Source organism: Lentzea sp. NPDC102401, from assembly GCF_044765805.1.
Taxonomy (GTDB): domain Bacteria; phylum Actinomycetota; class Actinomycetes; order Mycobacteriales; family Pseudonocardiaceae; genus Lentzea; species Lentzea sokolovensis.
In genome coordinates this window covers 561,529-615,784 of record NZ_JBIWKS010000003.1, presented here as the reverse complement: position 1 = coordinate 615,784, position 54,256 = coordinate 561,529, and the positions used below count along the sequence as shown (strand labels likewise).

General features: G+C 68.8%; 59 protein-coding genes (1 of these 59 cut by a window edge). 27 read left to right on the top strand and 32 right to left on the bottom strand.

Translation table 11 applies throughout. The annotated features are described in order from the left end of the window. Both ACIRG5_RS13680 and ACIRG5_RS13675 read right to left on the bottom strand, forming a co-directional pair. Positions 1-1,126, bottom strand: partial view of a TRAP transporter permease gene (locus ACIRG5_RS13680; RefSeq protein WP_402904925.1) — the 5' portion only. It extends 764 nt beyond the left edge of the window; the window shows 1,126 of its 1,890 coding nt (coding positions 1-1,126); it begins with the start codon at positions 1,124-1,126; its stop codon lies beyond the left edge, outside the window. Positions 1,127-1,250: 124 nt separating this feature from the next. Beyond that, on the bottom strand, positions 1,251-1,511 hold the full coding sequence (locus ACIRG5_RS13675; protein WP_402904499.1) for a UBP-type zinc finger domain-containing protein: 261 nt from the start codon (positions 1,509-1,511) through the stop codon (positions 1,251-1,253). A 29-nt stretch (positions 1,512-1,540) separates the two neighbouring features. Here ACIRG5_RS13675 and ACIRG5_RS13670 point away from each other — a divergent pair, with 29 nt between their 5' ends. Together ACIRG5_RS13670 and ACIRG5_RS13665 are read left to right on the top strand one after the other, a co-directional pair. Next, positions 1,541-3,103, top strand: a complete 1,563-nt coding sequence (locus tag ACIRG5_RS13670) for a Na+/H+ antiporter (RefSeq protein WP_402904497.1) — start codon at positions 1,541-1,543, stop codon at positions 3,101-3,103. A 67-nt stretch (positions 3,104-3,170) separates the two neighbouring features. Continuing rightward, a complete protein-coding gene (locus tag ACIRG5_RS13665) occupies positions 3,171-4,268 on the top strand; it encodes a glycerophosphodiester phosphodiesterase (RefSeq protein WP_402904496.1) in 1,098 nt (365 codons plus the stop codon). Here the strand turns inward: ACIRG5_RS13665 and ACIRG5_RS13660 are convergent. From ACIRG5_RS13660 to ACIRG5_RS13645, 4 genes are read right to left on the bottom strand one after another with little or no spacing between them, the layout of a single operon-like run. Beyond that, a complete protein-coding gene (locus ACIRG5_RS13660) occupies positions 4,258-5,382 on the bottom strand; it encodes an LLM class flavin-dependent oxidoreductase (protein ID WP_402904494.1) in 1,125 nt (374 codons plus the stop codon). The two genes, ACIRG5_RS13665 and ACIRG5_RS13660, sit on opposite strands and share 11 nt — an antisense overlap. Next, the gene (locus tag ACIRG5_RS13655) at positions 5,379-6,344 is read right to left on the bottom strand and encodes an ABC transporter substrate-binding protein (protein WP_402904923.1); all 966 of its coding nucleotides are present in this window, start codon (positions 6,342-6,344) and stop codon (positions 5,379-5,381) included. The genes ACIRG5_RS13660 and ACIRG5_RS13655 overlap by 4 nt, the downstream gene beginning before the upstream one ends. Further along, positions 6,337-7,038: an ABC transporter ATP-binding protein gene (locus ACIRG5_RS13650; protein ID WP_402904492.1), complete on the bottom strand. Its 702-nt coding sequence runs from the start codon at positions 7,036-7,038 to the stop codon at positions 6,337-6,339. The genes ACIRG5_RS13655 and ACIRG5_RS13650 overlap by 8 nt, the downstream gene beginning before the upstream one ends. Continuing rightward, on the bottom strand, positions 7,023-7,832 hold the full coding sequence (locus ACIRG5_RS13645; RefSeq protein WP_402904490.1) for an ABC transporter permease: 810 nt from the start codon (positions 7,830-7,832) through the stop codon (positions 7,023-7,025). Before ACIRG5_RS13645 ends, ACIRG5_RS13650 begins: the two co-directional genes overlap by 16 nt. A gap of 145 nt (positions 7,833-7,977) precedes the next feature. Between ACIRG5_RS13645 and ACIRG5_RS13640 the strand changes: the two genes are divergently transcribed. After that, complete coding sequence (locus ACIRG5_RS13640; protein WP_402904489.1) at positions 7,978-10,425, top strand: M48 family metalloprotease; 2,448 nt, start codon at positions 7,978-7,980, stop codon at positions 10,423-10,425. Here the strand turns inward: ACIRG5_RS13640 and ACIRG5_RS13635 are convergent. Then, entirely contained in the window at positions 10,418-11,707 is a 1,290-nt protein-coding gene (locus tag ACIRG5_RS13635; protein ID WP_093595627.1) for an adenylosuccinate synthase, read from the bottom strand. The genes ACIRG5_RS13640 and ACIRG5_RS13635 overlap by 8 nt on opposite strands. Positions 11,708-11,817: 110 nt before the next feature. Here ACIRG5_RS13635 and ACIRG5_RS13630 point away from each other — a divergent pair, with 110 nt between their 5' ends. Both ACIRG5_RS13630 and ACIRG5_RS13625 read left to right on the top strand, forming a co-directional pair. After that, a complete protein-coding gene (locus ACIRG5_RS13630) occupies positions 11,818-12,426 on the top strand; it encodes a hypothetical protein (protein WP_402904487.1) in 609 nt (202 codons plus the stop codon). A gap of 105 nt (positions 12,427-12,531) precedes the next feature. After that, complete coding sequence (locus ACIRG5_RS13625; protein ID WP_402904485.1) at positions 12,532-13,161, top strand: DUF1524 domain-containing protein; 630 nt, start codon at positions 12,532-12,534, stop codon at positions 13,159-13,161. A gap of 159 nt (positions 13,162-13,320) precedes the next feature. Here ACIRG5_RS13625 and ACIRG5_RS13620 read toward each other — a convergent pair whose 3' ends face one another. From ACIRG5_RS13620 to ACIRG5_RS13610, 3 genes are read right to left on the bottom strand one after another with little or no spacing between them, the layout of a single operon-like run. Further along, positions 13,321-14,481, bottom strand: coding sequence for an aromatic acid exporter family protein (locus tag ACIRG5_RS13620; RefSeq protein ID WP_402904483.1), 1,161 nt, complete (start codon positions 14,479-14,481; stop codon positions 13,321-13,323). 6 nt (positions 14,482-14,487) lie between these two features. After that, positions 14,488-14,898, bottom strand: a complete 411-nt coding sequence (locus ACIRG5_RS13615) for a DUF3151 domain-containing protein (protein WP_090066168.1) — start codon at positions 14,896-14,898, stop codon at positions 14,488-14,490. A gap of 17 nt (positions 14,899-14,915) precedes the next feature. Then, the gene (locus ACIRG5_RS13610) at positions 14,916-15,038 is read right to left on the bottom strand and encodes a hypothetical protein (RefSeq protein ID WP_402904482.1); all 123 of its coding nucleotides are present in this window, start codon (positions 15,036-15,038) and stop codon (positions 14,916-14,918) included. Positions 15,039-15,174: 136 nt separating this feature from the next. Between ACIRG5_RS13610 and ACIRG5_RS13605 the strand changes: the two genes are divergently transcribed. Further along, complete coding sequence (locus ACIRG5_RS13605) at positions 15,175-16,290, top strand: hypothetical protein (protein ID WP_402904480.1); 1,116 nt, start codon at positions 15,175-15,177, stop codon at positions 16,288-16,290. Here the strand turns inward: ACIRG5_RS13605 and ACIRG5_RS13600 are convergent. Then, positions 16,283-16,654 (bottom strand): winged helix-turn-helix transcriptional regulator, encoded by a 372-nt coding sequence (locus tag ACIRG5_RS13600; RefSeq protein WP_402904478.1) that lies wholly within the window; start codon positions 16,652-16,654, stop codon positions 16,283-16,285. The two genes, ACIRG5_RS13605 and ACIRG5_RS13600, sit on opposite strands and share 8 nt — an antisense overlap. A gap of 84 nt (positions 16,655-16,738) precedes the next feature. Between ACIRG5_RS13600 and ACIRG5_RS13595 the strand changes: the two genes are divergently transcribed. Continuing rightward, complete coding sequence (locus ACIRG5_RS13595) at positions 16,739-17,566, top strand: SDR family oxidoreductase (RefSeq protein ID WP_402904476.1); 828 nt, start codon at positions 16,739-16,741, stop codon at positions 17,564-17,566. Positions 17,567-17,615: 49 nt separating this feature from the next. Here the strand turns inward: ACIRG5_RS13595 and fbaA are convergent, their stop codons facing one another. After that, positions 17,616-18,650 (bottom strand): class II fructose-bisphosphate aldolase, encoded by a 1,035-nt coding sequence (gene fbaA / locus ACIRG5_RS13590; RefSeq protein WP_402904474.1) that lies wholly within the window; start codon positions 18,648-18,650, stop codon positions 17,616-17,618. A gap of 157 nt (positions 18,651-18,807) precedes the next feature. Between fbaA and ACIRG5_RS13585 the strand changes: the two genes are divergently transcribed. After that, a complete protein-coding gene (locus ACIRG5_RS13585; RefSeq protein WP_402904472.1) occupies positions 18,808-19,092 on the top strand; it encodes a DUF427 domain-containing protein in 285 nt (94 codons plus the stop codon). Here the strand turns inward: ACIRG5_RS13585 and ACIRG5_RS13580 are convergent. Further along, complete coding sequence (locus ACIRG5_RS13580) at positions 19,082-19,864, bottom strand: LLM class F420-dependent oxidoreductase (RefSeq protein WP_402904470.1); 783 nt, start codon at positions 19,862-19,864, stop codon at positions 19,082-19,084. The two genes, ACIRG5_RS13585 and ACIRG5_RS13580, sit on opposite strands and share 11 nt — an antisense overlap. Positions 19,865-19,902: 38 nt before the next feature. Here ACIRG5_RS13580 and ACIRG5_RS13575 point away from each other — a divergent pair, with 38 nt between their 5' ends. Continuing rightward, the gene (locus ACIRG5_RS13575) at positions 19,903-20,829 is read left to right on the top strand and encodes an aldo/keto reductase (RefSeq protein WP_402904468.1); all 927 of its coding nucleotides are present in this window, start codon (positions 19,903-19,905) and stop codon (positions 20,827-20,829) included. Between the two features lie 45 nt (positions 20,830-20,874). Beyond that, positions 20,875-21,726, top strand: a complete 852-nt coding sequence (locus ACIRG5_RS13570) for an SDR family oxidoreductase (protein ID WP_402904466.1) — start codon at positions 20,875-20,877, stop codon at positions 21,724-21,726. Here the strand turns inward: ACIRG5_RS13570 and ACIRG5_RS13565 are convergent. Then, positions 21,716-22,000, bottom strand: coding sequence for a YciI family protein (locus ACIRG5_RS13565; RefSeq protein ID WP_319976570.1), 285 nt, complete (start codon positions 21,998-22,000; stop codon positions 21,716-21,718). The genes ACIRG5_RS13570 and ACIRG5_RS13565 overlap by 11 nt on opposite strands. A 40-nt stretch (positions 22,001-22,040) precedes the next feature. Here ACIRG5_RS13565 and ACIRG5_RS13560 point away from each other — a divergent pair, with 40 nt between their 5' ends. The 11 genes from ACIRG5_RS13560 to ACIRG5_RS13510 all read left to right on the top strand — a co-directional run bounded on the left by ACIRG5_RS13560 (position 22,041) and on the right by ACIRG5_RS13510 (position 32,224). Beyond that, positions 22,041-22,604 (top strand): SigE family RNA polymerase sigma factor, encoded by a 564-nt coding sequence (locus tag ACIRG5_RS13560; protein ID WP_093595593.1) that lies wholly within the window; start codon positions 22,041-22,043, stop codon positions 22,602-22,604. Between the two features lie 150 nt (positions 22,605-22,754). Further along, the gene (locus tag ACIRG5_RS13555; protein ID WP_402904464.1) at positions 22,755-23,663 is read left to right on the top strand and encodes an ROK family protein; all 909 of its coding nucleotides are present in this window, start codon (positions 22,755-22,757) and stop codon (positions 23,661-23,663) included. Next, positions 23,663-24,814 (top strand): N-acetylglucosamine-6-phosphate deacetylase, encoded by a 1,152-nt coding sequence (gene nagA, locus ACIRG5_RS13550; protein WP_402904462.1) that lies wholly within the window; start codon positions 23,663-23,665, stop codon positions 24,812-24,814. Before ACIRG5_RS13555 ends, nagA begins: the two co-directional genes overlap by 1 nt. 4 nt (positions 24,815-24,818) lie before the next feature. Next, on the top strand, positions 24,819-25,013 hold the full coding sequence (locus ACIRG5_RS13545; RefSeq protein WP_319976567.1) for a hypothetical protein: 195 nt from the start codon (positions 24,819-24,821) through the stop codon (positions 25,011-25,013). A 23-nt stretch (positions 25,014-25,036) separates the two neighbouring features. Beyond that, positions 25,037-25,753: a DedA family protein gene (locus tag ACIRG5_RS13540; RefSeq protein WP_402904921.1), complete on the top strand. Its 717-nt coding sequence runs from the start codon at positions 25,037-25,039 to the stop codon at positions 25,751-25,753. Positions 25,754-25,831: 78 nt separating this feature from the next. Further along, positions 25,832-27,109: an FAD-dependent monooxygenase gene (locus ACIRG5_RS13535; protein ID WP_402904460.1), complete on the top strand. Its 1,278-nt coding sequence runs from the start codon at positions 25,832-25,834 to the stop codon at positions 27,107-27,109. After that, a complete protein-coding gene (locus tag ACIRG5_RS13530) occupies positions 27,052-27,621 on the top strand; it encodes a TetR/AcrR family transcriptional regulator (protein WP_402904459.1) in 570 nt (189 codons plus the stop codon). Before ACIRG5_RS13535 ends, ACIRG5_RS13530 begins: the two co-directional genes overlap by 58 nt. A 33-nt stretch (positions 27,622-27,654) precedes the next feature. Continuing rightward, complete coding sequence (locus tag ACIRG5_RS13525; protein WP_402904457.1) at positions 27,655-28,800, top strand: glycoside hydrolase family 18 protein; 1,146 nt, start codon at positions 27,655-27,657, stop codon at positions 28,798-28,800. A gap of 3 nt (positions 28,801-28,803) precedes the next feature. Beyond that, a complete protein-coding gene (locus tag ACIRG5_RS13520) occupies positions 28,804-29,004 on the top strand; it encodes a hypothetical protein (protein ID WP_402904455.1) in 201 nt (66 codons plus the stop codon). A 34-nt stretch (positions 29,005-29,038) separates the two neighbouring features. After that, positions 29,039-30,472: an amidohydrolase family protein gene (locus tag ACIRG5_RS13515; RefSeq protein ID WP_402904453.1), complete on the top strand. Its 1,434-nt coding sequence runs from the start codon at positions 29,039-29,041 to the stop codon at positions 30,470-30,472. Between the two features lie 57 nt (positions 30,473-30,529). Then, a complete protein-coding gene (locus ACIRG5_RS13510; RefSeq protein WP_402904451.1) occupies positions 30,530-32,224 on the top strand; it encodes a hypothetical protein in 1,695 nt (564 codons plus the stop codon). Here the strand turns inward: ACIRG5_RS13510 and ACIRG5_RS13505 are convergent, their stop codons facing one another. Next, a complete protein-coding gene (locus tag ACIRG5_RS13505; protein WP_402904449.1) occupies positions 32,225-33,595 on the bottom strand; it encodes an FAD-binding oxidoreductase in 1,371 nt (456 codons plus the stop codon). It lies immediately after the preceding gene. A gap of 186 nt (positions 33,596-33,781) precedes the next feature. Here ACIRG5_RS13505 and ACIRG5_RS13500 point away from each other — a divergent pair, with 186 nt between their 5' ends. Continuing rightward, the gene (locus ACIRG5_RS13500; protein ID WP_402904447.1) at positions 33,782-34,462 is read left to right on the top strand and encodes a DedA family protein; all 681 of its coding nucleotides are present in this window, start codon (positions 33,782-33,784) and stop codon (positions 34,460-34,462) included. A gap of 159 nt (positions 34,463-34,621) precedes the next feature. Here ACIRG5_RS13500 and ACIRG5_RS13495 read toward each other — a convergent pair whose 3' ends face one another. Genes ACIRG5_RS13495 through ACIRG5_RS13480 form a run of 4 tightly spaced genes read right to left on the bottom strand, consistent with a single transcriptional unit; the run spans position 34,622 to position 38,698 of the window. Further along, positions 34,622-35,038 (bottom strand): peptidase inhibitor family I36 protein, encoded by a 417-nt coding sequence (locus ACIRG5_RS13495; protein ID WP_402904445.1) that lies wholly within the window; start codon positions 35,036-35,038, stop codon positions 34,622-34,624. 46 nt (positions 35,039-35,084) lie between these two features. Further along, entirely contained in the window at positions 35,085-37,205 is a 2,121-nt protein-coding gene (locus ACIRG5_RS13490; RefSeq protein WP_402904443.1) for an ATP-binding protein, read from the bottom strand. 48 nt (positions 37,206-37,253) lie between these two features. Next, complete coding sequence (locus ACIRG5_RS13485) at positions 37,254-37,889, bottom strand: nucleoside/nucleotide kinase family protein (protein WP_402904441.1); 636 nt, start codon at positions 37,887-37,889, stop codon at positions 37,254-37,256. Then, the gene (locus ACIRG5_RS13480) at positions 37,853-38,698 is read right to left on the bottom strand and encodes a PfkB family carbohydrate kinase (protein ID WP_402904439.1); all 846 of its coding nucleotides are present in this window, start codon (positions 38,696-38,698) and stop codon (positions 37,853-37,855) included. Before ACIRG5_RS13480 ends, ACIRG5_RS13485 begins: the two co-directional genes overlap by 37 nt. A gap of 34 nt (positions 38,699-38,732) precedes the next feature. On the opposite strand from ACIRG5_RS13480, the gene ACIRG5_RS13475 reads away from it, so the two are divergent. Together ACIRG5_RS13475 and ACIRG5_RS13470 are read left to right on the top strand one after the other, a co-directional pair. Continuing rightward, positions 38,733-39,710 carry a LacI family DNA-binding transcriptional regulator gene (locus tag ACIRG5_RS13475; RefSeq protein ID WP_402904437.1) on the top strand — a complete coding sequence of 326 codons (978 nt, stop codon included), beginning with the start codon at positions 38,733-38,735 and terminating at the stop codon, positions 39,708-39,710. Next, entirely contained in the window at positions 39,704-40,435 is a 732-nt protein-coding gene (locus ACIRG5_RS13470) for a sugar phosphate isomerase/epimerase family protein (protein WP_402904435.1), read from the top strand. The genes ACIRG5_RS13475 and ACIRG5_RS13470 overlap by 7 nt, the downstream gene beginning before the upstream one ends. Here the strand turns inward: ACIRG5_RS13470 and ACIRG5_RS13465 are convergent. From ACIRG5_RS13465 to pyrE, 4 genes are read right to left on the bottom strand one after another with little or no spacing between them, the layout of a single operon-like run. Further along, positions 40,425-41,522 carry a glycoside hydrolase family 76 protein gene (locus tag ACIRG5_RS13465; RefSeq protein WP_402904433.1) on the bottom strand — a complete coding sequence of 366 codons (1,098 nt, stop codon included), beginning with the start codon at positions 41,520-41,522 and terminating at the stop codon, positions 40,425-40,427. The genes ACIRG5_RS13470 and ACIRG5_RS13465 overlap by 11 nt on opposite strands. A gap of 25 nt (positions 41,523-41,547) precedes the next feature. After that, entirely contained in the window at positions 41,548-42,225 is a 678-nt protein-coding gene (locus tag ACIRG5_RS13460) for a TrmH family RNA methyltransferase (protein WP_402904431.1), read from the bottom strand. Continuing rightward, positions 42,185-42,553 (bottom strand): DUF2784 domain-containing protein, encoded by a 369-nt coding sequence (locus ACIRG5_RS13455; RefSeq protein ID WP_319976552.1) that lies wholly within the window; start codon positions 42,551-42,553, stop codon positions 42,185-42,187. Before ACIRG5_RS13455 ends, ACIRG5_RS13460 begins: the two co-directional genes overlap by 41 nt. Before the next feature lie 59 nt (positions 42,554-42,612). After that, positions 42,613-43,167, bottom strand: a complete 555-nt coding sequence (gene pyrE, locus ACIRG5_RS13450; RefSeq protein WP_319976945.1) for an orotate phosphoribosyltransferase — start codon at positions 43,165-43,167, stop codon at positions 42,613-42,615. A 65-nt stretch (positions 43,168-43,232) separates the two neighbouring features. Here pyrE and ACIRG5_RS13445 point away from each other — a divergent pair, with 65 nt between their 5' ends. Then, positions 43,233-43,784: a hypothetical protein gene (locus ACIRG5_RS13445; protein WP_402904429.1), complete on the top strand. Its 552-nt coding sequence runs from the start codon at positions 43,233-43,235 to the stop codon at positions 43,782-43,784. Here ACIRG5_RS13445 and ACIRG5_RS13440 read toward each other — a convergent pair whose 3' ends face one another. From ACIRG5_RS13440 to ACIRG5_RS13420, 5 genes are read right to left on the bottom strand one after another with little or no spacing between them, the layout of a single operon-like run. Then, the gene (locus ACIRG5_RS13440) at positions 43,785-44,237 is read right to left on the bottom strand and encodes a hypothetical protein (protein WP_402904427.1); all 453 of its coding nucleotides are present in this window, start codon (positions 44,235-44,237) and stop codon (positions 43,785-43,787) included. Further along, positions 44,234-45,127, bottom strand: coding sequence for a hypothetical protein (locus ACIRG5_RS13435; RefSeq protein WP_360040708.1), 894 nt, complete (start codon positions 45,125-45,127; stop codon positions 44,234-44,236). The genes ACIRG5_RS13440 and ACIRG5_RS13435 overlap by 4 nt, the downstream gene beginning before the upstream one ends. After that, a complete protein-coding gene (locus ACIRG5_RS13430; protein ID WP_319976548.1) occupies positions 45,124-45,438 on the bottom strand; it encodes a hypothetical protein in 315 nt (104 codons plus the stop codon). Before ACIRG5_RS13430 ends, ACIRG5_RS13435 begins: the two co-directional genes overlap by 4 nt. Positions 45,439-45,475: 37 nt before the next feature. Beyond that, positions 45,476-46,249 carry an SDR family NAD(P)-dependent oxidoreductase gene (locus tag ACIRG5_RS13425; RefSeq protein WP_402904424.1) on the bottom strand — a complete coding sequence of 258 codons (774 nt, stop codon included), beginning with the start codon at positions 46,247-46,249 and terminating at the stop codon, positions 45,476-45,478. Between the two features lie 55 nt (positions 46,250-46,304). Then, complete coding sequence (locus ACIRG5_RS13420; protein ID WP_319976546.1) at positions 46,305-47,036, bottom strand: hypothetical protein; 732 nt, start codon at positions 47,034-47,036, stop codon at positions 46,305-46,307. A gap of 88 nt (positions 47,037-47,124) precedes the next feature. Between ACIRG5_RS13420 and ACIRG5_RS13415 the strand changes: the two genes are divergently transcribed. Further along, positions 47,125-48,294, top strand: coding sequence for a cytochrome P450 (locus ACIRG5_RS13415; RefSeq protein WP_402904421.1), 1,170 nt, complete (start codon positions 47,125-47,127; stop codon positions 48,292-48,294). Here ACIRG5_RS13415 and ACIRG5_RS13410 read toward each other — a convergent pair. Together ACIRG5_RS13410 and clpB are read right to left on the bottom strand one after the other, a co-directional pair. Further along, positions 48,277-48,663, bottom strand: coding sequence for a hypothetical protein (locus tag ACIRG5_RS13410; protein ID WP_402904919.1), 387 nt, complete (start codon positions 48,661-48,663; stop codon positions 48,277-48,279). The genes ACIRG5_RS13415 and ACIRG5_RS13410 overlap by 18 nt on opposite strands. Beyond that, positions 48,663-51,245: an ATP-dependent chaperone ClpB gene (gene clpB, locus ACIRG5_RS13405; protein WP_402904419.1), complete on the bottom strand. Its 2,583-nt coding sequence runs from the start codon at positions 51,243-51,245 to the stop codon at positions 48,663-48,665. The genes ACIRG5_RS13410 and clpB overlap by 1 nt, the downstream gene beginning before the upstream one ends. Positions 51,246-51,370: 125 nt before the next feature. Here clpB and ACIRG5_RS13400 point away from each other — a divergent pair, with 125 nt between their 5' ends. After that, the gene (locus tag ACIRG5_RS13400) at positions 51,371-51,754 is read left to right on the top strand and encodes a VOC family protein (protein WP_402904417.1); all 384 of its coding nucleotides are present in this window, start codon (positions 51,371-51,373) and stop codon (positions 51,752-51,754) included. Here the strand turns inward: ACIRG5_RS13400 and ACIRG5_RS13395 are convergent. Next, on the bottom strand, positions 51,652-53,319 hold the full coding sequence (locus ACIRG5_RS13395) for an MDR family MFS transporter (RefSeq protein ID WP_402904415.1): 1,668 nt from the start codon (positions 53,317-53,319) through the stop codon (positions 51,652-51,654). The two genes, ACIRG5_RS13400 and ACIRG5_RS13395, sit on opposite strands and share 103 nt — an antisense overlap. 192 nt (positions 53,320-53,511) lie before the next feature. Beyond that, positions 53,512-54,135 carry a pyridoxamine 5'-phosphate oxidase family protein gene (locus tag ACIRG5_RS13390; RefSeq protein ID WP_402904413.1) on the bottom strand — a complete coding sequence of 208 codons (624 nt, stop codon included), beginning with the start codon at positions 54,133-54,135 and terminating at the stop codon, positions 53,512-53,514. Positions 54,136-54,256: the final 121 nt, after the last annotated feature.

Genomic DNA, 54,256 nt, shown 5'->3' with positions numbered 1-54,256 from the left:
GGTGGTTGATCAACGCGAACAGCGCGGCCACGCCCGTCGCGTACACGACGGCCTTGTAGACGGGGATGTCCAGCGCCAGGAAGACGATGATGATGAAGAGCGACAGGAAGTGGTACCAGCCGAGCTTCAGCACGTCGAAGAACCGCGGCGCGTCCACGTCCACCGGCCGCGCCCCGAACCGCCGCGCGTCCGCTTCCACGGCCAGCGCGATGCCCAGGTAGTAGAGCAGCGTCGGGATGATCGCCCAGATCAGCACCTCCAGGTACGAGACCTGCAGGTACTCGGCGATGATGAACGCCGCCGCGCCCAGCGTGGGCGGCGACAGGATCGCCCCGATGCCCGACGCCGCGAGCAGCCCGCCCGCGTTCTCCCTGGGATATCCGGCCTTCTGCAGCATCGGCCACGTCACGGCGCCCAGGGACACCGTCGTGGCGGTGCCGGAACCGGACACCGTGCCGAGCAGGAAGCCCGCGGTCGCCGCCGTACGTCCCGGAGCCGTCCGCGACTTCCGGAAAGCGGCGAAGCTGACGTCCACGAAGAACTTGCCCGCGCCGGAGGCGTTCAGCACGGCACCGTAGATCGTGAACAGCACGATGTAGGTCGCCGCGACGTCGAGAGGCGTCCCGTAGAAACCGCTGGCGTCGTTGAAGAACCCGTTGATGATCTGCGGGAAGTCGACGCCGGAGTGCGAGATCGACCACGCCGGCGGCAGGAACCCGCCGTAGTAGGCGTAGGCGATGAACGCCAGGCACACCACCGGAAGCACCCAGCCGGTCGTGCGCCGGCAGGCCTCCAGGATCAGCACCAGCAGCACCGAGCCCGCGACCACGTCCAGCGTCGAGAGCTGGCCCTGCCGGTTCAGGAACTCGTCGTAGCCCCCGAACAGCGGGTACGCGCCCACCAGGAAGGCGAGCCCAGCCAAGATCCAGTCCCACCAGGGCGGTGTGTGCCCGCGGCCGTACGCGAGGAACACCAGCGGCAGCGTCACCGCCAGAAAGATGATCAGGTAGTACTGGCTTCCTTTGGCGAACGGGAAGAACACCTGCTTGAGCACCAGGAGCGCGATCAGCAGGCCGGCGATCCACAGCGCCCGCTCCCACCGGGGTGAGAGCGAACGCGACGGCATCTCCTCGTCATGCTCCGCGACGATGCGGGCGAGGTCCGGGTTGGCCACGGACCGACCGTACTGTGGGGCCGATCACAGCCCCAGGGGATCAATCCAAAGGAACTGCAAAGACTTCAGGGCGAGGTCACACGATCGCACTGTCCACATAGCACCAGCGCCAGTCCTCGCCCGGCTCGTACGAGCGCATGACCGGATGCTGGGACGAGCCGAAGTGCGCCGTCGCGTGCCGGTGGGGGCTCGAGTCGCAGCACGCCACGTGCCCGCAGGAGAGGCACATCCGCAGGTGAGCCCAGTTGCGCTCACCCAGGGCGAGGCAGTCCACGCAGCCCTCGGTGGACTCCGGTTCCACCAGTTGAGGCAGCGCTTCCACATGCGAACAGGTCATGGCTTCCATCATTACGCAGAATGAGCGGCATGCACGGGCCTGAGCTACTGCTGCTTCTCCTCGGGGCGTTGATCGTCACGGCCATCGCGCGCCGCCTGAACTGGTCGGCGCCACTGGTGCTGGTCGCCGTGGGCCTGGTGGTCTCGTTCATACCGGGCGTGCCGGAGTTCGAGATCGACCCCCACATCATCCTCCTGCTCGTGCTGCCGCCGCTGCTCTACAGCGCCGCGCTGGACAGCTCGTACCTGAACATCCGCGCGAACCTGCGGCCGATCGGGCTGCTCGCGGTCGGGTTGGTGCTGTTCACGACGTTGCTCGTCGGGATAACGGCGTCGCTGGTCTTCCCCGACCTGCCGTTCGCCGCCGCGCTGGTGCTGGGCGCGGTGGTGGCGCCACCGGACGCCGTCGCCGCGGTCGCGATCGGCCGGAAACTCGGCCTGCAGCGCCGCGCGATGACGTTGCTGGTCGGTGAGAGCCTGATCAACGACGCCACGGCGCTCACCGCGTTCAAGGTCGCGGTGGCGGCCGCGGTGGGCACGGCCATGCATCCGATCGCGAGCGTCTGGATGTTCGTCTACATCACCGCCGGCGGCATCGCGGTCGGCCTCGTCGTCGGCGTGGCCGTCCGGTACCTGCGCAAACGGCTCTGCGAGGGCGTGCTGGAAAGTGCGCTCGGCCTGCTCGTGCCGTTCGGTGCCTACCTGCTCGCGGAAGAGGGCCTGCACGCGTTCGGCATCCAGTTCTCCGGGGTGCTCGCGGTCGTCGTCGCCGGCCTCTACATCGGCCACAACTCGCCGCGCGGCAAGTACTCGACCCGCCTGCAGGACGCGGCCGTGTGGCGGTCGGCGGACGTGCTGCTGGAGTCGTTCGTGTTCGCGCTCATCGGCCTGCAGGTCTCGTCGATCATCAGCGACGTCGACCTGAACGTGAGCCTGCTCCTCGGGGCGGCCGCGGTGGTGCTCGCGGCGATCGCGGCGCGGTTCATCTGGATGTACCCGGCCTCGTACATCCCGATCTACACGTCCCAACGCAGGCGGGAACGCGAGGGCACGCCGCATCTGGGCCAGGTCACCGTGATCGCCTGGGCGGGCATGCGCGGCGTGGTCACGCTCGCGGCCGCGGCGGCGATCCCGCCGGAGGTACCGGGGCGCGACATCATCGTGTTCTGCGCGTTCGTCGTGACGATCAGCACGCTGCTGCTGCAGGGCATGACGCTGCCGTGGGTGATCAACAAGATCGGCTTCGAGGGCGACGACGCCCGCAAGGACGCGCTGGCCGAGGCGCAGGTGCAGCACCGGGCCGCGCAGGCGGCGGTCACCAGGCTCGACGAGGAGATCGAGGACGTCCCCGAGCACGTCCGCGACCAGCTGCGATCGCTCGCCGAGCACCGGGGCAACGCCGCGTGGGAACGGCTCGGGCGGCAGGAGGAGGAGAGCCCGGCGGCCGCCTACCGCAGGCTGCGCAGGGTGATGCTCAGCGCCGAACGTGACGAGTTCGTCAAGGCGCGCGACGCCGGCGAGATCGACGACGAGGTGCTGTTCCGGGTGCTGCGCGAGCTGGACCTGGAGGAAGCGGCACTGTCCCGTGAGTAACCGTTCACCTGCTTTTCGTGTTGCGATGCTTGGGTTCCGCTCTCAACACAAAACGGGAGGTCGAACGATGTATCCCAGAGGGATCCGGGCTCGTGGTCTAGCCGCCGTAGTTCTCGTGTTCGCGGGTGCGGTGGTGGCGTCCCTGCCCTCCGCCTCCGCACACGACGACAAGGGTCCGATCGTCATCGGGCACCGCGGCGCGTCGGCGTACCGGCCCGAGCACACGCTCGCGGCGTACGAGCTCGCGGCCCGCATGGGTGCCGACTTCATCGAGCCCGACCTGGTGCCCACCAAGGACGGCAAGCTGGTCACCCGGCACGAGAACGAGATCGGCGGCACCACGAACGTCGACTCCAAGCCGCAGTTCGCCGACCGCAGGAAGACCAAGACCATCGACGGTGTCGCGATCACCGGCTGGTTCACCGAGGACTTCACGCTCGCCGAGCTGAAGACGTTACGCGCCGAGGAACGCATCCCGGCGATCCGCCCGCGCAACACCCTCTACGACGGCCGGTTCGAGATTCCGACGCTGCAGGAGGTCATCGACCTCTCCAAGCGCCTGTCCCGCGAACTGCACCGCGAGATCGGCATCTACCCGGAGACCAAGCACCCGACGTACTTCAAGTCGATCGGTCTCGCGCTGGAGCCGAAGCTCGTCGACACGCTGAACCGCAACGGCCTGAACCGGAGCAGCGCCAAGGTCTACGTGCAGTCGTTCGAGGTCGCGAACCTCAAGGAGCTCAACAGGTCGCTGCGGGTGCCGATCGTGCAGCTGGTCAACGGTTCCGGCGCGCCGTACGACTTCATCGCGGCCGGGGACAAGCGCACCTACGCCGACCTGGTCACCCCTGCCGGTCTGCGCGAGGTGCGGAGCTACGCGGACGGCGTCGGCCTCACCAAGGACCTGATCATCCCGCGGGACGCCAACGGGTTCCTCAAGGCGCCGACCACGGTCGTGAAGGACGCCCACAAGGCCGGTCTGATCGTGCACTCGTGGACGTTCCGCAACGAGAACTCGTTCCTGCCGGCGGACTTCCGGTCCTCGACCGACCCGGCCGCGTACGGCCGGGCCTTCGAGGAGTACGACCTGTTCTTCCAGCAGGGCATCGACGGCGTGTTCGCGGACAACCCCGACACGGCCGTCGAGGCCAAGGTCAAGCGGTAGAGAGTGCGAGCGTGCGGTCCCCGGCGAGCAGCCCGCGCTGCTTGAGCAGGGGCCGCACGCCTTCGCCGAACCAGTACGCCTCTTCCAGGTGGGGGTAGCCGGACAGCACGAACTCGTCGATCCCGATGGAGTGGTACTCCTCGACGAGATCCGCGACCTCGGAATGCGACCCCACCAACGCCGTTCCCGCGCCACCACGCACGAGTCCGACACCGGCCCACAGGTTCGGGTAGATCTCCAGCCCGCGCACGCCGCGGCTGAGGTCGCCACCGTGCAGCGCCAGCATCCGTTGCTGACCAACGGATTCCGACGCGCCCAGCTGTTCCTGCGCCTTCGCGACCACGGCCGGGTCCAGTGCGTCGAGCAGCTTCTCGGCGGACGCCCAGGCTTCCGCCGAGGTGTCCCGGCTGATCGTGTGCAGCCGGATGCCGAACCGGATCGGGCGGTCGGTCAGCGCCCGCACCCGCGCGATCTTCTCCGCCACGTCGGCAGGCGGTTCGCCCCAGGTCAGGTAGACGTCGGCGCGAGCGGCCGCGACCGGCAGGGCGGCGTCGGACGAGCCCCCGAAGTAGATCGGCGGAACGGGGTCCGGCGCGGCCAGCAGCGTGGCGTCCTGCACCTGGTAGTGCCTGCCCTGGAACGTGTACGGCTTCCCGGTCCAGATCCCGCGCACGACCTGGAGGAACTCGTCGGTGCGTTCGTAGCGCTGGTCCTTGTCGAGCCAGTCGCCGAACCGTTGCTGTTCAACGGAATCGCCGCCGGTCACCACGTTCAGCAGCAGCCGCCCGCGCGAGATCCGCTGGTACGTCGAGGCCATCTGCGCGGCCAGCGTCGGCGACAGCACACCGGGTCGGAACGCCACCAGGAACTTCAGCGTCTTGGTCTGCGCTATCAGCGCGGCTGTGGTCAGCCAGGCGTCCTCGCACCACGTGCCGGTCGGCGTGAGCACGCCGGTGAACCCGACCTGCTCGGCCGTGCGCGCGATCTGCGCCAGGTAGTCGATGTCGGGGTCACGACGTGCCCCGGCAGCCGGCGCGCGGTTGGCGTGGAAGTGCTCCACGACCGTGCGGCCGTCACCGGAGGTCGGCAGGAACCAGTGCAGCGTGATGCTCATGCGAGATCTCCCTGGAACCTCGTGTCGACGAACTTCGCGAAGTCGACCTTGCCCGGCAGCGTCTTGTCCTCGGTGAACGCGTCCGCGAGCTCCTGCTCGGACTTGATCACCGTGTCGTCCAGCTTCACGACCTGGTCGCCGTTGCGCTGCACCGCGGCGAGCGCCACCTCGTACTTGAGTCCCGTCTCGGCCGCCCACGCCTTCGCCCACTCCTCGCGGTGCGTGTCGGCCCACTTCTGCGCCTGGTAGTACCGGATCAGGTACTCCTTGAGCGCCGGGTTCTTCCCCTTGTCGTCCAACGCCTTCCTGCCGGCGACGTTGAAGCCGTAGCCGTTGGACCTGCCCTCACCGGTGGTCAGCACGCGCGCCTTGGCCTCCTGCTGCGCCTGCGCGGTGTAGGGGTCCCAGATCGCCCACGCGTCGACCTTGCCCTGGGTGAACGCGCCGTACGCGTCGGCGGGCTGCAGGAAGTTCAGCGTCACGTCCTTGGTCGTGAGACCGGCGGAGCGCAACGTCAGCAGGATCTGGCCGTGCGCGGAACTTCCCTTGGCCACGGCGATGTTCTTGCCCCTGAGGTCGCTGACCGACTTCAGGGGCGAGCTCTCCGGCACGAGGATCGCGTCCGCCTCGACCTGGCCCTTGGACACGCCGACAGCGGCGATCTTGGCGTTCGCGGCGGCGGCGAAGATCGGCGGGGTGTTGCCGACCGCGCCGACGTCGATCGCACCCGCCGAAGCGGCTTCGAGCAGGGGCGGGCCGGAGGTGAACGTCGACCACTCGATCTTGTACGGGAAGTCGTTCAGCAGACCGGCCGCGGTCAGCACCGACTTGGCTCCGCCCTTCTGGTCGCCGACCTTGAGCACGACATCGGCGGCCGGGGTGTCCTGGGACTGCGCGGCCGTGGAACACCCGGTGACGAAGAGGATCGCGGCGAGAAGGGCGAGCAGCTTTCGGTCAGGCAGCTTCTTCAACGTCCACTCCCAGATCGGCGAGCACGCGGGTGCGTTGCTCCACAACGGAGGCCCGACGGCGCGGGCGGGGCAGGTCGACGTGGTGCGTGGCCACGATCCGGCCCTCGTCGAGCACGAGGATCCGGTCGGCCAGCAGCAACGCCTCGTCGACGTCGTGCGTCACGAGCAGCACGGCGGGCTTGTGCCTGGTCCACAGGTCTTCCACCAGGTTGTGCATGGCCAGCCGGGTCAACGCGTCCAGCGCGCCGAACGGTTCGTCCAGCAGCAGCACGTCCGGTTCGCGCACCAACGCCCGCGCGAGCGAGACCCGTTGCGCCTCACCGCCGGACAACGTCAGCGGCCACGCGTCGGCGTGGTCGGTCAGCCGCACTTCTTCCAGTGCCTTCAACGCGACCGCGCGGCCGTCCGGCTTGTGCAGGCCCAGCGAGATGTTCCGCCAGACCTTGCGCCACGGCAGCAGACGCGGCTGCTGGAAGGCGATCGACACCGTGCCGGGGACCTCTGCCTGGCCTTCGACCTCGCGGTCCAGGCCGGCGAGGATGCGCAGCAACGTCGACTTGCCACAGCCGCTGCGGCCGAGCAACGCCACGAACTCGCCCGGCTGGACCTCCAGGTCGATGCCGTCCAGCACGGTTCGCGGACCGAACGCCTTCCGCAACCCACGAACACTCACCGCGCTTGCCATCGCAGGATCCTCCTTTCCAGCAACCGCACCAGCGCGTCCGTCGTCAGGCCGAGCAGCGCGTAGACCACGAGGCCGACGACCACGACGTCGGTGCGGAGGAACTCACGGGCGTTGTTGATCAGGAAGCCGAGGCCGGCGTCGGCGTTGACCTGCTCGGCGACGATCAGCGACAGCCAGGCGGTGCCGAACGCGATCCGCAGTCCCACCAGGGTTTGCGGCACGGCGGACGGCAGCACGACGTGCACGATCCGTTCGACCCGGCTGTAACCGAGCACGCGCGCGGCCTCGACCAGGCCGGGATCGGTCTGCCGGATCCCGGCGTGCAGGTTGAGGTACAGCGGGAACGCCACCCCTGCCGCGACCAGTGCGAGCTTGGGCTCCTCGCCGATGCCGAACCAGAGGATGAACAGCGGGATCAGGCCGAGGTGCGGCAGCGTCCGCACCATCTGCACCGGCGGGTCCAGCAATGTCTCGCCCCAGCGGGAAAGGCCCGAGGCGAGCCCCAGAACAACGCCGGCAAATCCGCCTATCAGAAATCCGAAGAAAACGCGTCCGATCGACACCGCGAACGCTTCGCCCAATTGGCCGTCCGCGATCAGCTCACCGGCGGACCCGGCCACGGTAAGAGGAGAAGCGAGTTTGTCGGGTGACAGCACACCCGTTGAGCTGGCCAGTTGCCACAGCAGGACCAGCGCGACCGGGCTGATCCAGCGCAGCGGCAGCTTGAACTTCCGCGCCTGCGAAGGCGTCGCGGTTTTCGGCCGCGCGGCCACTCCCGCTATGGACAAGGTCATGGGCGGAAGTACAGGCGAGCCCGCGAGATGAGTCAACGACGCCCAAATCGTGAAAATGCGTCGGACATGGAGATGTTCTCCGCACGGACATATTTCCCGCCAACGGCTTAGTGACAGCGCGGTCCGCGACGATCAACATGCAGGCATGGATTCGGTGGGGGACAGACCAGGGGTGCCTTCCGGCACCACGCTGAGGTTCGCGACGCTGGTGCTGCTGGCGGTGGCGACCACGTTGCAGATCTTCGGCCTGTACGCGACGGTGTGGCCTGCCGCGGCCAAGCTGGACGAAGCCCGGTGCCAGGTGCGGTCGAACCTCTACCTGACGTCGACCTTCCAGGTCGATCCCGACGAGTCGAAGTGGGACGCCTATCGGGCGTGCATGGACGTGTTCCTCGGCGGACGTGCGGTGTGGCTCATCAGCGGTCTGGTGCTGCTCTTCGCGGTGGCGTCGCTGATCTACGCGCTGCGCCCGGCGTGGCTGCGCTACCGCAGGAACCTGGCTCCGGTGCCCGGCGAACTGGTGGAGCCGCTCGCCGAACTGGTCGCGGAAGCCGGGCTCAGCAAGGCGCCCACGTTCCTGCTCGACCGCGGCAACGTCCGTGCGGGCGGCGTCGCGTTCGGCACGCACCGCCGCAAGTACGTCGCGCTCAACGTGGGCATGATGCCGTTGCGACGCACGGAACCCGAGTCGTTCCGCGCCATCGTTCTGCACGAGCTCGCGCACGTCCGCAACGACGTCACGATCACCTACGCCACCCTGGCGATCTGGCGTGCCTTCGTCATCGCGGTGCTGACGCCGTACGCGCTCACGTGGCTCAACCCGATGCTGCTCACGACCACCCCGTGGCGACTGCCCCAGTTCCCGGAAGGCTGGTTCACGCTCTCCGCGCTGTGGCACGTGGCTGTGCTGGTGCTGCTGGTGTTCGCCGCCCGCGTCGCCGTGTTGAGGGCACGGGAGAAACACGCTGACGCGACGGTGGTGCGGTGGACCGGCGAGAGCGACCCCTACCGGCTGCTGCAACCCGCGGGCAGGCTGCGCCGCTGGCTCGGCCACCACCCAGCCCCGTCCAGCCGCCAGGCCGTCATGCGCGATCCGAAGTCGTTGCTGCGACCGGGTTTCTGGGAGACGCTCGGCAGCACGATCGCCATCCAGCTCGCGTGGTGGCACACCGTGACGGCACTGCACGACCTGACCTGGTACCGCGAGGGCAACGGGTCGCACCTGGTCATGCGGATCGTCTGGGCGTTGCCGATGGCCGCGCTCATCGGTGTGATCGCCTGGCGTGGCGCGGCTTTCGGGCTCCGCAGGGGCACGGTCGCGTTGCCCGGTCTCGCCATCGGCATCGGCCTGGTGCTCGGTGACCAACTGGACATCCGCAACGCCAGCCCGATCACGGTGCCCCGTGTCCTCGCCACGATCGCCCTGGCGGGCACGGCGATCCTCGTAACGCTCTGGGCCGGCCACTGCGCGACGCTCGTGCGCACCCGTCCGCAGAGGTGGTTCCTCGGGGCGTCGATCGCTTTCGTCACGTTCTCGTTGCTGGGCTGGGTCTCCGAGGTGCGCGCCGCCGGACCGGTGTGGCGCGACACCATGGTGCCGATCATGGACATCCTGCACGGCCACGCGCAGAGCCTCGCGAACGAGATCGGGCTCAAGGCCGTGGCGATCCCGTACCTGCTGAACTTCAACCGGGTGCCCACGGCGGTCGCGCTGGCGTTGCTCTGGCTGGTGCCGCTGGTGCTGCGCCGGGAGTTCCCCCGAGTGGCCGCGCTGGCCGGTTTGATCGGCGGTGTGCTCGCCGCCGCCGCGGTGGTGCTGCTCGGCTCGGCCGGAACACCGTTGGAGGCCACGGCCTGGCAGGTCATCGCTGTCGTGGTCGTGCAACTGGTCGTGGTGGCGGCGGCACGGGTGGACAGGGTGGGCGCGTTGCTCACCGCGTGGCTGATCGGGCTGGCGGGCACGGCGGCGATCTGGCTGACGCACCTGAACGGCGACCAGGTCGACAGCGTCCTGGCGAGGCAACCGCACCAGGTCCTACCGGTCCTGGGAACGCTCGCGGCACTCGTCGCGGGTGGTTATGGCCTCCAGCGCGCCCACGTCCGCTCAGCGCCGATCTGGGCGGCCGGAATCGCCGTCGTGGGCGTCGCGCTGGCGGTGTGGCGCCCGGGCGCGGAAGCGAGCGCGGCCGTCATCGAACCGCCACCACCCGCGGCAACGGAGATCAACACCGACGAGGCCGTCAACATCTGGATCTACGGCGGCGGCTGGGACCGGATGATGGCCGTGGTGCGGGCCCAGGACAAGGTGTTCGCGGGCGTGCGGGCCGCGGACCCGGTGGCGATCGCGGCCGGGTGCGAGGCGCTCGGGCCCGTGCTGCGCGAACCGTTCCCGCTGCCGCCGGACGCGAAGATCGCCACGACGTGGACGGAAGGGTTGCGGGCCATGGAGAACGGCACGCGCTCGTGCCTCGTCGTGTTCCGGGACGCGGGCAAGGACGACGGTTCGATGGCTGCCGAGTTCCTGAAGGGCCTCGACCAGCTGGAGGTCACGCAGACCGCGCTGATCGAGGCCCAGAAACGAGCGATCAGCTGAGCACGTCGTGGCGCACGATCGTCTGGTCGCGGCCGGGGCCGACGCCGATCGCCGAGACGCGGGCGCCGATGATGCTCTCCAGGTACTCGACGTAGGCCTTGGCGTTGGCCGGAAGCTCGTCGAACGTGCGGCACGACGAGATGTCCTCGAACCAGCCCGGCAGCTCTTCGTAGACCGGGACGGCGTGGTGCACGTCGGTCTGCGTCATCGGCATCTCGTCGGTGCGGCGACCGTCCACTTCGTACGCGACGCAGACCGGCACCTTCTCGAGGCCCGACAGCACGTCGAGCTTGGTGAGGAAGTAGTCGGTGATGCCGTTGACGCGCGAGGCGTAGCGGGCGATCACGGCGTCGAACCAGCCGGTGCGGCGCGAGCGTCCGGTGGTGACACCGAACTCGCCGCCCTGCTTGCGCAGGTACTCGCCCATGTCGTCGTTGAGCTCCGTCGGGAAAGGACCGGAGCCGACGCGGGTCGTGTACGCCTTCAGGATGCCGATCACGGTGCTGATGCGGGTCGGGCCGACACCGGAACCGACGGTCGCGCCGCCCGAGGTCGGGTTCGACGACGTGACGAACGGGTAGGTGCCGTGGTCGACGTCGAGCAGGGTGCCCTGCGAGCCCTCCAGCACGACGATCTCGTCGCGGTCGAGCGCCTGGTTGAGCAGCAGGCGGGTGTCCGCGATGCGGTGCACGAAGTGCTGACCGTGCTCCAGCACCTGGTCGACGACCTGCTCGGGGTCGAGCGCCTTGCGGTTGTAGACCTTGACCAGCACCTGGTTCTTGAAGTCCAGGGCGGCCTCGACCTTCTGCCGGAGGATCTTCTCGTCCAGCAGGTCCTGCACGCGCACGCCGACGCGGGCGAGCTTGTCCTGGTAGGCGGGCCCGATGCCGCGGCCGGTCGTGCCGATCTTGGCCTTGCCCAGGTAGCGCTCGGTCACCTTGTCGATGGCCACGTGGTAAGGCATGATCAAGTGCGCGTCCGACGAGATCAGCAGTCCGCTGGTGTCGACGCCCTTCTCCTCCAGGCCCGCGAGCTCCGTGAGCAGCACGCCGGGGTCGACCACGACACCGTTGCCGATCACGTTCTTCACGCCGGGCGTGAGGATGCCGGACGGGATGAGGTGCAGGGCGAACTTCTGACCGTCCGGGAGGACGACGGTGTGACCCGCGTTGTTGCCGCCCTGGTAGCGAACGATCCACTGGACACGCTCACCGAGGATGTCGGTGGCCTTGCCCTTGCCCTCATCGCCCCACTGGGCACCGATCAGCACGACGGCCGGCATGTGAAACTCCAAGCACTTGGACTGGTTCAAGCGAATGCCGGTACGTGAGGGTAGACCAGGAGATGACCGTGCGCGGAATCGTGTTGGCCTGCGGAAACACGCAGTCGCCAATGATCGCTCAACGTGACGACGTGCGGGTCGTCCCCGCCCGCCCCGGCAAGGACTACGTCGACCAGCATCTGGACGTCGAACGGCTGGTCGTCGCGGGCACCGACGCCGACCTCGCGGCAGTGGCGTTGAGGTTGCTGCGCAAGGAGAAGCTCGGTTCGGTGGCACTGGGTTACGTGCCGGTCGCCGATTCGTCCGTTGCCGCGCTTTGGGGGCTTTCGACCGATCCAGCGCGGGCCCTGGACGTCGCCCTGAACGGTGATGTAGATCCCGTTCCACTCGTCCGCGACGACGTCGGCGGAGTACTGATGGGTCTCGGCGTGTTGTCCCCTGTTCGTGGCGTTGGTTACAGCGACGCGGACAACGTGCTGCGCGGTCAGGCCAGCCGGATCGAGTGCACACCCGACCCGGAGGGCGGCCTCGGCCTGCAGATCCGGATCATCAACAAGCGCCTCTTCGGCTCCAAGATCCGCGTCAGCCGCCCGCGCGCGTTCCAGCTCGGCTGCCTGCCCACAACCGCGGTCCTGGACGGCCACAAGCACCCGCGCCCGGTCGACAAGTGGACCTGGTACCGCCACACCGAGGACTTGAGGCTCGTGCGAGGCCTCTAGCCGTCCGGTTGTCATTCACTTGAGTGTCACCCGAAGGCATTGCCTAATTTCATAATGTGACTGAGGGTAGGTCCCGATCACTTTCCAACAAGGAAGGTCGGGACGATGTCAAAAGTTAACCGAACCATTGGTGTTCTGGTTGCCACGGCAGCTCTCACCATTGGTTTTGTTTCCCCTGCACTCGCGACACCGCCGAACATCCCCAGCGCCGCCACCGCGAAGACCGAATTGGCCGGCCTCACGGTCGCCACCGAGGGCTCGATGACGGGCTATTCACGCGACCTGTTCCCACACTGGATCACCCAGTCGGGCAGTTGCAACACCCGAGAGGCCGTGCTGAAGCGCGACGGCACGAACGTGGTGACGGACTCGTCGTGCGCCGCCACGTCGGGCCGCTGGTTCTCGCCGTACGACGGCGCGACCTGGACCGCGGCCTCCGACGTGGACATCGACCACATCGTGCCGCTGGCGCAGGCCTGGAGGTCAGGAGCGAACACCTGGACGACGCCGCAGCGCCAGGCGTTCGCCAACGACATGTCCGGCCCGCAGCTCATCGCGGTGACCGACAACGTCAACCAGTCCAAGGGCGATCAGGACCCCGGCACCTGGAAGCCACCGCTGACGTCCTACTACTGCACTTACGCCAAAATGTGGGTACACACCAAGTACCGGTACAACCTCAAGACCGATTCGGCTGAGAAGGCGGCGTTGACGAGCATGCTGAGCACCTGCTGATGGCGACACTCTCCGCGCTTTTCGCAGCGGGCCCCGGCGGCGTGATGACCGACGAGGTCGGCGTCGTGACAGGCGATCTGGAACTGAGCACGGAACTCTCCGACGACGGAAAGTTCCGCGCACTGGTCCGCTACGAGGGCGCGGAAGAGTGGTATGCGATCACGGGCGCGTCGTGCGTTCTGGCAGATCCCCGGGATCACGAACAGGTGCACTCTCTTCTGCTGGGTCTGCTGAACCGGCCGGAGGGCTGAGGGGCGGCAACGCCTCCATCGCCTCACTCCGGTTCAGCCCGGTCGCCTGCAGCAGGTCCACCGCGACACTGCGGATCTGCGCCAGCACGACCTTGGACGAGAACCCGTCCCCACCGAGACGCCGCGCGGTGAGATGCCGCGCGGCGTCCCGCACGGCCTCCCTGGTCAGCTTGGGCTCGGCACCCTTCTCCAGCTCACCTTTCAGACAGTCCACGGCGTCCGCGTAGTCCTTGAGGACATCCGGCACCCCGTCCGGAATGGGTTCGTCGGCCTTCAACGCCGCCATCGCCCGCCGCGCCAGCACGCGAGTGTTCCGAATCGCGTAGTCCACGGGCCCAGCCGCCGTCTGATAGCGCTTGAGCTCGTCCTTGGACCGCCACCTGATCGGCGCGATCTTCGCGATCTCACTCCCGGTCTGCAACGCGGACTTGTAGTCGTCGATGGTCGTCTGACTGGTCCGCAACTCGGCAAGCACCCCGGCGGCCTTGACCGAGTCCTTCTCCATCAGGGCTTCCGCCAGAGTCCGCAACGCCAAGCTCAACGTGTTCGTGAGCGCCTTCAACTGCCGCTGAGCCACCGTGACCGGATTGGCCGGAATGAGCGCCGCCACAGCCAGCCCGACCAGCCCACCGGTCAACGCGTCGATCATCCGATCGAACCCGCCACCGGCACTGGGCGGCAGCAACGTGGCCACAAGCACAGCGCTGCTACCAGCCTGCAACGCGATGACCGACCCGCCGTCCAGCAACACGGCGGCGGACATCGCCAGCCCGACGACGAGCGCGATCTGCCAGGGCCCGCTGCCGATCCAGCTGATCAGCGCGTCGCCGACCCCGACACCGACCGAAACACCGACGACGAGCTCACCGACCCGCCGCAGCCGCTGCCCCAGCGACACACCAAGGGACACGACAGCGGCGATCGGCGCGAAGAACGGGTGCTCATGCCCGATGACGAGGGTCGCCACCGTCCAGGCGAGGCCTGCGGACAGGGCACTTTGGACGATCGGCAGCGCGGCCCCGCGCCACCGCGAGAACCCACGTCCCACCGCGTCCCGGACGGCACCCACGTCAGATCAGGCCAGACCCAGCGCGGCCGGAGCCTCCGGGTCCGAGTCCGCGAGGAACTTCGAGCAGCGGTCCCACTCCTCGTCCTCACCGATCTCGCGGGCGGCCAGCGCCAGCGCGGCGAGCGCCCTCAGGAAGCCCTGGTTCGGCCGGTGGCTCCACGGCACGGGACCGAAGCCCTTCCAGCCGGAGCGCCGCAACTGGTCGAGCCCGCGGTGGTACCCGGTACGGGCGTAGGCGTAGGCGGCGACGGGGTCACCCGCGTGCAGCGCCCGCTCGGCCAGCAAAGCCCAAGCCTCGGAGAAGTCCGGATAAGCCCGAACGATCTTGCCGGGATCGGTACCGCCGTCAGCGGCAGCCTGCGCCTCAGGGCGTTCGGGAAGACGAGTCGGCTCGGGCCCGAGGAGGTTCTCAACCATGCGGCCCATCGTGCCAGCTAGAGGAACATCCTCAGCACGGCGGCCACCACGGCCAGCATCAGCACGGTGACGAGCACCCCGGCGATGATCCGCTGCTTCGTGCTCGCCTTGTACCTGTCGTCGTAAGCGTCAGAGCTCATGGCCGTGCACCTTGCCGAGCCGGCCCACCGAACTTCAACTTCGTTCACTCCATCGTGCACACGAATTGGAAACATCAGGGTAAAACCAGGGCCGTTCGCCCTACCTGGACACCCGAGCTGCGCTCATGATGTTCGGATGATCCAGGGGGTTAGGCAGTTCCGGGAGCTGTACTGGGAGCGGGGCGCGCCCGGCAGGGAGACACCGGCGGCGCTCACGAAGCAGCTCTACCGGCTGTGGCTCGTCGGTCTTCTGCTGAAGTTGATCGGGTCGTCGTGGGACGTCTCGTGGCACTTCAAGTGGTTGCGCGACGACCTCGCGCCACCGCACCTGATCAACACGGTCGGCACGGTCATCGTGGTCGGGCTGACGTTGTTCCACACGTTCACCGGCTATGGCGGCGACAAGCTGACCATCCGGTTGATGCAGGTCGGCAGCGGGATCTTCCTCATCGCCCTGCCGATCGACATCATCAACCACCGGATCAACGGGCTCGACATCACGAGCTGGAGCGGGTCGCACGCGCTGCTCTACCTGGGCACGGCGGTGATGCTGGCCGGCGCGATCCGCGGGTGGATGAAGTACTTCCCCGCAGGCAACGCGAGGACGTTCGGGCTCGTCGCGCTGTGGTTCTTCTTCCTGGAGAACGTCTGGTTCCCCAACCAGCACCAGGAGTACGGCGTGCGCGCGTTGCAGGCCTGGGACAGCGGCAAGGCCGAGGCCGAGCCGATCCTGCTGCAGTTCGCCGCGGACCAGCTGGGCGTGCCGGTCGGCCGTGAGGCGGTCGTGCACTTCGCGCTGCCCATCGCGGACTGGGTCTACCCGGTGTGGGGGCTGGTCGCGGCGGCGATCGTGCTGGTCATCGCCCGGCGCACCATCGACAGGCCCTGGGCGGCCACGGTGGTCGCCGGCGGTTACGTCGCGTACCGGTGCCTGATCTGGCCGTTGCTCGCCGGGATCGACTTCCCGAAGTCCGCGGTGCCGTTGTTCCTGATCCTGGTGGGGCTCGCGATCGACGCGGCACACGTGATCAAGATGCCGACGCCGGCCGCGGCGGTGCTCGGGTCGGCGGCCGTCACGACGGTCGGGTACGTCGGCATCTGGTTCCAGCAGGAGTACCTGTGGGGGCCGCCGATCTCGTTCTCGTCGGCGGCGGTCACGGCCGTGCTGCTGGCGGTGCTGTGGACGGTCGGGGACATGGTGATCCATCGACCGGAGACACAGCTGATCGCCTCGAGGCTGAAGCTCAGCTAGGAAGCTCGGCCGACAACCGGCTGGTGATCCGGCCGAACAGCTCGGCGAGAGGCTCGCCGACGTCCCGCCCGAACTCGGTCAACCCGTAGGTGACCTGGGGCGGGGTCGTCGGCTCGACCTTCCGCCAGATCAGGCCGTCCTCGACGAGGCCGCGCAGGGTCTGGGACAGCATCTTCTCGCTGATGCCGCGGATGCTCTCGCGCAGCTCGAAGAACCTCAGGTCGTTGGTCTGCAGGGAGATCAGCACCCAGATTCCCCACCTGCTGGTGACGTGGTCGACCATCTCCCGCGCGGGGCAGTTGGTGTGAAACACCTCATACCGCTCCGTCGACTCGGACCGCGTGAACTGAGTTCCGACCGCCATGTCCGGAGCTTACCTTCAGGTACGTCCTTACGAAATGTAAGCCCGGTTCCTAGCGTCGTCCGCACAACGACGAAGGAGCTGGACATGATCGTGGTGACTGGGGCGACCGGAAACATAGGACGACCGCTCACGAAGGCGCTCGCCGAGGCGGGCGAGCAGGTGGTGGCCGTGTCGCGGCACGCGACGGAGGTGCCGGACGGCGTGCGGCACCAGGTGGCGGACCTCTCCGATCCGGCGAGCCTCGACCTGAGCGGCGCCAAGGCGTTGTTCCTGCTGCTGTCCGGCGACCTGCACGCCGTCGGTGCCAGGCCCGCCGAACTGGTCGAGCGGGCCGCCGCGCACGGCGTGAGGCGGGTGGTGCTGCTGTCGTCGCTGGGCGTGCGGACCAGGCCGTTCGGCACGACGCGGATCGAACTGCGCGGGCTGGAGGACGTGGTGCGCGGGTCCGGCCTCGACTGGGCGGTCCTGCGGCCGGGCGGGTTCGCCTCCAACGCGCTGTGGTGGGCAGAGGCCGTGCGTTCACAGCGGACCGTCGCGGCGCCGTTCGGGGACACCGGCCTGCCGATCATCGACCCGGCCGACATCGCCGAGGTCGCGGCCGCCGCCCTGCTCAGCGACAGGAACGGCGTCCTGGAGCTCACCGGCCCGGAGGTGATCACGCCGCGGCAGCAGGCGGAGGCGATCGCGGCCGCGCTGGGCGAACCCGTGCGGTTCCACGAGCTCACCCGCGCCGAGGCCAAGGCGGGCCTGGAGCAGCTGATGCCGGGCGAACTCGCCGACGACACCCTGGACATCCTGGGATCGCCCACCCCGGACGAGGTGGCGGTGAGCCTGGACATCGAGAAGGTCCTCGGCCGCGCCCCGCGCACGTTCGCCGACTGGACCGAGCGCCACGTCGAAGCGTTCCGCTGAAAGCAAGAAGGGCCCCCGAACACCGGGGGCCCTTCTCACCAGCCAGATGTCAGCCCGCGATCATGCGGCCCGACGACTTGAGGTGCTCACAGGCCTGCGCGATGCGCGCGCCCATGGCCGTCTCGGCGGCCTTGAGGTAGCTGCGCGGGTCGTAGACCTTCTTGTTGCCGACCTCGCCGTCGATCTTCAGCACACCGTCGTAGTTCGCGAACATGTGCGCCGCGATCGGACGGGTGAAGGCGTACTGCGTGTCCGTGTCGATGTTCATCTTGATGACGCCGTACGACACGGCCTCGTGGATCTCCTCCAGCAGCGAGCCGGAGCCGCCGTGGAAGACCAGGTCGAACGGCTTGGAGCCGGCCGGGAGACCCAGCTTCTCCGCCACGACGTCCTGGCCCTGCTTGAGGATCTCCGGACGCAGCTTGACGTTGCCCGGCTTGTAGACGCCGTGCACGTTGCCGAAGGTCGCGGCGAGCAGGTAGCGACCCTTCTCGCCGGCGCCGAGCGCCTCGAGCGTCTTCAGGTAGTCCTCGGCGGTCGTGTAGAGCTTGTCGTTGATCTCGTTGTCGACGCCGTCCTCCTCGCCACCGACGACGCCGACCTCGATCTCGAGGACGATCTTCGCCTTGGCGGCCAGGTCGAGCAGCTCCGAAGCGATCTGGAGGTTCTCGTCCAGCGCGACGGCCGAGCCGTCCCACATGTGCGACTGGAAGAGCGGGTTGCCGCCCTTGTCGACGCGCTCCTGGCTGATGGCGATCAGCGGACGCACGTACCCGTCGAGCTTGTCCTTCGGGCAGTGGTCGGTGTGCAGCGCGATGTTCACGGGGTACTTGGCCGCGACGACGTGCGCGAACTCCGCGAGCGCCACGGCGCCGGTCACCATGTCCTTGACCTTGGTGCCCGAGGCGAACTCGGCACCGCCGGTCGAGACCTGGATGATGCCGTCGCTCTCAGCCTCGGCGAAGCCGCGCAGAGCCGCGTTGAGCGTCTCCGACGACGTGACGTTGATGGCGGGGTAGGCGAACTCGTTCGCCTTGGCCCGGTCCAGCATCTCCGCGTAGACCTCGGGAGTTGCGATGGGCATCGGTGGTCCTCCTCAGGCGCCCTGAACGGGTGTCGGTCCGCATCCTACGAGGCCGTGTCACGGGGCCGACTCGGTGGCCGTCCTCACAGAGTGATCGATCAAGTACCAGCTGACCTGCCGGTCTGCACTACCCGCCGGTAGGGGGATAGTGGATGACATGGCAACTGCTCAGTGGAACGGCAAGATCATCGCTTCGAGCGACGACACCGTCGTGGTCGAAGGCAACCACTACTTCCCGCTGGAGTCCATCGATCCGGCCGTTTTGAAACCGACCGACCACACCTCGCACTGCCCGTGGAAGGGCGACGCGAACTACTACTCGCTGCAGGTGGACGGCGCCGAGAACACCAACGCGGCCTGGTACTACGCCGAGCCGAAGGACGCGGCGAAGCAGATCAAGGGCCACGTGGCGTTCTGGAAGGGCGTCGAGATCAGCGCCTGAGTCCGAGGGCGTCGGCCAGTTCCGCGTAGTGGCCGTTCAGCGACTGGACGGCCACGTGGTCGGCCCCCGCGTCGACGTGCGCACGCAGCTTCGCGGCCACCTGGTCCGGGCTGCCGTGCGCGACCAACGCGTCGATGAGGCGGTCCGACCCCTGGACGTCCTCCTCGGTGAACCCGTAGCGCTGCCAGTTGTTCGTGTAGTTGGTGAGCGAGAAGTAGAACGAGAGCTTCTCGCGCGCGATGGCACGCGCGACTTCCGCGTCCTCCTCGACGACCACGGTCACCTCGGGAGCGAGGAGCTTGTCGCCGAGCACCTTGCGGGCTTCGGCCGTGTGCTCGACCGGCACGAGGTACGGGTGGGCGCCCGCGGTCCGGTCGGCGGCGAGCTTCAGCACCTTCGGCCCGAGCGCGGCGAGCACCAGCCGGTCGGCGGGCACGTCGAGCCGGTCCAGGTAGGACACGAGCTTGTCGTAGGGCTTCTCGTAGGCCTGGTCGAGCTGCGGGTGACCCACGCCCACGCCGAGCAGGAACCTGTCGCTCGCGAGCCGGTGGAACTCGGCGGCCACGGCCTCCGGCTCGCTCTGCCAGACGTTGACGACGCCGGTGGCGATGGTGATCGACTTCGTGGCGTCGAGCGCCTGCCCGACCAGCGCGACGTCCGGCGAGCCGCCGATCCAGAAGGTGCCGTAGCCGAGTGCTTCGAGCTCCGCGATCTCGCCGAGCTTCCCGGCCCACTCGTAGTGCGAACCCCAGACTCCGAACGTTCCCAGCATGCGAACCCCAATCGTCGCGGCGTACTACCTTTCGCAGTATGCCGATCTTGAGCACCACCGACCTGACCGTGTCCCGTCTCTGCCTGGGCGGCAACGTGTTCGGCTGGACCGCTGACGAGGACCAGTCGTTCGCAGTGCTCGACGCCTACACCGAGGCGGGCGGGAACTTCGTCGACACCGCCGACGTGTACTCGGCCTGGGGCGAGGGCAACTCCGGCGGCGAGTCGGAGACGATCATTGGCAGGTGGCTGGCGAGGCGAAGTGACCGCGACCAGATCGTGGTGGCGACGAAGGTCGGCATGCTCGCCGGTTTCAACAACCAGAAGCGCGACACCGTGCTGACGGCCGCCGAACGCTCGTTGAAGCGGCTCGGCGTCGACCACATCGACCTCTACTACAACCACCTGGACGACCAGAACACGCCGTTGGAGGAGACGCTGGCCGCCTACGACCAGCTCGTCCGCGACGGCAAGGTCCGGTACGTCGCCGCGTCCAACTTCTCCGCCGAACGGCTGGCGAAGGCGCTGGAGATCCAGGAACGCGAGGGCTTCGCGAAGTTCGTGGCGCTGCAGCCCGAGTACAGCCTGGTCAGCCGCGACAAGTTCGAGGGAGAACTCCAGGACACCGTGGCGAGGCTCGGCCTCGCCACCCTGACGTACTCGTCGCTCGCGAAGGGCTTTCTGAGCGGCAAGTACCGGCCGGGCGTCGAGGTCCAGAGCGCACGGGCCGGCGCGGCCTCGAAGTTCCTCGACGAGCACGGTCTGCAGGTCCTCGAGGTGCTCGACGAGCTGGCCGAAACGCACGAGACCTCGGTCGCGGCGGTCGCCCTGGCGTGGCTCGCCCAGCAGCCGACGGTGGCCGCGCCGATCGCGTCCGCGCGCACGTTGGAGCAGCTCAGCGACCTGCTGCCGGTGCTGACCCTGGAGCTCACCCAGGCCGAGGTGGACCGCCTCAGCGCAATTTAACTTGCCAGTAGCTTACCGGGAGTAGGTTGCGTTACCGTGACGAGCATGGACGTCACGGGCAAGGTGGTACTGATCACCGGCGCGGCCAGGGGCATCGGCGCCGAGGTGGCGAGGCAGCTGGCCGCGCGCGGAGCTCGTCTCGCGCTCGTAGGGCTGGAGAAGGCCCAGCTCGAAGAGGTCGCGCGGCAGACCGGCGGCAAGGCGTGGGAAGCCGATGTCACGGACTGGGACGTGCTCGACCGCGTCATGAACGAGGTCGTCGCCCACTTCGGCGGCATCGACGTCGTGGTGGCGAACGCGGGCATCGCGGCCACCGGTTTCGTGCGCTCGATGGACCCCAAGGCGTTCGAACGGGTCATCGAGGTCAATCTGCTCGGTGTGTGGCGCACGGTCCGCACGGCGCTGCCGCACCTGATCAAGAGCCGCGGCTACTGCCTGGTCGTGTCGTCGCTCGCGGCGATCGTCCACATCCCCGGCAACGCGGCCTACTCGGCGGCCAAGGCGGGCTGCGAAGCGTTTGCGGACAGCCTCCGCGCCGAGGTCAGGCACCTGGGCGTCGACGTCGGCACCGCGTACTTCTCGTGGATCTCCACGGACATGGTCAACAGCGCCGACGAGCACCCGGTCTTCGGCAGGTTGCGCAAGGGCATGCCGGGGGTGGCCGGCAAGAAGTACCCGGTCCGCAACGTCGGCAAAGCCGTGGTCAGGGGCATCGAGAAACGGGCGAAGGCGGTCCACGTCCCCGGCTGGGTCGGCGCTCTGAAGTACTTCCGCGCGTTCACGCCGATGGTCGTGGACCGCCAGGCGGTCGAGGAAGTGGCGGCGGCCGACGTCGAGATGGCCAAGTCGGACACCTCTGGACTGGTCGGGCCGGGCGGTCAGGCCGCTAGTCGGTGAGCCACGACCCGAGCAGGGCGTTCCAGACGCGGATCTCCCACTTCGTGATGACGTTCGCCGGCGTGTAGGGGTCGGCGGAGAGGATCTCCTTCAGCGAGGCCTCGTCCGCCGCCTCGTAAATGATCAACGCGCCGGTGTCGTCCGCGTACGGACCTGCGGCGAGGACCACGCCCTTCTCGGCGAGAGAGGCGATGTACTCGCGGTGTGCCGGGCGCACCGCGAGGCGCTTCTCGCTGTCGGGACCGAACACCAATTCGACTGCAAAGCGGGCCATGCGTCCACCGTAGCGACGGTGACCGGTACCGTCCTACCTTGTGGTTGGCGAAGAAACCCCGCGCACCGTGCAGGACACCCTGACCAACCTGCGAATCAAGGACGGCGTCGCAGGACCTCCCACAGGGCCCCTCACGCTCGAAGACCTGTACAAGCAGCACCGCATGCGCCTCGTGAGGCTCGCGCTGCTGCTCGTCGACGAGCCGTCGACGGCCGAGGACGTGGTGCAGGAGGCGTTCGCCGGTCTGCACCGCAACTGGAAGGGCCTGCGGGACGCCCAGGCGGCCGTCGGCTACCTCCGCACGGCCGTGGTCAACGGCTCCCGCAGCGTGCTGCGGCGGCGCAAGACGGCCCGCGACTACATCCCGCCGCACGTGGCGAACGCACGTTCCGCCGAGTCGCTGGCGATGCTGACCGCGGAGCACCAGGCCGTGGTCAAGGCGTTGCAGCAGCTGCCGCCGCGCCAGCGCGAGGTGCTCGTGCTGCGCTACTACGGCGACCTGTCCGAGGCGGAGATCGCCGAGGCCACGGGCATCTCGAAGGGCACCGTGAAGTCGACGGCGTCCCGTGCGCTCGACGCCCTGCAGAAGATCATGGCGGGCTGACCGGCCCGTCCGGGACAGTAAGCAAACTTCACCGTATCCCCAGTTGAGACCGTTTTGCCCGATGCGGGCGGTTTCAACTCGTAAGACCACGCGCCCAAATCGGTACTTGGTATAGACCAATAGGCCTTCCATGCCGCAGGATCAGTTCCCGTGGCACGCAGACACGTGGTCGCCGTTGACATCGGTGGCACCGAAACCAAGGCGGCGCTGGTCACCGGGACCCGGGAGTCGGTGGCGGCGCAGAAGCACGCGCGCCGGGCGACTCCCGGCGAGCTGGCGCCCCTCCTCGACGTCATCGCCGAGCTCGTGGCCGAACTCGGCAACGCCTCCGAACACGAGATCGACGCCGTGGGGATCGTGGCGCCGGGCATCGTGGACGAGGCCAACGGCGTCGGCGTGTACACGACGAACCTGCCGTGGAGCCAGTTCCCGTTCAGCACCGTCCTCACCGAACGGCTGGGCCTGCCCGTCGCGTTCGGCCACGACGTCCGCGCTGCGGGCCTGGCCGAATGCCGCATGGGCGCCGCCAGGGACCTGCGCAACGCGGTGATCATGCCCATCGGCACCGGTATCGCCGGCGCGCTGCTGCTGGACGGGAAGATCTACAGCGGCGAGGGCTTCGCGGGTGAGATCGGACATGTGAACGTCGGCCACGGCGTGCCCTGCGCCTGTGGCCAGATCGGCTGCGTGGAGACAGTGGCGTCCTCCGCGGCGATCGCCCGCCGGTACACCGCACGTACCGGCACCCCCGTCAACGGCGCCGCTGAGGTCGCACTCAGGGTGAGAGACGGGGAACAGGACGCAGTCGCCGTGTGGCACGAGGCCGTGGACGCGCTCGCCAGGGGGATCCTGGTGCTGGCGACGCTGCTCGGTCCGGAGGCCGTCGTGCTCGGCGGTGGGCTCGCACTCGCAGGAGACCTGCTGGTGGAGCCACTGAGGGAACGGCTGGACGGGCTGATCGCCTTCCAGCGCCGACCGGAGCTTCGGCTCGCGGCGCTCGGCGACGAGGCGGGCTTCCTCGGCGCGGCGCTGCTGGCCATCGACACGCTGGAGGCGTGATGAGCACGTGGGGTGGACCTGTCGACGTGATCCTGACCGGGGGTCGGGTCGTCACGCCGGGCGGAGTGCTCGAGAACGGGTGGGTCAGCGTCAGGGACGGCAGGATCGCCGCGGTCGGCGAGGGCGCCGCGCCCGAGGGCCCGACCCAGGACGTCGGTGGCTGCACGATCGTGCCGGGGTTCGTCGACATCCACTGCCACGGCGGTGGCGGTGCCGCGTTCACCAGCAGCGACCCGGAGAAGGTCCGCAAGGCCGCCGCGGCGCACCGCAAGCACGGCACCACGACGATGCTGGCCTCCCTGGTCACGCGCCCGGTGCCGGAACTGGCCGACCAGGTGTCCGCGCTGGCCGAGCTCGTGCAGGAGGGCGTCGTCGCGGGCGTTCACCTCGAAGGCCCGTTCCTGTCCGCCGCCCGCTGCGGCGCGCACGACCCGGCGATCCTGTGCCCGCCGGAGCGGACCGCGGTGACGAAGCTGCTCGACGCGGGCAAGGGCACCATCCGCATGGTCACCATCGCGCCCGAGTTGGAGGGCGCCGTCAACGCCGTGCGTCAGCTCGTGGACAACAACGTCATCGCCGCCATCGGCCACACCGACGCGACCGAGGCGCAGGTCAGGCCCGCCGTCGACGCCGGCGCGTCCGTGGCGACGCACCTGTTCAACGGCATGCGCCCGCTGCACCACCGCGAGCCCGGCCCGATCGGCGCGCTGCTGGACGACGAACGCGTGACCGTCGAGCTCATCTGCGACCTGGTGCACCTGCACCCGACCGCCGTCCGCCTGGCCGCGCGACACGCGGGCCTCAAGCGCACCGTCCTCATCACCGATGCCATCGCGGCGGCGAGCGTGGGCGACGGCGTGTACGACATCGGCGGCCTGGAAGTGCGCGTCGTCGACGGAGTGCCAACGTTGGCAGGAGGCGCTTCTCTGGCCGGCAGCACGCTCACGATGGACATGGCGTTCCGCAACGCCGTCAACTCGTGCGGGCTGTCGCTCGTGGAGGCCACGCACGCCGCCTCGACCCGTGGCGCCGAGCTGCTCGGCCTCGACACGGGCAAGCTCGAAGCCGGACTCGCTGCGGACATCGTCGTCCTCGATGCAGAATTGAAGCCGCAGGACGTGATGGTCAGGGGCGAGTGGGTCAAGGAATAGGTGGATGGCGGACGATCCGGAACGACTGGTGACCGACGCGTTGCGAGCGCAGGCGACCAGCACGAATGCCGGATTTGCCGTACCTGTCCCAATTGACGACGACCGTCCCGCACCTATGTCGGTGTGGTGGGTGCTGGGCCTGGCGCTCCTGTTGGGCCTGGCAGCGGGCACGGTGGCCGCAGTGATCACCCTGAGCTGACCTGTACCGTTGTCGCCGTGACGATTGCATTGGGCCCTGACTGGCTGGACCCCACCGTTCTGCTGAACGGGCTCGGCCCGTACATGCTCATCGGGTTGTGCCTCATCATCTTCGCGGAGTGCGGGCTCCTCGTCGGTTTCTTCCTGCCCGGCGACTCGCTGCTGTTCACGGCGGGTCTCTTCGTCGCGGCGGGCACCATCGACACCCCGCTCTGGCTCGTCTGCGTGCTGCTGACCGTGTGCGCGTTCGTCGGCAACGTCGCCGGCTACTACATCGGCGTTAAGGCCGGTCCGGCGCTGTTCAGCAAGCCGGAGTCGAAGATCTTCAAGAAGGAGTACGTCGACAAGACGCAGGAGTTCTTCGACAAGTACGGCGCGCGCGCCATCGTCCTCGCCCGGTTCGTGCCGATCGTCCGCACGTTCATCACGGCGATGGCCGGTGTCGGCAAGATGGACCCGAAGAAGTACTTCACGTACTCCGCGATCGGCGGCGTGGCGTGGGCCGCGGGTCTGACGATCCTGGGCTACTTCCTCGGCCAGGTCGCGTTCATCAGGAACAACCTGGAGATCACGCTGATCGCCATCGTGCTCCTGTCGGTCGTGCCGATCATCATCGAGGTGATCAAGGCGCGCCGGGAGAAGAAGTCGCTCGTGCAGGAAGAGGCGGACGACATCACCCAGGTCATGCAGGCTCAGCTCCAGGACGACTCGACGCAGGTCATCCCCCGCGTGGAGCGCTGACCAGCACCGAAGCCCGTCTGTTCCGGCAGGCGGGCTTTTCGCTGGCGCAGTTTGAATACAGAGCTGTACTGTATTTATATGGTCATCATTGCGGGGGCGGGTCCGACCGGCTTGGCGCTGGCGTGCGGACTCCGGAAGCACGGAGTGGAAGTGCGGGTCGTGGACGCGGCGGACGGGCCGGCCACGACGTCGCGGGCACTGGGGGTGCAGCCGCGCGGGGCAGAGGTGCTGGCGAGGCTGGGTGCGCTGGGCGACCTGCCGGAGAAGGCGATCCGGATGGAAGCGCTGCGGATCAACGGGCGCAAGCGGCTCGACCTGACACCGATGCGCGACGCGGGGGCGTTGATCGCGTCACAGACGTGGGTGGAACAACGACTGCGGGACCGGCTGGCCGAGCTGGGCGTGGCCGTCGAGTGGGGCACGCCGATCGCCTCGGTTCCGGTGCGCGGCGACGACTGGCTGGTCGGCTGCGACGGCGCGCACTCGGCGGTGCGCAAGATCGCGGGAATCTCGTTCGACGGCGAGGCGGTGATGGAGAACTTCCTGCTGCGCGACCTGCACGCCGACTGGGACCTCGACCGGTCGTCGGTGCACGTCTACCTGGAGAACGGGCACCTGACGGCGGTCTTCCCGCTGCCCGGCGACGATCTCTGGCGGGTCATGTCGCCGGAGGGCGGACGGTGGACGCCGGGGCCGATCGGCACCGTGGACTGGGAGTCGACGTTCCGCATCCACCGGCGGCTGGCTTCCGCCTACCGGCGCGGCAACGTCCTGCTGGCGGGCGACGCCGCGCACATCCACAGCCCGTTGGGCGGGCAGGGCATGAACACCGGCCTCGGCGACGCGGAGAACCTCGCCTGGAAGCTCGCACTGGTGGTGCGGGGCAGGGCCGCCGCGTCGTTGCTCGACACCTACGAGGCCGAACGGCGGCCGGTCGCCGCGAAGGTGCTCGGGTCGACCACGCCGGCGACGCGGATCTCGATGGGCTCCGGGCGCGCGACGCGGCTGGTGCGCGGCCTGCTGTTCCCCCTGCTGGGCCTTCCGCCGGTGCAGCGCGGTCTCATCCGGTTCGCCTCGCAGCTCGGCGTCCGCTACTCGGGGCCGGTGGGCGGGCCGCGGGTGCCGGCGTTCGCGCGGGTCGGCCGGTGGGTGCTGGCGGGGCCCGCGACGTGCCTGGAGGTGGCGCGGGAACGACTCGGGGACGTCGTGCACCATGAACGCGCCGGCGACACGCTGCTGGTGCGTCCCGACGGGCACCTGGCGTGGCGCGGTCCATCTTCCCCGGAGAGGCTTTCTGCGTGGCTGAACGAAGTGCTGGGCGTCCCCGCGACCCCGAGGCTGACAACGCGATCCTGACGGCCGCCTTCGAGCTGTTCCTGGAACGCGGCCTCGACGGCACCTCGATCGAGCAGGTGGCCAAGCGCGCGGGCGTCACCCGCGCGACGGTCTACCGCCGGTTCGCCACCAAGGAAGAGCTGCTGTTCAGCGTGATCGAGCTGCCGCGCGACGTCGCGGCGCTCGATCCCGCGCGGATGGCCGTCTCCTCGCAGGAGGAGATCATCAAGGGCTGGGCCGCGCTGATGTCGACGGGCGAGGCGGTCCAGTTGCTGCGCCGGATCATCGGCGCGTCCGCGGACAACTTCGGGTTGATGCGGCGGTACTGGGAGCTCTTCATCGCGCCGCGCCGGGCGGTGCTCAAGGACCTGGTGCGTTCCGGTTTTCCGCCCGGCACCGACATGGACGTCGTCGTGGACATGGCCGGAGGTGCGCTTTTCTACCGCGCACTGACTCGCCCGGAACACAACACGCCTGACGAACTGGAGACCTATCTCCACAAGGTGTTGCACCAGGTCGGTTACCGGCCCTAGGTTGCTAGTGGTCTGGACCACCGGAGGCGCGCGATGTCGTTGTTCCGCAAGGGAGTGGCGGTCACGTTGGCCGCGCTTTCCGTCTCAGTTGGCATCGGTGTCGCCGACGCCTCGCCCCGGAAGATCGTGGGCGCCTACTACGGAAACTGGTACAGCGGCTCGAAGCCGATCTCGTCGATCCCCTCGAACACGCCGATCACGCACCTGTTCTACGCGTTCTCCCTCATCGAGAACGGCAAGTGCGTGATGCCGGCGGAGACCGCGCCCAAGGACTTCGCGGACATCCGGGACCTGAAGAAGCGCAAGCCTTCGCTCAAGGCGCTGATCTCGCTGGGCGGCTGGGGCGCGGGCGGGTTCTCCGACGCCGCGCTGACTCCCGCCTCGCGCAGGACGCTCGTTCAGTCCTGTGTGGACTTGTTCTTCCGCGACGGCACGTTCGACGGCATCGACATCGACTGGGAGTTCCCGGTCTACGGCGGCCCCACGGAGATCACGGACCGTCCCGCGGACAAGCGCAACATGACGCTGCTGACCCGCGACTTCCGCAAGGCGCTGGGCTCGCGCAAGCTCGTCACCGCCGCGTTGCCCGCCGGTCGGCTGCAGACCGACGGCCCGTACGACGTGGCGAAGTCGTTCGAGCTGCGCGAACTGTCGCAGATCATGGACTTCGTCAACGTCATGACCTACGACCTGGGCACCGGTTTCTCGCCCGTGTCCACGTTCAACGCGGGCTTCCGCGAGGTCGCCAACGACCCGATGCCCGCCGCCGACCGCAGGTGGAACAACGTCGTCGGCGCCATCGACTACTACCAGCGGCACGGCGTCTCGCCGCGCAAGATGGTGCTCGGCACGCCGTTCTACGGCCGTGGCTTCAATGTGAAGACCGAAGGTCCCCAGCACGGCCTCTACCAGGCCTACGACAGCGCGTTCTGGGTCGACGGCTACGACGAGGCGTTGAAGCTGAAAGCGACTCCTGGCTGGAAGGAGTACTGGCACCCGGTCGCGCAGTCGCCGTGGCTGTACAACGCGGCCGAGAAGAAGTTCGTGTCGTACGAGAACCCGCGGTCGATCGGGATCCGCGCGGACTTCGCTCGCGCACGTGGTCTGCTCGGCACGTTCATGTGGGAACTCGGGCACGACGACGCCCAGTACTCGCTGCTGAAGGCCATGTCCCGCTAGGTGATGCATCAGGCAGAGGACCGAGTCGCGTTGCTGCGCCAGGCTTTGCGGAGCCGGGACGCGTGGCAGGTGTCGGCCGCGCTGGACTACGTCGCCGAGAGGCTGGATCCCGGGCAACGGGCGGCGCTGGTGCCCGAGCTCGACGAGCTGAGCACCAGCCCGCTCTGGGCGTCGGCGGCACGGGAAGTGCTCGAAGGGATTTGAGTCTCCCGTTACGTCAAGGTGTTGGTTGAACGGCATGACCGACACCACTCGACGTGAAGTGCTGGGATGGCTGGCCGGACTCGGTGCGGCAGCGGGCGCGGGCCTGCTGCCTGGCCGGGCCAGTGCCTCCGTTGGCGTCACCGCGTTGCGCGACGTCACGCTCATCGACTCGTCCGGCGTCCGATCCAAAGCGACGATCGTGCTGGCGGACAACGAGGTTCTCGCCGTCGGCTCGTGCGACCTGCCGTTGCCGCGCGGCTCCACGGTGCTGGACCTCGCCGGCAAGTTCGTCATCCCCGGCCTGTGGGACATGCACGTGCACGGCGCGTACATGGACCGGATCACGTTGCCGCTGTGCCTGGCCAACGGCGTGACGGGCATCCGCGAGATGTGGGGCTTCCCGCCGATCTACGAGCTGCGCGAGCGGATCGAGCGCGGCGAGGTGCTCGGACCTCGGCTGATCGTCGGCAGCACCATCATCGACGGACCGAACTCGACGCTGCCCGGCGCGTTGATCGTCAGCACGCCCGACGAGGGCCGCCAGGCCGTGCGGGACGCGAAAGCTCAGGGCGCGGACTTCGTGAAGGTCTACTCGTTCCTCGACCGCGCAACGCTCGCGGCCATCGCGGACGAGTGTTCGAAGCAGGCCATCACGTTCGCCGGGCACTGCTCCAACCACGTGGCACTGGGCGACGCGAGCGACCTGGGGCAGCGCACGTTCGAGCACATGTACGGCCTGCCGCTCGCCACGAGCACGCGGGAAACCCAGCTGCGCCAGGCGATCGCGGACCTGCCGCTCGACCCGGCGAACCCGTTCGCGTGGTTCAGGCAGGTGCTGGAGTTCGAACGGCAGGCAGCCCTGTCGCACAGCCGGAGCAAGGCCGCGCAACTCGCGAAACGATTGCAGCGCAACAACTCCGCACTGGTCCCGACGATGGTCACGATGCGGGTGCTCGCCAGCCCGGCCGACCGGTTCGCGAACGACCAGCGGCTGAAGTACATGCCCGCGTTCTACCGGGACTTCTGGCGCGACGGGCTGAAGAACTGGGCGCCGGTGACCGAGCAGGAGATCAGGCAGCAGACGGAGTTCCTCCGGCGCCGCATGGACCAGGTCGCCGAGATGCACGCCCACGGCGTCGAGGTCCTGGCCGGCACGGACGCGGGCAACCCGTACACGTTCCCCGGCTTCTCGCTGCACGACGAGCTGGAACTGCTGGTCGAGGCGGGCCTGTCCCCGAAGGCGGCGCTCAGGGCCGGCACGCGGGGCGGCACGGTGAAGCCCGGCGAGGCCGCGAACCTGGTCGTGCTCGACGGCGACCCGCTCAAGGACATCCGCAACACGCAACGGATCCACACCGTGCTGACCAGGGGGAAGGTCCTCGGGCCTGCCGAACGGCGGCAGATGCTCGCGGACGTGGAGAAGGCCGCTCAGGAACCGATCAGTGCTGTTCAACGGACGTGCTGCTGACGTAAGGTCTGCCCCGATCCGGCGTGGGGGCCGGACGTTTCTTGGGGGCACACACGTATGAGACGTGCATTGAGCACGCTGCTGATCGCTGCCGGGGTCACGGCATCCGCCGCGGCCCCGGCATCCGCCGTCAACTCGGTGCCGATCACCCTGCCGATCACCGGCAAGGGCTACACCGATCTGCGCGCGCCGCTGGAGACGCTGACGGGCAACGAACTGCCGGTCGGTGCCTGGCGGGACGCCGAGAACCAGTTCCACTCCTCGAAGGCGTACGTCACGGTGGACCTGGTGCCGTTGCGCGGCAAGAAGATCGTGGACGCCGCGGTCTACTCCCGGGAGACCTCGGTGACCGACTGCGCCAAGCCGCGGTCGGTCGAGCTGTGGCAGACGAAGGTCGCCGAACAGCCCACGTGGTTCAAGGCGCCGAAGGAACTCACCCGGTTCGACACCAGGGTGAACGGCGACTGCAAGGCGTTCGTGAGCTGGGAGATCTCCGACGCCGTCACCAAGGCGGTGGCCGCGGGCCAGGAGAAGGCCACGTTCGCGCTGCGCATGTCAGGTGGCAGGCAGTACGACGTGTCGTACGGTCGCCGCTACACGCCGATGCTCGTGCAGGTCAGCTACAACACGCCGCCGAGCCCGGCGACCGATCCGCGGATGAACGGCACGCCGTGCGAAGAGACGAGCCGTCTCGTCCCGTCGCCGCCGAGCCTGTTCGCGACCGTCAGCGACGCGGACCCCGTGCCGGGCTTCCAGGTCCGGTACGTGGTCACCGACGTCGCCGACCCGGCCAAGCGCCACGAGGCGGTCGACACCTGGCCCGGCCGCCCGTATCTCGGCCTGCCGGCGAGCTTCCTGGAGCACGGCCACACCTACGAGTGGACCGCGCAGGGCGAGGACGACCACGGGAAGGGTGCGGCGAGCACGCCGTGCCGGTTCACCGCGGACCTGGTCGCACCCGGCACGCCGTCGATCACGTCGGCCGACTTCAGGCCGGACGGCCCGACCACCGGCGCCGGGCTGCCGGGGAAGTTCGTCTTCGACGCGAACGGTGACGAGGACGTCGTCGAGTTCCAGTACCGCCTGAAGGACGGTGCGCTGCAGCAGGTCGCGGCCGACCGTCCCGGCGGCAGCGCGACGGCCACCGTCCGCGTGCCGTACTGGGGTGACAACCGCATCGAGGTGTTCGCGGTCGACCGGGTCGGCAACTTCTCACGGTCAGCGACCTACGCGTTCAAGGTGCGCTACAGCGGCCCGTCCGTGCGAACGCCCGAGGAGGCCCTGCTCGGATCGGAGATCGAGGTCTCGATGAGCTCGGCCGAAGCGAACGTCACCGAGTTCGTCTACGCGGTCGGCGGCGGACCGCAGCTCACGGTCCCGGCGGTGGCCGGTGCGGCGAAGGTGACCGTCCGGGTCACCAGCAACCACTCGACCAGCGTCCGCGTGCAGGCGAAGACCGCTGAGGGCGACCTCACCGAGCCGAGCAGCAGCTTCACCCGCACCGCGGACTCCAGTCCGGCCATCACCCGTGACGGCGACCTGTACACGTTCACCCCCGGCATGCCCGGCGTCGTGCAGTACGTCTACAGCGTCAACTCGGGTCCGGAGCAGGTCGTCGCGGCCGGACCGGACGGCGCGGTGACGCTGCCGCTCGACCTCGGTGAGCAGGAGTTCCCGCCCCCGAGCGTCGACGTGCGGTCCCGCACCGCCGACGGCCTGGAGTCGCGGACGGCGACGTACTACCGCGAGTAGTCAGAACATCGAACCGGGGTTGAACAGGTTCTCCGGGTCCAGCGCGCGTTTGATCTCGCGGTGGACCCGGAGGCCGACCGGCCCGATCTCCTTCGCCAGCCACTCGCGCTTGATCTTGCCGATGCCGTGCTCGCCGGTCACCGTGCCGCCGAGCGAAAGCCCGACCGCCAGGATGTCGTCGAACGCCTTCTGGGCGCGCGCGAACTGGTCGGCGTCGGCAGGGTCGTAGACGATCGTCGGGTGCATGTTGCCGTCGCCCGCGTGGCCGACGACGGCGATCTTGAGGCCGACCTCCTTGGAGATGTCCTCGCAGCCCTGGATGAGTTCGGCGATGCGGGTGCGGGGCACGCACACGTCGTCGGTCAGCCACGAGCCGTAGATCTCCAGCGCGGTGAGCACGGCCCGGCGCGCGGTCAGCAGGTCGCGGCCCTCGTTGACGTCGTGGGTCGCGTAGACGAGGTCGGCCTCCAGGCAGATCTCCTCGATCTTCTGGAGTTCGTGCCTGGCCTGCTCGCCGCCCGCGTCGGACTGGCAGATCAGCAACGCCGCGCAGCCCGGCCCGGCACCGATCTCGGTCTTCAGGTACTGCTCGACGGCCTCGATCGAGGTGCGGTCCATGATCTCCATCAGGGACGGCACCAAGCCCTCGCGGACGATCCGGCTGACCGCGGCCCCGGCCGTGGCGGTGCTGCTGAACGCGGCGACCAGCGTGACGGGGGCCTGCGGCAGGGGCCTCAGGGCGAGCGTGGCCTTGGTGATCACGCCCAACGTGCCTTCAGAACCGATGAAGAGCTTGGTGAGGTCGTAGCCCGCAACGCCCTTGACCGTGCGGCGGCCGGTGCGCAACACCTCGCCGTCGGCCAGCACGACCTCCAGCCCGAGCACCGAGTCGGTGGTCACGCCGTACTTCACGCAGCACAGGCCGCCGGCGTTGGTGGAGAGGTTGCCGCCGATCGTGCACCAGTCGTAGCTGCTCGGGTCCGGCGGGTAGAACAGGCCGTCCTTCTCGACGGCGCCGCGCAGGTCGAGGTTGACCACGCCGGGCTCGACGACGGCCAGGCGGTTGTCGGTGTCGATCTCCACGATCGCGTTCATCTTGGTCGTGACCAGCACGACGCAGCCCTCGATGGCGTTCGCGGCCCCGGACAACCCGCTGCCCGCGCCGCGCGGAACGATCGGGACGCGATGGCTCGCACAGGCTCTGACCACGGCCTGGACCTGCTCGGTGTTCAGCGGGAACACCACCGCCAACGGGCTGCCGTGCGGTGCCAACGGCATCATGTCGCGCTGATAGCTCGCGGTGACGTCGGCATCGGTCAGGACACCCGAGTCACCCACGGCGGTGCGGAGTTCAGCGAGCAGGTTCTCCATGCTCACCACGCTAGTAGGGCGGCTCAGCACAGTGGCAGGTCAATTCACGCTCAGCGGGTGTCTCGTGGCGCCGCCCCCGCACCCCCCGCGGGGCGACACCGCGAGACACCCGCGACCGGAGCGAGTTCACGCGGTGACTCGGCGTGCTCAATCCAGATTTCGCCCACCCGTTAACCCGATGTCGCCATGCCGCTCGCACAGCACGACGTAGGCTGGCTCACCGTGGCGCATGCTTTCGCCTCGCTGGAGACCGCGGGTCCGGTGGCCGTCTGGGTCATCGTGCTGAGCTTCATCTTCGTCGAGTGCGCTTTCATCTTCGGGCTCTTCCTGCCCGGTGACTCGCTGCTGTTCGCGGCCGGTGTGGTGCTGGCAACGCACAACAGCGAGTTGTCGGCATGGCTGCTGTCCCTCGCGGCTCTGATCATCGCCGTCGTCGGCAACCAGGTCGGCTACTTCATCGGCCGGGGCACCGGCACGCGCATGCTCGCCCGCAAGGGCGGCAAGGTGCTGAACCGGCAGAACCTGAAACGCGCCGGCGACTTCCTCGACCGGCGCGGTTTCTGGGCTGTCGTGCTCGCCCGCTGGATCCCGTGGATCCGCACGCTGGCACCGGTGATCGCGGGCGCGGCCAGGATGGACCTGCGCCGGTTCACGCTGGCCACGACCATCGGTGCGATCGCGTGGGTGCCGACGCTGGTGCTGGCCGGCTATTACGGCGCGGGCGTCCTGCAGACGTTCCCGTGGCTCGAGACGGCGGCGATCGTCGTCAGCATCGCGTTCTTCCTGGGCGGCACCGGCTGGGGCATCTGGCGCTACCGCGAGGAGATGAAGAAGCCGATCGACGAGACCGTCGACGTCGCGTCCTAGTGGTGTGGCTCGGAACGTTGCCGGGGGAATTCGCGGTCAGACGGGTGCATCGTGGTGCCGCCCCCACGTCCTCGTACTGGTTGTACGGGGGCGTGGGGGCGGCGCCGCGAGGCGCCCTGCTGAGCGTGGATTACCTCGCCAACGTTCCGAGACGCGCCACTAGATGAACATGTGTGACGCGTTCTCGTAGTAGGTGTTGTCGAGGTTGCGGCAGGTGTTGGCCGGGACCGTGTCGTACTTGCCGCCGTAGCCGCTGTTGAAGTACACGCGGATGTCACGGTCGGTCGTGTTGCACGCCGACGCGGCGTTGTTCTTGACGCACTTCAGGTAGCCCGCCGCGCTCGGCTTCTTGAACTCGTAGCAGGTCGGCTGTGAGTCGCCGTAGTTCGAGATGTTCCCGGTGAAGTCCGAGAGCGATCCGCCGAAGTAGCTGAAGTGGTAAAGGCAGAACTCGTTGTCGTTGCAGACGCCGTCGCGCGCCGCGGCCGAGGCGGCAGGCGTGGCGACGGTGACGGCCACGGCGGCGAGTGCGCCGGCGACGGCCGTCCTGGCGAGTTTCCTCGAGAAGTTGTTCATGCCGTTGATGGTTGCGAGAACGCAAGGACCTCGACAGCGACAACCTCTACGAAGAACCTCCACATTTCGCGAGGTGCTGCCGCAGACTCGCCTGCCGTCTCAGGTCGCCGTGCCGCTCGGCGATGCCCAGGCCGCGGCGCAGCGTCTCGACCGCCGCCGCACGGTCCCGGCGCTGCAGGTGCACCAGCCCCAGCTCCTCCAGGCACGCGACCTCGCCGGTCGGGTCTCCTCCCTCGCGGAACAGGTGCAGGCTCCTGGCCAGCGCCGTCGCGGCGTCCTCTGTCCGGCCTGACCGGCGGTGCAGCGCGCCGATCCGGTGCAACACGCCCGCACAGACCCGTTCGTCGCTCTCCTGGGAGTTCAGCCGCAGGCTTTCCAGGTAGCAATGGAGCTCGCGCTCGTGGTCACCGCGCTTGCCGTAGGCGCTGCCCAGCTGTTCCAGGACCGCGGCCTCGACGCACTTCAGCCCCAGCTCGCGTGCCACGGCCAGGCTTTCCTCACCGGTCTCGACGGTGTCCATCACCTCGCTGAGGTTGGTGAGGCAGACCGCCACGCCGTTGGTGTCGCCCAGCTCCCGGAACGAGGCAAGGGCGCGGTGCAGGGGGCCGGCATCGCCCAGCGCGACACCCAGGTCCATCTCGACGATCGCGTGCGCCAGCGGGTCGCTCGTCGCGGGCAACGCCAGCGCGCACAGCTCGGCCCAGTCCGCGCGATGGCCGCGGCTCAGGTAGTACGGGAACAGCCCGGTCGCGAGCCGGACCAGCGCCTGTGCCGGCACACCGGGCGTCCGGCAGAGGTCGGCCAGGTGCGGGCGGTGCTCGTCGAGCCACGCGAAGGCCGCCGCGGCCGTGGTGAAGTCAGGGGCGCCGGCGGTCCACGCCGGGTCTGCCCAGGTCCCGCGGAAGCTGTGCGGCACGGCCAGCGCCACCGACCGCCACGCCACCGCGACGAACAGGTCCGCGACCCTGCCGAGCGCCTCGGCGTCCGCGGGCTGTTCCCGCGCGTAGGTCCGGACGAGGTCGTGCATCCGGTAGCGGCCCGGCGTCGTGGCCTGCAACAGGTGCAGGTCGGCCAGCCGTTCCAGCACCAGTTCGGCGGCGAGCCCGTCCACGTCGAGCAGGCGGGCGGCGACCGATAGCGAGATGTCCTCGAAGACGCCGAACAGCGTGAACGCGCTCTGGTCGGAGGGGTCCAGCTGGTCGACGGACACGGCGAAGCTCGCCCGGATTCCGGCGTCGTCGCGGTCCAGCTCGTCGAGCCTGCGCACGGCCAGGCGGCGCGCGAGGTGGGCGATCGGCCAGGCCGGGCGGGACGCGAGCCGGGCACCGGCGAGGTGGACGGCGAGCGGCAGCCGTCCGCACTGCTCCACCACCTGCACCGCCGACGACGGGTCAGCGCCGGTCCGTTCCGGTCCCGCGTAGGCCGCCAGCAGGTCGAGCGCCTCGCGTTCGGGCAGCACGTCCAGCCTCAGGTGATGGGCCTGCGGCAGGGTGTCCATGGCCCGGCGGCTGGTCGCGACCGCCGCGCACCCGACGGTGCCGGGCAGCAGCGGCTGGATCTGACCGGCCGTCGCCGCGTCGTCGAACACGAGCAGCACCCGCCGCCCTGCCAGCGCGGACCGGAACCGCGCGGCCGTCTCGGCCAGCGTTCCGCCGTGGTCGGGCCGGCCGAGAGCACGCAACAGCTGACCCAGCGCGTCCTCCGGCGGAAGGCTCGCGCGCAGGTCCAGGTAGAGCTGACCGTCGGGGAAGAGGTCACCGACGCGATGGGCCACGTGCAGCGCGAGCGACGTCTTGCCGACGCCGGCCATGCCCGAGACGACCACGACACCCGACCGTTCCACCAGGCCGGTCAGCTCGGCGACCTCGGCCTCCCGCCCGGAGAACCGCACCGGCGCGGCGGGCAGTTGCCGGACCGGTGCGCACGACGCGCGGCGCGGTCTGGGCGTGCGGGCGGCGGCCGCGGCGAACTCGGCCCGTTCGTCCGCGCCCAGGCCGAGCGCGTCGGCGAGCCGCAGCACCGTGGCGCGATGAGGATGGCGCCGGTCGCCCCGTTCCAGGGAACCGATGGCCTGACCGCTCAGGCCCGCCTTCTCGGCCAGCGCCTCCTGGGTGAGTCCGGCGGCGATCCGGTGGTGGCGCAACAGGATTCCCAGCACAGAGTCCACGGTTCATCCCCCCGCGGCAGAGCACGCACGGACCAGCGATCCGGTTGCCTACAGGACTTCGGTGATCAGCAGGTCCGCCGATCCCTTGGACGAGTTCACCATCAACGCGTTGACGTGGTCCGTGCCGTGCAGCACGCGTTCCTTCGCCTCCGACAGGGTGCGCCCGTACCGCAGATGGCGGTCGATCAGCCGTTGCACGCGCACGTCCTCGTCGATGAACAGGAACCACGCCTCGTCCAGGATGATCCGGACTCGTTTCCACTTGTCGTAGTTGAGCAGCAGGTAGTTGCCCTCGGTCACGACGAGCGGGACGTCCGGGTGCACCGGCACGGCGCAGGCGACCGGTTCCTCGATCTCGCGGCGGAACTCCGGCGCGTAGATCATGTCCGGCCCGCACGCCTTGATCCGGCCGAGCAGGTCCACGTAGCCGGGGATGTCGAACGTGTCGGGCGCGCCCTTGCGTTCCACCAGCCGCAGCCGTTCGAGCTCGCTCTGCGCGAGGTGGAATCCGTCCATCTCGACCAGCACGGCCTGACCGTCGAGTGCCTCGACGAGCCGCCGCGCGAGTGTCGACTTGCCCGAACCGGGTGCGCCGCCGATGCCGAGAATCTTGCGCTCACCCTGATCGGTGAGAACTCGAGCCCGTTCTAGCAGCTCGTCGAACCTGACCTGCTGTCCTGCCACCGCGCCAGCCTCTCAACCCAGTCCCCGACCGCACCGACGCGAACGGCGGCCGCCTCCGAGGCGAAGCCGATGGCAGCCACCGGGTCCGCTCCTGACGCGAGCGCGTAGGCGTACGCGCCGTGCCAGACGTCGCCGGCACCGTTCGTGTCCTTCACCTCCACCGCGGGCACGGGCAGCTCTCCCGACGAGCCGTTCCGCGACCAGGTGACCGGCTTCGCACCCTGCGTGCGAATGACCAGCGGCACCCCGTAGGAGTGCACCTCGGCCTCGGACCGCTCGAACCCGTGAGAGCAGGCGGCCACGTCCACCAGCGGCAACAGGTGATCGAGGACAGGTTTCCAGCTCCCGGCGTCGAGCACCACAGGCAATCCCATGGCTTTCGCCCGCCGGGCGACGGGGATCACCAGGCCTTCGTGGTGTCCGTCCAAGAGCACCACGTCCGCAGCATCCAGAAGATCAGACAAATCCGGCGCCTCCACCGGCACCGACGCGTTGCGGGAAACGACCGTGCGCTCCCCATCAGCGTCTCTGACGACGACCATGCTCACGGGCGTCGTGCCCGGCACCGCCGTCACTTGAACCGGTTCCAAGGAAGCCCGGACGAATTCACCCAGTGCGTCGGCGCCCAACGCGGTGAGCAACGCGGCCCGTCCGCCCAGTGCCGCGACCGCGCGGGCCGCGTTGGCCGCCGGACCGCCGGGCGACAGCACCGCGCCGAGAGAGCGGATCTTCTGGCCCGGTTCCGGGAACGCGTCCACCCGTTGGGTCACGTCGAGAGTTGTGAGCCCGACACACAGCACGGCTGCCATCTGGGCTTCCTCCAAACGGGTAAGGTCCCGAGCCATGGTCACCATGCGGGATGTAGCGGCTCTCGCGGGAGTCTCCATCACCACGGTGTCACACGTGATCAACGAGACGAGGCCGGTCGCAGGGGACACGCGCGAGCGCGTCCAGAAGGCGATCGACGAGACCGGGTACACGGGGGACGCGATCGCGCGTTCGCTGGTCATGGGCGGCACGAAGTCGCTGGGCCTGGCCGTGTCACTGGTCTCCCACCCGTACTTCGCCGAGCTGATCGCCGCCATCGAGTCCGAGGCGACTCGCAACGGCTATTCGCTCGTGCTGATCGACACGAGAGACACCCCCGAGTCCGAGCAGACGGCGGTCAGAACGCTGCGCTCGCGAAGAGTCGACGGGTTGCTGCTCACACCGTCCGCCGGCACCGGGGGAAGCCTCGTGCTGCCGGAGCTCAAGCGGCTGAACATCCCCACCGTGCTGGTGGACCGGCTGACCGTGGCCAAGGACATCGACCAGGTCGGGCCGGAGAACGTGCAGGCCACCTCGGGTCTGGTGAAGCACCTCGCGGAACTGGGGCACCGGCGGATCGGCATCGTCTGCGGCCAGGCGGGCGTGGCGACGACCGAGGAACGCATCCTCGGCTACCGCCTCGGCCTCGGCCGCGCGGGCCTGAAGTGGGACGAGGCCCTGGTCTCGCAGAGCGGCTGGCTCGCGCCGCTGCTCGACCAGGAGGACCCGGCCACGGCCGTCGTCGCGGCGGACCACCTCGTCACGGTCGGCATGCTGCACGAGGCGCGCGCCCGCGGCCTGAAGCTCGGCACGGACCTGGCCGTCGTCGCCTACGACGAGGTCGAGTGGGCCACGTTGATAGAACCGCCGCTCACCACGCTGGCCCAGCCGGTCGAGGAGATCGGGCGGACCGCGGTGAAGCTGCTGCTCTCCCGCATCGCCGACCCGCAACGGCCGCCGGAGACCATCCGGCTGGCGCCCTCCCTGCGGCACAGGCAGTCCTGCGGATGCTGATCCCCGGACTCGTCTCGGTGACGTTCCGGCAGCTCACGGTCTCCGAGATCGGTGAGCTGGCGACGGAGTGCGGGCTGCGGGCCGTCGAGTGGGGCGGCGACGTGCACGTGCCGCCCGGCGATGTCGCGGCGGCACGGCGGGCTTTGGACACCGGCCTGAGAGTGGCCGCGTACGGGTCGTACTACCGCGCCGGTGTCTCCGATCGTGCCGACCTGGCGCCGATCCTGGAGACCGCGGCCGAACTGGACGCGCCGTTCGTGCGGGTCTGGGCCGGCACCGCGGGGTCGGCCGAGTGCCCCGACCGCGGTCCGGTGATCGAGGCCCTGCAGCACGCCGTGGAGCACGCGGACGCGCTGGGCACGAAGATCGCGCTGGAGTACCACCCGAACACGCTCACGGACACGCTCGACTCGGCGGTGCGGCTGCTCGACGAGGTCGACGGAGTGGTGTCGTACTGGCAGCCGCGCGGGGGCCAGGACGTGTTCTCCGCCGTGCACGAGGTGCGGACGCTGGAACCGGTGACGGCGCACGTCTTCTCGTGGGGCTCCGGCGGCTTCAAGGAGCGGTTCCCGCTCGCCGAACGCCGTGACCTGTGGAAGCCGGTGCTGACCGAGCTCGCGCGTGACGGCGTCGAACGCAACGCGCTGCTGGAGTTCGTGCTGGACGACTCGCCGGAGCGGTTCCGCGAGGACGCCAGGACGTTGCTGAGCTGGCTCAGGCAGTAGCGACGTTCAGGCCGTGCCGTTCGAGCAGGGCGGCCGCCTCCAGGCACATCCAGCCACCGAGCTGGACGGACAGGTCGCGGCCTTCCTTCTCGTCCGCTGGGACCGTCCACTCCGGACCGAACAACGGGCCGCTCACCGCCATCACGCGGTTGTTCCACGCCGCTTCCGCCGACTGCACGACGAGTTCCCTGGCCAGATCGGCGGTCTCGTGCCGTTCGGGATCGAGGTCGGGGATCGTCAGCGCCGCCTCGGCGAGGTAGCGGGTGAGGATGCCCGCGAACAGGCCGCCGTCGCCACCACCCTGGCCCCGGATCACGCCGTTGGTGGCGAGGTCGTCGTGGACGGCGGTGATCGTGCGGGCGGCCTTGTCGAGCCACTTGTCCTGCTGGCCGTGCTTGGCCAGTTCGACGCACGCGCCGATCAGAACCCCTTGGCAGTACGTGTAGATGTTCTTCTCGTACTCGCGGATCTCGCCGTTGGGGTGGACGTGCAGGCCGTCCCACGCGAGGCCGTTGCCCGGATCGACGAGGTGCTCCTCGACCCAGTCCACGATGGACCGAGCGCGGGCGAGGTCGGTGCGTTCGTTCTGGCGGGCCAGGAAGATCGCCGCGGGGCCGTTCGCGGGAACGTTCTTGAAGTCGTCGTTGCGCTTCCACCAGATGCCGCCGCCGGCGTGGTCGGTCCAGCCGTCCCGCAACCGCACGGCGATCGCGTCGAGCGCCTTGGGCTTCGCGATGCCGACCTCGTTCTGAGCGCGCTGCAGGGCGAGGCCGAGCCAGGCGATGTCGTCGTAGAAGTCATTGGTCCAGCCCAGGACGTTGCGCACCCTGATGCCCCGCACGACCTTCGCGATGGCCGCCTTGCGCAGCTCGTTGGGCGAGCGCAGGTAGCCGTCGATCATGCAGTCGAGCAGATGCGCCTGCCACCAGTAGTTGAAGCTGGTGTGGATCTTGTCTCTGAAGAGCGGGGGCCACGCCCGCGCCCCGAGAAGCGTGCCCGGCACACCCCAGACCCGCCGAAGGTGCCTGGAGTACACCGCGCGCTCCGCGACACCCGCGCGTGCCGCCAGCAGTTTCGCGATCACCACCAGGTCATCGTGCGTGCTTGACCGATCAAGAAGCTCGGTGAATCACCCAGTGGTAGAGGCCCATGGCCACAGAAGTTGTGAGGTTGTAACTGCTGACCTTCTCGCGCATGGGCAGCCGGACGATCCTGGACGCCTTCTCGCGGACTTCGGCGGACAGGCCGTGGCGTTCCGAGCCGAACGCCAGCACGGCGTCGTCCGGGATCGGGCCTTTCAGCAGGTCACCGTCCGCGTCGAACGCGATGAGCTCACCTGTGAAGTCCAGGCTGCCGACCTTGGCGACCGGCAGCGCGAAGTGCAGCCCGGCCGATCCCCGCAGCACGTTGGGGTGCCACGGGTCGACATCGCCGGTGGAGATCACGCCACCCGCGTCGAGGCCGGCGGCCACCCGGATCGCGGCACCGAAGTTGCCGAGGTTGCGCGGGTTGTCGAGCAGGACGATCGGGGCATCCCGGTCGAACGCCAGCTCCGGCTTCTCCGCGAACCCCGCCACACCCGTCGGGTGCGTGCGGCCGACACGGAGCTTGAAGTGGTTCTGGTCGACCTCTGTGGCGGCCGCGAACCGCTCGCGCAGATCAGGTGCGTGCGTCTCGGCGAGGCTGATCGCGGCGGCGAGGTCCGTCGTGATCAGCGGGTGCACATCGGCGCCGAAGCGCAACGCGTGCTTAACAGCGTGAAAGCCTTCGAGCAGCACGGTGACCAGCATAGAAGCCGACCCACGAGATGATCACGATCGACCCCAGCACGAGCTGGACCAGCGTCGACGCGCTCTCCGGGTACCAGACGCCGTCGATGTAGTGGTCGATGAAACCCGTGCCCAGCGGCGGCATGCCCGCCTGCGCGCGGAAGTACTCCTCCGCGGTCGTCAGCGGGCACGTCACCGGCACCAGCAGACTGAGAATCGCCCACGCACCGATCGCCAGGTGCGGGTAGATCACGCCGCGCCACCGCCATGCCGCGTACCCGCCCACGAGCAGGAACGCCAGCACCGCGAAGTGCAACGTCATGACCGCCTCAGCGAACAATCTGGCCATTCGCACCACCCCGTCCTCCAGCCTAGGACGGGGTGGCTCGAAGCGCTCTCGATAAAACCTCAGGCGAGCCCGAGATCGTTCAAATCGAGCAGGTAGCGGTACGGCAGACCCTCGGCCTCGATGGCCTCCTTGGCGCCCGTGCCGCGGTCGACGACGGTGGCGACGCCGATGACGTCAGCCCCGTGTTCGCGCAGCGCAGCGACGGCCGTGAGCACCGAACCGCCGGTGGTGGAGGTGTCCTCGACCGCGAGCACGCGCTGCCCACGCACGTCGATGCCCTCGATCTGCCGCTGCATACCGTGCGCCTTGTTCGCCTTGCGCACGACGAACGCGTCGAGCACGTCACCGTCGGCTCCGGCGGAATGCATCATCGCGTAGGCGACGGGGTCCGCGCCGAGCGTCAAACCGCCGACCGCGACGAAGTCCCAGTCGGACGTGAGCTGCCGCAACAGCCTGCCGATCAACGGGGCCGCCGCGTGGTGCAGCGTCGCCCGCCGCAGGTCGACGTAGTAGTCGGCTTCCTTGCCGCTGGAGAGGGTCACCTTGCCGTGCACCACGGCCAATTCGCTCACAAGACGAGCGAGTTCTGACTTCGCGTTCGCGTCCAAGACCACTTCAGTTCGCACGGGTCGTCAGCTTCGCACACCCTCGCCGTCGCTGCCTCGTACCCTGCATCACTGTGAGCACCCTCTACGTCGAACAGCCGTGGACCTCCATGAGCCTGTTGTTCCGGCCGCACTACCGGGTGGAGGTGTTCGACGAGCACGACACGCCGGTCATGGTGGTCAGGGAGAGCAGCGGACCAGGCCTGCAGCGACCGTTGCGGCACACCGGGTTCTCCGGCTGGACGTCGTTCGACCTCGACGTGGTCGCGCCGCACGGCCAGCCGATCATGCACATCGCCAAGCAGTTCGGACGACGCCCGCACGTGCGGGTCAGCACCCCGGCCGGTCAGTTGATCGGGACCATCAAGACGCACGGCGCGTGGAAGCAGTCGCTGCACGACCCGAACGGTCAGCAACTCTGCTTCTTCACCGACATCGGGCGGATCGACACCGGCGCACGGGCCAAGCGGCACGGCAAGCGCGTCCGCCGGGACCGCGTCCAGATCAACCCCCAGGTCACCGAGCCGCTGCGCTCGCTGGCGACCGCCTGCGCGGTCGCCTTCGACGTCGTTCGCGGCACCGGGACCCGCCACACCAGCAGTGGCGGCGTGGACTGGCCCGTCTGACTACCAGGCGTCCTTGCGGAAGTGGCTCGGGCCGTCGTCGGGTTCGTCGTCGTCACGGCGCGGCCTGGGCGGCGGCTGCGGGGCGGGGTTGCCCGACTCGATGATGTCGTCGATGTCCTGGCCCTCCTCGATCGCGCGGTAGGCGCGCTGGAGGTCGGGCACGCCGACCGCGAGCGCCTGCTGCACGCCGGGGTCGTTGATCGCACGGCCCGCGGCGACGTCGGCCCACGACATCTCACCTGCGTCCACGCGCCGTTGGAGGTCCTTGAGCTCCTTCGGCGCGCCCGGCGACTTCGCGAACCGTTCGATCGCGGCGAGGTCCTGTTCGGAGAGTCCCCGCGACCGGCGCTGCACGTGCGAGGCGGCCGTCGCGACCTTGCCCAGGTCGTCGATCCGGGAGTCCACCTCGGAGAACAGCGCCTGCAGTCGCGCCTGGTCGTAGGGGAACGTCACTGCTGACCCCCGCCGGTGGGTGCGGGTGCCGGAGCGGGCGCGGGAGCCGGGGCCGAACTCGACCGGCCCGACGCGGCGGAACCGGCCTTGCCCAGGCTGTAGGCACCGAGGCCGACACCGATCGCGCCGGACTTCGCGGCGGACACACCGTTGTCGAACTTCTGCTTGCCGTCCTGCACGCCGTCGACCGCGTCGAGCGCGTCGTTCACGTTCCTGACGTCCTTGAGCTTCATCAGCGCCGTGCCCATCGCGACAATGCCGTCGACCATGCCCTTGACGCCCTCGATCAGCGTCATGATCGACTGGATGATCTTGCGGATCGCGTCGACGATCTGGATGGCGTCGTAGACCATCCACACCGCGCGGCCCCAGCCGACGACCGGGATCACCGCGGTCATGGCGGCTTCGAGCAGCATCGTGCAGAGCTTGTCGAGCAGGAACAGCGCGATCTTCGTGGCCGACCGGCACGCCGAGGCCATCGACTGGAACTTGTTGCCGATGATCCGGGCGACCTGGGAGTCCGCCTCGATCGCGATGACCCACATGGTGTCCATGCGGCGCTCGAACGCCTGCGCGGCACCGCCGTTCCAGTGCGGGTTGAGCTGACCGACGCCGTCACCGACGTTGTGCCGCACGGAGTCCAGCGCCTTGGCGACCTGGTCCCACGCGTTGGCGTTGGCGTCGATCTTCTCGAAGTCGCCGACCAGCGGGCTGATCAGCGACTCGATCAGGTTCTCGCCGGTGACCTTCTCGTAGATCCAGTTGACGCCCTGGAGCTTCCAGCCTGCGGCCTCGATCAGCTCCTTGGTGGTCTGCCGGCCAGGGCGGTCCTCGGCGGCGGCGCTGAGCGCGACCGACGGGTCCTGGACGTCCGCGTACGCCGTGGTCATCGGCCACCTCCCGCACCCTGGATCAGCTTGAGGCCGTACTGGTCGACCTTCTCGTAGGAGTCCGCCGTCTTCCTCAGGGCGTCGGCGTCCTTGAGCATCGTCTTGTTGGCGAAGTCCAACGTCTCCCCGTAGAGGTTCGCGACGCCGGTCACGACGGGGTGCAGCAACGTCAGCAGGCCGGTGAACCCGCTGGTGTCACCGCCCTTGGAGATCGCGTGGTCCTTGATGGTCAGAAAGTGCTGGGCGTTGCGGTCCAGCAGTTCGCTGTACCCGCGCAGCTCGTCCGGTTCGACATGGAACTGTTCGCTCACGAGGGCTCCGACGCGCCGTTAGGCCGAACGGTTCCGCTCAGGTGCGACCGCGACCGCCCGCGAACCGCGACGCCATCCTGCGCACGAACGGCCGCGGCAGCAGCCTCGTGATGGTCACGATCGCCTTGTACTGGAGGCCGGGGATCGACAACGGCTTGCCCCGTCGCAGGTCGCGCAGGGCCTCGTGGACCAGCTTGTCGGCGTCGACGTAGAGCCAGTCCGGCGTCTTCGACATGTCGATCTTCGCGCGCTGGTGGAACTCGGTCTTCACGAAACCGGGGGCCAGCGCCATGATCCGCACGCCGGTGCCCTCGGCCGCGAGCGACATGCCCTCGGAGAACGTGGTCACCCACGCCTTGTCCGCGCTGTAACTGGTGCCGCGGCCGGGCAGGAAGCTGGCGACGCTGGACACGTTGATCACGTCGCCCTTGCCGCGCGCGATCATCGCCGGGATGGCGGCCCTGCTCAGCCGCAGCACCGTGGCGACGTTGACGTCCAGCTGGGCCTGGAGCTTCTCGATGTCGGCCGCGAAGAACTCGCCGGTGTTCGCGAAGCCAGCATTGTTGACCAGCAGGTCGACGGCCGACTCGGCCAGCCGCTTCTCGACCTTGAGCCGGTCCTCGTGGTCGCTGAGGTCGGCCGGCAGAACGTCGACGTGGACGCCGTGCCGGTCGTGCAGCTGCTTCGCGAGTTCCTCGAGCGCGGACGCGGTGCGCGCGACCAGTACGAGGTCATATCCCTCGGCCGCGAGCCTGCGGGCGAAGGCGGCCCCGATCCCGACGGTCGATCCGGTCACCAGTGCGGTTGGCATGCCACCGAACGGTAGTCGGAAACCCGGTGATCACCCAACGTCCAGCGGCCTCCGGTCAGGGCTTGCGGCCGAACGACGGCCGGTAGACCTCGCCACCCTCGTCGTCCTCCGCCACCGGTTCCTCCCGCTCGGAGGGGTCCGGGTCGAACGGGTCGATGACGTCCGCCAGCTCACCGACGTCGCGCAGCAGCCGTTCCAGGCGTGCGGGCGACGAGTTCGGCGGGGCGGCGGCCAGCACCCAGTCGTTCTCCATCCAGACGACCGTGACGTCGCCACCGATCTCCTCGGCGGCGTCGATCAGGTCCGGCGTGATGATCTTGCGAGCCGCCGGGACGTCCGTGACGAACGCGTACCGCGAGCCCACCGGCCCGAGCAGGTCGGGCATCGGCATCTTGTCGTTGTCGCGCTGGAACGGGACCGTCGACAGCCACAGTTCGATCACCACCGACAGCGCCCTGCGACAGCGCACGCCGACCAGCACGGAGTTGACCTTGCCGCCGGTCTCGTGATCGAGCACGTAGACCTGCCTGCGGCCGTCCGCGGTGAAGGTGGAGCCCGCGACGACGTCACGGGCGAGACCCGTGCCGTAGTACGCGATGGCTCCCGCTTCCCAGCGGGTCGGCAGCACGTGGTCTGTCTCCTCGAACTGCCAGCCGCGCAGAGCAGCCCAACGGCGCCGTTCACGATTACGCGCGGTTCGTTGCGCCCGGTCGGTCGCGAGCAGGGCAAACCCCGCCACGCCCGCCACCGCGGCGACGGTGAACCAGACCCACGCCGGTATGCCCACAGCCAGAGCCTAGTGGGTCGGGGGCGAGGAACGAAGATCACTTCCGCGCGTCGTGAACTGGACGTGCCGAATCGGCGTGCTTCATAGCATGTCTGCCACGTTCCCGTTCACCACGCCACGCTCGTTGGACAACGAGCCGGAGGCGCAGAGACTCCTCGCCTCCGAGGGGCCCGTCGTGCTCGCGAAGATGGGTCCGATCGACATCTGGCTGGCGCTGTCGCACGCCGCCTGCAAGCAGGTCCTGACCGATCCGCGGTTCAGCCGTGAGGAGGCCACGCGCCCTGGTGGCCCCGTCACGATCCCGTCCGGGGCCAACCCGCTGGTGCTCACCTCGCTGGAGGGACGCCGGCACAACCGCATCCGCAAGCTCATGGCCTCCGCGTTCAGCCCGCGCATGGTCGCCGCACTGCGACCGCGGGTGCAGACCATCGTCGACGAGTTGCTCGACTCCCTGGAGTCACCCGCCGACCTGGTGGCGGGCCTCTGCACCCCGTTGCCGACGACGGTGATCTGCGAACTGCTCGGAGCGCCCTACTCCGACGCTCTGGACATCCGCCGGTGGACGGGCGTGCTGATGACGTCCGCGCTCACGCCGGAAGAGCTTCGTCAGGCCGAGAACGACATGCAGGGTTACCTCGCCGACCTGGTCGAGGAGAAGCGGCTTCGCCCGGACGACAAGCTGATCACCGCGCTCGTCGGGGCCCACGACGAGGGCGGCCACCTGACGTCGGCCGAGATGCTGGCGAACCTCCAGATGTTGCTGGCCGCCGGGCACGACACCACCGTGAACCAGCTGGGCAACTCGCTGCTGACACTGCTGAGGCACCCTGCGGAGTTGCGCCGGCTGATCGATGATCCGGCGTTGATCGGCACGGCCGTCGACGAACTGCTGCGGTTCTCGCGGTTGATGGCGGCGACCCTGCCTCGGGTCACCACCGAGGCCGTGGAACTGGCCGGCGTGCACCTGGAAGCCGGGGCGGCCGTACTGCCGATCCTCTCCTCGGCGAACCGGGATCCCGCGGCGTTCCCGGATCCGGATCGGCTGGACCTGGGCAGGGACGACGCCGCACCCGTCGCGCTCGGGTACGGGCCGCACCACTGCCTCGGCGCACAGCTCGCGAAGCTGGAACTGCGGGTCGCGCTGACGTCGGTGGTGAAGAGGTTCCCCGGACTGCGCCTGGCCGTCGACGAGTCCGAGCTGACGTACCGGATGGAGACCAACGTCCGTGCGCTGGTCTCGCTACCCGTGGCCTGGTGACCGCGGCACCACGACGACCTGGTCCGCGTCCTCGTAGACGACGCGGCCGGGATCGTCGCTGGTCAGTCGCTCCCATCGCACTCCGTGCGCGTCGAGGAGGGCGAGGTAACCCGGCAGCCGTTCCACCAGGTGTGTCGCCTCCGCCTTGAACCACGCGCGGGCAGCGGGGTTGACCTCCCGGTCGTAGACCGTCGGGTCGACCGTCGACGGATCGACGTAGGCGGCGTTGTACCAGGCGTTGTTGACGCGCACGAACTCTTCTTGCTCCGCGGTGAGCTCACCACGCCGGCGCAGGCCGTTCACCAGTCCGAAGACTCCGGAGAAGTTCCCGTTGGCGTTGGCCTGCGCCGCCTGATACCTCACGAACATCACGCGGTGCGGCCCACGATCAGGCCGCTGTTGTCGTCCAGCACGTCGACCCGCACGGTGTCACCGTCGCGCACCTCACCGGCCAGCAACTCCTTGGCCAGTTGGTCGCCGATCGCCGACTGCACCAGCCGTCGCAGCGGCCGGGCGCCGTAGATCGCGTCGAAACCGTTCAACGCCAGCCAGTCGCGGGCCGACGGCGTGACCTCCAGCGTCAGGCGACGGGCCGCGAGCCGGTCCGCCAGGCGAGTGATCTGGATGTCCACAATGGACGTCAGCTCCTCGGTGGCGAGCGCGTGGAAGACCACGACGTCGTCCAGCCGGTTCAGGAACTCCGGCTTGAAGTGCCGTTGCACCACGGCCATCACGGCGTCCTTGCGTTCCCGCTCGGTCAGCGACGGGTTCACGATGGTCTGCGAACCCAGGTTCGAGGTGAGCACCAGGATCGTGTTGCGGAAGTCGACGGTGCGGCCCTGGCCGTCGGTCAGGCGGCCGTCGTCGAGGACCTGCAGCAGCACGTCGAAGACGTCCGGGTGGGCCTTCTCGACCTCGTCCAGCAGCACGACCGAGTACGGGCGGCGGCGGACCGACTCGGTGAGCTGGCCGCCCTGGTCGTAGCCGACGTAGCCGGGAGGCGCGCCGACCAGGCGGGCCACCGAGTGCTTCTCGGAGTACTCGCTCATGTCGATGCGGATCATCGCCCGCTCGTCGTCGAACAGGAACGCCGCCAGCGCCTTCGCGAGCTCGGTCTTGCCGACGCCGGTGGGGCCGAGGAACAGGAACGAGCCCGTCGGGCGGTCCGGGTCCGCGACTCCGGCGCGCGTGCGGCGCACCGCGTCCGACACGACCCGCACCGCTTCGGCCTGGCCGACGACCCGGCGCGCGAGTTCGTCCTCCATCCTCAGCAGCTTGGCGGTCTCGCCCTCCAGCAGGCGGCCGGCCGGGATGCCGGTCCACGCCGCCACGACATCCGCGACGTCGTCCGGGCCGACCTCCTCCTTGAGCATCGCATCGGCCTGTGTGGATTCCGCGGCAACGGAGAGTTCCTTCTCCAGCTGGGGAATCCGGCCGTAACGGAGTTCGGCGGCGCGACCGAGGTCGCCATCGCGCTCGGCCCGTTCCGACTCGCCGCGCAACGACTCCAGCTGCTCCTTCAGGCCGCGGACGCGGTCGATGGAGCCCTTCTCGTTCTGCCACCTGGCCGTCAGCGCGGAGAGCTCCTCGCGCTTCTCCGCGAGCTCGGCGCGCAGGGCGTGCAGCCGTTCGACCGACGCCGCGTCGGACTCCTTGGCCAGCGCCATCTCCTCGATCTCCAGGCGCCGCACGGCACGTTCGACGGTGTCGATCTCGACGGGCCGGGAGTCGATCTCCATGCGCAGCCGGGACGCGGCCTCGTCGACGAGGTCGATGGCCTTGTCCGGCAGGAAGCGCGCGGTGATGTAGCGGTCGGACAGCGTGGCGGCGGCGACGAGGGCGGCGTCGGTGATGCGCACGCCGTGGTGCACCTCGTAGCGCTCCTTGAGCCCGCGCAGGATGCCGACCGTGTCCTCCACCGACGGTTCGCCGACCAGCACCTGCTGGAAGCGGCGTTCCAGGGCGGCGTCCTTCTCGATGTGCTCGCGGTACTCGTCCAGGGTCGTGGCACCGACCATGCGCAGCTCACCGCGGGCCAGCATCGGCTTGATCATGTTGCCGGCGTCCATCGCCGACTCACCGGTCGCGCCCGCACCGACGATCGTGTGCAGCTCGTCGATGAACGTGATGACCTGCCCGGCTGAGTCGGTGATCTCCTTGAGCACGGCCTTGAGCCGTTCCTCGAACTCACCGCGGTACTTGGCGCCCGCGACCATCGAGCCGAGGTCCAGGGACACGACCTTCTTGCCGCGCAACGACTCCGGCACGTCACCGGCCACGACGCGCTGCGCCAGGCCCTCGACGATCGCCGTCTTGCCGACGCCGGGCTCGCCGATCAGCACGGGGTTGTTCTTCGTGCGCCGCGACAGCACCTGCACGACCCGGCGGATCTCGGCGTCACGGCCGATCACCGGGTCGAGCTCGCCCTTGCGCGCGCGTTCGGTCAGGTCGACGCCGTACTTCTCCAGCGCCTTGTAGGTGCCTTCGGGATCGGCCGACGTCACCCGCGCCGAGCCACGCACCTTCGCGAAGGCGTCGGTCAGCGCGTCGGGCGTCGCACCGTGCCGCCGCAGCAGGTCGGCCACCTGGCCACCGTGCTGCGCGAGCCCCACGAGCAGGTGCTCGGTGGACACGTACTCGTCACCCATCTCGGTGGCGAGCTCCTGGGCCTTCCCGATCACCCGCACGGCGTCGCGCGAGAACTGCGGAGCGGACACGGTCGAGCCGGAAGCACTCGGCAACGAGCGGGAGAGCTGCTCCAGCTCCTTGCGCACCTGGGCGGGGTCGGCGCCCACGGCCGACAGCAACGGGGCGGTCAACCCGTCCGTCTGCGCCAGCAGTGCACTGAGCAGGTGCACGGAACCCACGTCCGGGTTCCCGTTCAGCGTCGCGGCCTGCACCGCCGCGGACACGGCCTGCTGCGTCTTGGTCGTCGGGTTGAAAGCGTCCATTCCTCCACCTCGTGGTCAGCCACCAGCATGGACCATCATCCCGTACAACGTCAGAAAAGTTGAGTGTGTTCCGCTCAACCTTGAAATCGGTCCAGATCACACGCCGGCTAGGCGAAGATCAGTTCATGACCTCAATCATCCACAGCATCACGATCGACGCGCGCGACTCCTACGAGATCGCCTCCTGGTGGAGCAAGGTGCTGGGCCTGCCTCTGCACCCCGACGACAACCCCGGCGACCCCGAGTCCATGATCGAACTGCCGAACGGCGTCCGCTACCTGTTCATCAACGTGCCCGAGGGCAAGGAACTGAAGAACCGGCTGCACCTGGACCTGCAGCCGGCTGACAACACCCGCGACGAGGAGGTGGAACGCCTCGTCGGCATCGGCGCGACGGTCTTCGACGATCAGCGCAGGCCCGACGGCACCGGCTGGGTGACCCTGCGCGACCCCGAGGGCAACGAGTTCTGCGTGGAACGCAGCGCAGCCGAACGCGCCGCGACCTCCTGATCGCTGTCACTCGAAAGCACCAACAGCTTGTCCACAGCGGGCACCGACTTGTCCACAATCCGCTGGTCAGTATCCACAGGCGAATCAAGCTCAGTGGCGACCGTCTGTGCACCAGAACCCGTTGGAGTGACAATTTCGTCTTCCACCGAGTCCCGCAGCGGCTGCTCCTTGATCAGCAGGACCGCGATCACCGTGAACACCGCCAGACCGGCGGCGATGAGGAACAGCTCACCCATCGCGTCGCCGTAGGAGTCCCGTACGACTGGGGAGAGGGAACCGCGGTCGAGCGTCTTCGTGCTCACCGAGGCGGCCAGCACCGCCCCGAGCACCGAGACGCCGGCCGTCCCGCCCAGCGACCGCAGGAACGTGGCCGTGGAGCTCGCGGCCCCGAGATCGGCCATCCCCACGCCGTTCTGCACGGCCAGCACCAGGTTCTGCATGGTCAGCCCCACCCCGACGCCGACCAGCGCCAGGTAGCCGCCCATCAGCACGAGGTTGGTCCGGTGGTCGATGGTCCCGAGCAGCGCCAGCCCGATGACCAGCGAGAACGAGCCCCAGACCAGGTAGCTCTTCCACCGGCCGCTCCTGGCGATCAGCTGCCCGCTCACGGTGGACGAGATGCTCAGGCCGAGCACCAGCGGCACGGTCAGCAACCCGGCCTTGGTCGGCGAGAACCCGCGCGCGATCTGGAAGTACTGCCCCATGAACACCGAGGCCCCGAACATCGCCGTGCCCACCGCGACGCCGCCCAGCATCGCCAGCACCACGGTCCGGTTCTTGAACAGGTGCAGCGGGATGACCGGCGCGGACGCCCGCCGTTCCACGAAGTAGGCACCCACGATCGCGAGCACCGCACCGGCGACGAACAGCGCGCTCTCCGCGCTGATCCAGGCGAAGTCCTTGCCCGCGAACGACACCCACATCAGCACCAGGCTCACGCCGCCGGTGATCAGCGTGGCACCCAGGTAGTCGATCTTCACGTGCTGCTTGCGGACCGGCAGGTGCAGCGTCTTGTGCAACACGGCCAGCGCCACCAGCGCCAGCGGCACGCAGACGAAGAAGCACCAGCGCCAGCCGGGCCAGTCGACGAGGAACCCGCCGACCAGCGGCCCGCCCACGGTCCCCGCCGAGATCACCATGCCGGTGTAGCCGCTGTAGCGGCCGCGTTCGCGCGGGCTGAGCAGCGCGCCGACGACGACCTGCCCCAGGGCCTGCACACCACCCATCCCCAGCCCCTGGAGGACCCGGAACGAGATGAGTTGCTCCATGTTCTGACTGAACCCGGACAGCACCGAGCCGACGACGAAGATCACGATCGCCGCCTGCAACAGCTTCTTCTTGTCGAACAGGTCCGCGAGCTTGCCCCACAGGGGCGTGCTGGCGGTGGACGCGAGGAGCATCGAGGTGATGACCCAGGTGTACTGGGTCTGCGTGCCTTTGAGCTCGGCCAGGATCGTCGGGAGAGCGTTCGAGACGATGGTGGAGCTGAGGATCGCGACGAGCAGCGCCACCCAGATGCCGGACAGCGCTTCGAGGATCTCCCGATGCGACGAGGGCCGGTTCAAGCACACCTCCAGTAGTTAGTTGATGCCATACAACTATATCTGGAGATAGTTAGCTAGGCCAACTAATTCGGTGGCTGATGGGTCACACCCCAGCGTCGCGCCGCCCGCTCGAGCCGCGGTCTCGCCCGACCTCACGCGACAGCCCCCGCCACCCGCGCGAAGACGCGGATGACGGGGGCTGCGAGCAGCGGTTCAGCTGTCGGCGTTGCTCATCCGGTCCGCCTTGACCCCGAAGAAGTCGCCGCCCTTGCTCTTGACGTCGTCGGTGCCCCAGTTCCGGACGCGGTCGACCGGGACCATCCGCGGGATGTGCTTGCGGCAGTGGACGTAGGCCTCCTGCACCTCGACCACCACCCAGCGCTCCACCTTCTTGTCCTCGGTCTCGAACTCCTCACGAGGCACGATGCGGGCGCGGCCGTTCACGTGCAGCCCGATCAGGTCGTCGGCGAAGTCCACCATCAGCATCCCGACGTGCGGGTTCTCCATGATGTTGCCCAGCGAGGCCATCACGCCGTTGCCCCGGTACTCGGGGTAGGCGACGGTCCGCGAGTCGATCACGCGCAGGAACCCCGCCGGGCCCGCCCGCAGCGTCGAGTCGCACTCCCCGTCGGCGTCAGCGGTCGAGATGAAGGCCATCTCCATCCGGCCGACGAACTCGGCCATCGCGGGGTTGAGGTGGTCCAGCACCTGGTCCGTGTAGAAGCGCGTAGCGCGATCGGACGTCTCCAGGGCACATTGGAGGAAGTGCTCACCGCGTGAGCCGGGAAGCTCGTCACGGTCAGGTGAGGTGGTATCAGTCAACTCAGGCAGGGACACGCGCCCAACCCAAGCACGCAAGCACGCAACCCGGTACAGACGGACCCTCACATTCACACTGTTGCGGTAACAACTACTCACCTAGAGTGACCATGCTTCGCTCAAAGGTGGCATCAAGGAG

Excerpts from the sequence above, each read along its gene's own strand:
- ACIRG5_RS13585 (WP_402904472.1), top strand. The coding sequence starts at position 18,808 with ATGGCAACTGCTCAGTGGAACGGCAAGATCATCGCTTCGAGCGACGAC.
- ACIRG5_RS13630 (WP_402904487.1), top strand. The coding sequence starts at position 11,818 with ATGATCGCTCAACGTGACGACGTGCGGGTCGTCCCCGCCCGCCCCGGC.
- ACIRG5_RS13400 (WP_402904417.1), top strand. The coding sequence starts at position 51,371 with ATGACCTCAATCATCCACAGCATCACGATCGACGCGCGCGACTCCTAC.
- ACIRG5_RS13470 (WP_402904435.1), top strand. The coding sequence starts at position 39,704 with ATGCTGATCCCCGGACTCGTCTCGGTGACGTTCCGGCAGCTCACGGTC.
- ACIRG5_RS13480 (WP_402904439.1), bottom strand. The coding sequence starts at position 38,698 with ATGGCAGCCGTGCTGTGTGTCGGGCTCACAACTCTCGACGTGACCCAA.
- ACIRG5_RS13415 (WP_402904421.1), top strand. The coding sequence starts at position 47,125 with ATGTCTGCCACGTTCCCGTTCACCACGCCACGCTCGTTGGACAACGAG.
- ACIRG5_RS13505 (WP_402904449.1), bottom strand. The coding sequence starts at position 33,595 with ATGGAGAACCTGCTCGCTGAACTCCGCACCGCCGTGGGTGACTCGGGT.
- ACIRG5_RS13575 (WP_402904468.1), top strand. The coding sequence starts at position 19,903 with ATGCCGATCTTGAGCACCACCGACCTGACCGTGTCCCGTCTCTGCCTG.
- ACIRG5_RS13425 (WP_402904424.1), bottom strand. The coding sequence starts at position 46,249 with ATGCCAACCGCACTGGTGACCGGATCGACCGTCGGGATCGGGGCCGCC.
- ACIRG5_RS13625 (WP_402904485.1), top strand. The coding sequence starts at position 12,532 with ATGTCAAAAGTTAACCGAACCATTGGTGTTCTGGTTGCCACGGCAGCT.
- ACIRG5_RS13645 (WP_402904490.1), bottom strand. The coding sequence starts at position 7,832 with ATGACCTTGTCCATAGCGGGAGTGGCCGCGCGGCCGAAAACCGCGACG.
- ACIRG5_RS13635 (WP_093595627.1), bottom strand. The coding sequence starts at position 11,707 with ATGCCGGCCGTCGTGCTGATCGGTGCCCAGTGGGGCGATGAGGGCAAG.
- ACIRG5_RS13615 (WP_090066168.1), bottom strand. The coding sequence starts at position 14,898 with ATGGTTGAGAACCTCCTCGGGCCCGAGCCGACTCGTCTTCCCGAACGC.
- ACIRG5_RS13460 (WP_402904431.1), bottom strand. The coding sequence starts at position 42,225 with ATGCTGGTCACCGTGCTGCTCGAAGGCTTTCACGCTGTTAAGCACGCG.
- fbaA (WP_402904474.1), bottom strand. The coding sequence starts at position 18,650 with ATGCCCATCGCAACTCCCGAGGTCTACGCGGAGATGCTGGACCGGGCC.
- ACIRG5_RS13660 (WP_402904494.1), bottom strand. The coding sequence starts at position 5,382 with ATGAGCATCACGCTGCACTGGTTCCTGCCGACCTCCGGTGACGGCCGC.
- ACIRG5_RS13650 (WP_402904492.1), bottom strand. The coding sequence starts at position 7,038 with ATGGCAAGCGCGGTGAGTGTTCGTGGGTTGCGGAAGGCGTTCGGTCCG.
- ACIRG5_RS13510 (WP_402904451.1), top strand. The coding sequence starts at position 30,530 with ATGAGACGTGCATTGAGCACGCTGCTGATCGCTGCCGGGGTCACGGCA.
- ACIRG5_RS13610 (WP_402904482.1), bottom strand. The coding sequence starts at position 15,038 with ATGAGCTCTGACGCTTACGACGACAGGTACAAGGCGAGCACGAAGCAG.
- ACIRG5_RS13670 (WP_402904497.1), top strand. The coding sequence starts at position 1,541 with ATGCACGGGCCTGAGCTACTGCTGCTTCTCCTCGGGGCGTTGATCGTC.
- ACIRG5_RS13520 (WP_402904455.1), top strand. The coding sequence starts at position 28,804 with ATGCATCAGGCAGAGGACCGAGTCGCGTTGCTGCGCCAGGCTTTGCGG.
- ACIRG5_RS13545 (WP_319976567.1), top strand. The coding sequence starts at position 24,819 with ATGGCGGACGATCCGGAACGACTGGTGACCGACGCGTTGCGAGCGCAG.
- ACIRG5_RS13410 (WP_402904919.1), bottom strand. The coding sequence starts at position 48,663 with ATGTTCGTGAGGTATCAGGCGGCGCAGGCCAACGCCAACGGGAACTTC.
- ACIRG5_RS13455 (WP_319976552.1), bottom strand. The coding sequence starts at position 42,553 with ATGGCCAGATTGTTCGCTGAGGCGGTCATGACGTTGCACTTCGCGGTG.
- ACIRG5_RS13535 (WP_402904460.1), top strand. The coding sequence starts at position 25,832 with ATGGTCATCATTGCGGGGGCGGGTCCGACCGGCTTGGCGCTGGCGTGC.
- nagA (WP_402904462.1), top strand. The coding sequence starts at position 23,663 with ATGAGCACGTGGGGTGGACCTGTCGACGTGATCCTGACCGGGGGTCGG.
- ACIRG5_RS13605 (WP_402904480.1), top strand. The coding sequence starts at position 15,175 with ATGATCCAGGGGGTTAGGCAGTTCCGGGAGCTGTACTGGGAGCGGGGC.
- ACIRG5_RS13640 (WP_402904489.1), top strand. The coding sequence starts at position 7,978 with ATGGATTCGGTGGGGGACAGACCAGGGGTGCCTTCCGGCACCACGCTG.
- ACIRG5_RS13595 (WP_402904476.1), top strand. The coding sequence starts at position 16,739 with ATGATCGTGGTGACTGGGGCGACCGGAAACATAGGACGACCGCTCACG.
- ACIRG5_RS13580 (WP_402904470.1), bottom strand. The coding sequence starts at position 19,864 with ATGCTGGGAACGTTCGGAGTCTGGGGTTCGCACTACGAGTGGGCCGGG.
- ACIRG5_RS13500 (WP_402904447.1), top strand. The coding sequence starts at position 33,782 with ATGCCGCTCGCACAGCACGACGTAGGCTGGCTCACCGTGGCGCATGCT.
- ACIRG5_RS13665 (WP_402904496.1), top strand. The coding sequence starts at position 3,171 with ATGTATCCCAGAGGGATCCGGGCTCGTGGTCTAGCCGCCGTAGTTCTC.
- ACIRG5_RS13495 (WP_402904445.1), bottom strand. The coding sequence starts at position 35,038 with ATGAACAACTTCTCGAGGAAACTCGCCAGGACGGCCGTCGCCGGCGCA.
- ACIRG5_RS13675 (WP_402904499.1), bottom strand. The coding sequence starts at position 1,511 with ATGACCTGTTCGCATGTGGAAGCGCTGCCTCAACTGGTGGAACCGGAG.
- ACIRG5_RS13435 (WP_360040708.1), bottom strand. The coding sequence starts at position 45,127 with ATGACCACGGCGTACGCGGACGTCCAGGACCCGTCGGTCGCGCTCAGC.
- ACIRG5_RS13570 (WP_402904466.1), top strand. The coding sequence starts at position 20,875 with ATGGACGTCACGGGCAAGGTGGTACTGATCACCGGCGCGGCCAGGGGC.
- ACIRG5_RS13525 (WP_402904457.1), top strand. The coding sequence starts at position 27,655 with ATGTCGTTGTTCCGCAAGGGAGTGGCGGTCACGTTGGCCGCGCTTTCC.
- clpB (WP_402904419.1), bottom strand. The coding sequence starts at position 51,245 with ATGGACGCTTTCAACCCGACGACCAAGACGCAGCAGGCCGTGTCCGCG.
- ACIRG5_RS13515 (WP_402904453.1), top strand. The coding sequence starts at position 29,039 with ATGACCGACACCACTCGACGTGAAGTGCTGGGATGGCTGGCCGGACTC.
- ACIRG5_RS13565 (WP_319976570.1), bottom strand. The coding sequence starts at position 22,000 with ATGGCCCGCTTTGCAGTCGAATTGGTGTTCGGTCCCGACAGCGAGAAG.
- ACIRG5_RS13600 (WP_402904478.1), bottom strand. The coding sequence starts at position 16,654 with ATGGCGGTCGGAACTCAGTTCACGCGGTCCGAGTCGACGGAGCGGTAT.
- ACIRG5_RS13475 (WP_402904437.1), top strand. The coding sequence starts at position 38,733 with ATGGTCACCATGCGGGATGTAGCGGCTCTCGCGGGAGTCTCCATCACC.